This window comes from Hymenobacter caeli, assembly GCF_013294115.1.
GTDB lineage: Bacteria > Bacteroidota > Bacteroidia > Cytophagales > Hymenobacteraceae > Hymenobacter > Hymenobacter caeli.
Genome location: NZ_JABSNP010000013.1, coordinates 1 through 56,745, shown reverse-complemented (window position 1 = coordinate 56,745; position 56,745 = coordinate 1). Strand labels below are relative to the sequence as shown.

Sequence of the window (56,745 nt, the reverse complement as noted above, 5' to 3'; positions counted from 1 at the left end):
CGCCGCGAAGAGGCCCCCCGCCCCCCCGCCGCCACCCGGGCCCTCGACCTGAGCGGCCTGCCCGGCGGCGTGTACACCTTGCGGCTCTTCACTCCCAAAGGCCTGATTGCGCAGAAGCTGCTGGTGCAGTAGCGCGGGCCGGATGAACCGGTTGGCCTTAGCCAGAAGTCAACAAAGCGCTTCGCAAGGGCGCTTTTGGGCTCCTGGCTTCTGCTTTGGCGGGGGCAGGCGGGCCCCCGGCCGCAGCGGCGCGGCAACGGGCGCGGGGCGCTGGCGGGGCAAGGGGCCGGCCTGGCCCCAACCATCAATAGGCCAAAACGTAACAGAAGTAGCAAGGCGTTTTTTACCCCTTTTTAGCCCATTGGGCCCGTCGTTACCGAGGAATTGCCTTGGCCGAGCAGGCCCTGAAAATTGCCCAACAGCTTCTACCCTTCAGCTTACGTTCAATTAACCCTCTTTTACTTCTGAAAAATGAAAATACTTTTTCGCATGCTATCAGCGCTGGCAACCGGGGCTGCCCTGCTCGCCGCGCCATCGGCCCACGCCCAAACCCCGGCCGTTCCCAACGGCTCCCTCGACACCTGGGTAACGCGCAACGGCGCGGAAGAACCCCAGGGCTGGCAGACGTTCGACGACCTCTACCTATTCGTTATCAAGCAGTTTCCCATCACGGGCGGCACGCACACCACCGCCAAAACGGCCACTGCGCACAGTGGCGCTTACGCAGCCCAGCTGCAATCCATTCAGTTCTCAACCAATACCGGGCCGGTGGTGCTGCCGGGGTATCTGTTCCTGGGCAATGCGATAGTAGACCAGAATCTGACCGGGGGCATTCCGTACACGGCGCGGCCGTCGAGCCTACAGTTTTACTACAAGCTGGCCGGAACCGGGGCCATCGCCGACTCGGCCGCGGCACAAGTGATTCTGACGGCCACCGTGGGCGGCCAGCCCGTGGTAGTGGGCTTTGGCGGGGGCTATTTTACGGCCACGGCCACGAATTTCACCCTGGCTAACCTGCCCATTAGCTACGACCCGACCACCTCGGTCGCGCCCGACACCGTGCGCATCATCTTTGCGTCTGGCGTGGCCGATAACCTCACGGCCGGCACTACCCTGGTGGTGGACGACGTGGTACTCGTGAACAACACCGTCACGGCCACCCGGGCCAGCGCCGACCTCAGCGCCGGCCTGGGGGCCTACCCCAACCCCAGCGCCGGCGGCGCCTACACCCTCAGCTACCCCAGCGAGCCGGCGCTACTGGCCGCGCCCCTGGCCGTGGTGGACGCCACCGGCCGCGTGGTGCGCCGCGAAAGTGCCCTGCGGGCCCCCGCCGCCACCCGGGCCCTCGACTTGAGGGGCTTAGCGGGGGGCCTCTATACGTTGCAACTTTTTACCGACAAGGGCCTGATTGCGAAGAAGTTGCTGGTGCAGTAGCGCGGGCTGAAATTCATTGGTGAACTCGCTTCCCGTGACTAACAATGGTGCCTGATGGGCACCATTGTTAGTCACGGGAAGCGGCCAAACGGAACATACACCGCTCGCGGGCCACGAGACCGTGCAACCAAATCTTGCTTTCTAGGCTCCGTTCGTTGGCTATTCACCTCACCTACCCGCGCCATGCGCTTTCGCTACGCTTGCCTGTCAGTGCTGCTGCTCAGCCTGGCCACCGGTTGCGGGCGCCGCACCGACCCCGCCCCGGCCCAGTTCACTTGGACCACCTTGCCCTACGGCACGCCGGCACTGACCAGCTTTTCCGAGGTGTATTTTATGTCGTCGCGGGTGGGGTGGGTCATTGGGGGCTACACGCCCGACCAATCCCCGGGCCAAACGTCGGTACTGCTCGCCACGCGCGACGGCGGCGCTACCTGGACGCGCACGGCCCTGGTGCCACTTCTTACTTATTACAGCGGGTTTGGGGCGTTGGCTCCGGTGAGCGAACAGCTGGTGTTCGCTTCGGGCTTCGCGCCCACGGGAAACCAGAGCGCCCCGCGCGTGCCCGCCACCTATAAAAGCCTCGACGGCGGGGCCACTTGGCAACGGCTGCCGGGTGCGGGGTACGCCGGCGGGGCCCGCCTGTACTTTTTCAACGAGCAAACGGGGCTGGCCTTTGCCGACCGGCAGATTCAGCGCACCACCGACGGCGGGGCCTCCTGGCAACCCGTATTTGCACCGGCGACAGGCAATTGGGACAAAGTGCAGTTTCCAGCGGCGGCGGTGGGGTACGCGGCGGGCGGCTACGTTTCGTATGGCACCGTCTTGGGTGGCTATTTAAGTAGCGGTAGCCTGGCCAAAACCATCGACCAGGGGGCCACTTGGCAGGCGTTGCCCTGGGAACACGGCAACATCAGCTCACTTTCGTTTATAAGCGCCACGGTGGGCTTTGCCGCTACTTTTCCCAATAATCAACTGTTCAAAACGCGGGACGCCGGGGCTTCCTGGCAGCTTGTCAACGCTCAGTTGCCGCCCTTGGGCAACGTATCTTTTCTGAGCGAGCAGGAAGCTTACGCTACCAACAACCAGCAAATCCAGCACACCACCGACGGGGGCCTTACGTGGCAGAAAGCCTACGAAGTACCATCCAACTCCAAGTACTCCACGGCCATCAGCAGCCTGATTTTTCCAACGCCGACGGCAGGTTTTGGGGTCACCCCCGATGGGCAGCTCATCAAGGGCACCCGATAAGGGAATCCGGCTTTACCCGAAAGGCCCCAACCGCCCCGGCGTAAACCGGCGGCCGTTGGGGCTTTCTTAATGCCGAACCCAGCCTAAGCAGTGGCCGGGCCCCTGACCACTGTTTACGCGGCTGCCGGCACGGCCAGCACCACGCGCAGCTCGCCGAAGCCCACGCCCACCGTGAGGGCGGGCGCAGTGAGGCCGGTTTCCAGCGTGGCGGGGGCTATTTCCAGGGGCTGGCCGTCGGCCGACGCACCGGCCGGGGGCCCGGGCAGGCCGTGCAGCACCACGCGGTAGGTGGCGTAGGCGGGCTGGTAGGGCCCCTCGATGGTCTGGCTGATGGCCAGCCCGGTGGGCGAGCCGGTGAGGGCGAAGCGGCGCACGGTGCGCTGGTCCTGCTCCTGGTAGGCGTAGCCTTCGCCGCCGTCGTCGTAGAGCACGCTCTCGGCGCTGCCGTTTTTGTAGTACACGTGCAGGGTCAGCTCGTCCACCACTTTTTCGCCCACGAATTGCAGCACGGGCTGCATGGGCACCACGGCCCCGGCCTTCACAAAGAGCGGGATGCGGGCGAGGTCGGCGCTGGCCCACACCTCGGTGCCGCCGGCCTTCACCTCGTCGGTCCAGTAGTAGTACCAGTCGCCGCGGGGCAGGTACATCCAGCGGCCGTCCACGCCGGGCGTGGTGATGGGGCAGACCAGCAGGTGGTCGCCGAGGCTGAACTCGGCCATCCGCAGGTAGGTTTCGGGGTCGTTCTGGTCGAGGAAGGTGAGCGGGCGCAGCATGGGCGTGCCCTGGGTGGCGTACTGCCAGAACGTGCTGTACACGTAGGGCAGCAGCCGGTAGCGCAGCTCGATGAAGTGCCGGGCCAGGCTGGTGTAGGGCTCGCCGAAGCTCCAGGGCTCCTGGTCGTTGTGGTCGCCGGAGGAGTGGGTGCGGAAAAACGGGTGGAAGGCCCCCAGGGCAATCCAGCGGGCGTACAGCTCGCCGTCGGGCGTTTCGATGAAGCCGCCGATGTCGCTGCCGATAAAGCTGAAGCCGCTGATGCTCAGGCGCTGGCACTGGATGTTGGCCAGCCACAGGTGCTCCCAGGAGGCGATGTTGTCGCCGGTCCAGCCCGAGGAGTAGCGCTGGCCCCCGGCGTAGGTGCTGCGCGTGATGGTGAACGGCCGTTTGGGGTAGGCGAAGCGCTTGACGCCGGCCGCCGTGGCGCGGGCCATCTGCATGCCGTAGATGTTGTGGGCCTTGAGGTGGGAGGCCGGCTGGCCGTCGTAGTCGAAGCGCACGTCGGCCGGGAAGGTGCCCTTCTCGAACACCGCCGGCTCGTTCATGTCGTTCCAGACGCCGGCCACGCCCACGTCCTTTATCAGGCCCTCAAACAAGCCCGCCCACCACTCGCGCACCGGCGGCTTGGTGTAGTCGGGGAAGTTGCAGAGGCCGGGCCACACCGTGCCCTTCATCAGGGGCCCGTCGGCGCGGCGGCAGAAGTAGTCGTTGGCCAGGCCTTCGTTATAAACCGAATAGCCCGGGTCAATCTTGATGCCGGGGTCGATGATGACGACGGTTTTGAAGCCGTCGGCGGCCAGCTCCTGCACCATCCGCTGGGGCTCGGGGAAGTGCGTGGGGTGCCAGGTGAAGCAGCGGAAGCCGTCCATGTAGTCGATGTCGAGGTAGAGGGCATCGCACGGAATCCGGCGCTCGCGCAGGCCGGCGGCAATTTCCTTCACGTTGGCCTCGGGGTAGTAGCTCCACTTGCACTGGTGGTAGCCCAGCGTCCAGAGGGGCGGCAGCTCGGGCGGGCAGGTGAGCAGGGTGTACTCCTGGGTTACTTCGAGCAGCGTGGGCCCGTAGATGAAGTAGTAGTTCAGCTCGCCGCCGTTGGCCCAGAAGCTGGTGACGTCGGCCCGCTCGGCGGCGAAGTCGAAGTAGCTGCGGAAGGTGTTGTCGAAGAAGATGCCGTGCGCGATGCGCTGGTGCAGCACGTGGTAGAAGGGGATGTTCTTGTAGAGCGGGTCGGAGCCCTTGGTGTAGCCGTAGGTGTCGGAGCCCCAGTTGGTGAAGCGGTGGCCGCGCAGGTTCATGTTGGCGGGCTTGTCGCCGAGGCCGTAGTAGTGCACGCCGGGGGGCACCAGCTTGCTCATCTTCACCTGGTCGTTGCCGGTTTCGTCGTCGTACTGCCAGTGGAAGCCCTTTTCGTCTTCGCTCAGCACCGTGCCCGAGCGGTCGAGCACGCGGGTTTTGAGGCCTTGCTTCTGCACCGTGCAAATGAGGCGGGCGGTGGTGAGGCGGTAGTGGTCGGGCTTCTCCACGAACTCCAGGAACGTGGGGCCCGGGCGGGGCGCGTCGGCCGGCACGGCGTAGGAAAGATCGGGCGCCAGGGGCCCGTCGGTGAGGTAGCGGAAGCGCAGGATTTTATCGGTCACGACGTGCAGCATCAAGCGCACGCCGTTGTCGCAGGCGAAGAGGTAGCGGCCGGGGGCCAGCTCGTCGGCCCGCCGCGCAAGGCCGGCGGTGTGGTCCTGGTGGCCGGTGGCCGCCAGGTCGTTAAGCATGTAATTATTCTCCTGTATCGGGGCGTTCATATCGGCTAGCTAAGGGGCGGAAGCGGGGGCCGGGCGGGCGAAAAAAGGCCAATCGGGCCGGCGGGCGCATTATTTAAGTACGCAAGTTAACCCCGCCCACAGGCGCGGGAGGCAAAAAAAGGCCGGGGGCCGGCGTACTCTCGGCGTACTGGATAATTCGCTCGGCCAACGCACGGCGCTTGCCCGCCGCCCGGAAGGATGCCATCTTTGCCGGCCGTCCCCACATTTTCCTATTGGCCCCGCCATGACCACGCCCCCTACCGTTCTGCTCGTGCTGGCCTGGGACGACGACGACCCCGCCGTGCACCGGGTGGCCCCCACCGACGCGCTGCCGGCCCGGCCCACGCTGCCGCTGGTGCGGGCCCTGGCCGCCGAGCAACCCGTGCTGGCGCTGCTGCCGCAGCTGCCGCCCGGCGGCCCGGCCGCCCCCCGCCCCGCCCCCGGAAGCGCAGATTTTGGCTCACGGTTGGTTGGCGTGGCCGATTCTACCCCCGGTACGCTGGCCGACGCCGCCCCGGCGGCGGCCCCGGCGCTGCCTACCGCCGAGGCCCGGCCGCTCGCCGTGCAATTGCGCCAGCCGCTGGCGCAGCGCGTGCCCACCGGCTGGCAAACCCCCACCGCTCCCTACGCTGGTCGCGCCGAAAGCCCGGCCGTAGCCCCTACGCCGGCCCCACCGTTCTCTCTGCCCGCCCCAGCGGTTGCCCCCCCACCCGAACCGGAAGAATCTAATTTCCCGGCGGTAGTCGGGGCCAACCCCGGAGCCCCGGGGCCGGCTACCGCGCCGGTTTCACTATTTGAGGAGCCCGAGGAAGAAATCGGCACGGGCGAGGCGACCGCCCTGGCCGAGGACAACGACCCGGTACGGGCGGCCCCCGCGGCGGCGCCCGCGCCCGCGGGGGCCGCCACGGCTTCGCTCACGCAGGGGCTGGCCGCGCTGCAACGCCCCCCGGCCGGGCCCGGCGCGGCCCCCGCGCCGGCCTTCGGCCTCACCGACGACCTGCACTACCGCGTCATCCAGTACGCCCGCTTCGCCACCTACCTCTCGGACCACGACACCGAAGACGTGGGCGCGATTTACGCCCCCGACTGGCCCACGTGGCTGGCGGCCCTCGAAATTGCTTACCGCCGCCGCCGGCCCCTGGTGCTGCACCTGGGCCTGCTCGCGGCCGAGTCGGCGGCCCCCGCCGAGCGCGGCTGGCTGGTCGAGCTGGAGCGCTACGCCCTGCGCCGCGCCCACACCGTGCTGGTCACGACCGCCGCGCTGCGGGCCCAGGTGCTCCGGCACTACGGCCTGCCCCCCGGCCGGGTGCGGGTGGTGCCCGCCGACGACGCCGACGGCATCCGGGCCGCGCTGGCCAGCGTCGGGGCGGCCGGGGGAGCGGAGAAGACCAGGGCGGCGGCAGCGTTGGCAGGGCCAGAAGCCGCCCGCTAGCGCTTCGCCGCCCGGCCTTGTTTCTTGCTCCACCCGTCCGTTTCAACCCCAGGTTTTCGCTTTTTCCGCCTTTCTCAGGCTTCTACTTTCTTCGTATTTTTCCATGGATCCTTTCCAAGCCGAGCAGGAGTTTGACGCCGTGCTCGAAGCCGACAGCGCCGACGGCGGCATTTTCGTGGCCGTGCCGTTTTCCGTGCCGGAAGTGTACGGCACCAAGGGCAAGCTGCCCGTGCAAACCACCCTCGACGGCTTCCCGCACCGCACCACCCTGGCCCCGCTCGGCGACGGCCACCACGGCCTGCCGGTGCCTAAGGAAGTGCGCCGGGCCCTGGGCAAAACCGTGGGCGACACCCTGCGCGTGGCCCTGCGCCACGCCCCCGAGGTGCACGTCGTGACCCTGCCACCCGACCTGGCCACGGCCCTCGACGCCACGCCCGCCGCCCGCACGTTCTTCGAAACCCTCCCCCGCCCCGATCAGCGCGACTACGTGCGCTGGCTCGACGGCGCCAAAACCGCCGAGGGCCGCACCCAGCGCCTGGCCACCACCGTCCAGCGCCTGCGCAACGGCCAGAAGCGCGCATAGGGGCCTCAGGATCCCGTGCCACGCTGACTCGCGCTGGCCGCAGTTTAGCGCGAAGCGCGTAACTGCGCGCCACGAAACGGAGCGAGTTTGTAACTCGCAGATTTGCCACACCAGCCAACCAACAAATGGCCTACCCCATCCGCCACCAGCAGGGCCTGTACTTCATCACCTGCACCGTCGTGGAATGGCTGGACATCTTCACCCGCCCGCTCTACAAAGACCTCATCATCGACAGCCTGCGGTATTGCCAGGCACACAAAGGCCTGGAGCTGTACGCTTATTGCCTGATGACCAACCACCTGCACCTCATCGCACGGGCGGCGGAAGGCTACGCGCTGTCCGACATCATGCGGGATTTCAAGAAATTCACCGCGAAGCAAGTGTTTCACGCGCTGCACGTTAACCAGCAGGAAAGCCGCCGCCAGTGGCTGGAGTGGATGCTGCACAAGCAGGGCGAGTTCAACCCGCGCAACACCCACATTCAGCTGTGGCAGCAGCCCAGCCACAACGTCGAACTGCAATCTGATACCATGCTGCGGCAGAAGCTGGAGTATATCCACCAAAACCCCGTGCGGGCAGGCATCTGCTACCGGGCGGAGGACTACGTGTATTCCTCGGCTTCTTTTTATGCGGGGCTGGAGGCGGTTTTGCGGGTGGAGCTGGTGTGAGGCCGTTCTGCTTTGCGAGTTACAAACTCGCCCCGTTTCGTGGCGTGCAGTTCGCTGCGCTTAAACTGCGGCCAGCGCATCCTCGCATTTAAGGCCCCGCCGCCAGCCAAAACTGCCGTGGTGCTAGAGTTGCTTTGGCCTCAGTACAACCAATTAACCAATAAAAATAAGTTACCCAACCATCCCTTGAAACCTGACCTAAGATGAGTTCACGAAACTCATCTCCAATCCTAGTTTCGTAAACTTTGAAAGGTGAACGAGTTTCTTAAACTCAATGTGGACAATAGAGCACTTTTGCCAGGTTGGTAAATACCCTTAGGCAGCGGTTTACTTAAACGAGCTGTTCAATAGGCTTCAAAGCGACTTATCAATCACTGAATAGGAATCAAAGTCGATGCCCATCACCCGGTTGTTCCGAAAGGCGTAGTGGTAAATGATTCTATCCACGACAAACTCCACGGTTACGATGCGAATGCCGCGGACTTTTTCGGTGGGAACGGTCACAGAATACGCGCGCAGGAGTTCGGGTAAGGTAGAGCCGAGGCGGACGCCGTTGGCGAGGATGATTTGCGGGTCGACCACGTGCCCGGAAATGACAGTGGCCCCTTCCTCGGAATCGTCGTAAAACTTCACCGCGCTGTTGCCGAAGCGCAGCAGGGTATAAGGGTAGGGGTCGCCTTGGGCGTAGGCCACGCCCTTTTTCGCGGTAAACAAAGGGTAGCGCGTGGTCAATGCCGCGGCCCGGGCAACCCGTCCAAACGGGTAGACCACTGCCCGGTCGGTGGAGACGACCACCAAGGTGTCAGCTTTAAGGTAGGCGTCGTACGCTTCTTCCCCCGGGGGCTTGGTGGCTAGTTCCAGCGTGTCGGTGCGCGGAATTGGCGGCCGAGCGTCCACCGCTGGCGAGTTAGGCACGGCGGCCTTTCCTTCGCTGGAGGTATCGTGCTGGCAACTGGTCACGGCAGCAAATCCGAGAAGGAACAGGGTGTTAGGGCGAAACATGCGAAAAGGGAACAAACGACTCGAAAAAGCTGAGCTCAAAGCTAAGCGAGCCCTTTTAGTCTATACATCCTCGATACGAAGTACCCAGCGGAAGTTCACTTAAACGGTGGTGGCTGTTGCAGAACCCGCGAGGGAGCAGGGCAACAGGCTCGGACAGCAGCTACAGGGTGAGCAAACGCACGCTTGCGAGCGTTCCGAGCGCTGTTTGGCTCGCCGAGGCATCCCGCCACAGGGACCGGCTGAGTTCTGCAACAGGCACGGTGGTATTACTACAGTCATAACCACTTAGGACCCCCAAGCCCCTAAGCCAGGGCCAGCACCAGGGCCACGCGGCTGGGCAGGTACACGCGCAGGTGCTGCTCGTAGGTTTCGTAGATGTAGTGCTCGTCGGGCCGGTCGAAGCCGCCGAAGGCACTGCTGTCGCTGGAAAGCACCACGCGGTAGCGGCCCTCCTTGGGCACCCAGAAGCGGTAGTCGGGCTGGCTTTCCGTGACGTGTAGGTTCACGATGATGACCAGGGGGCCCCGGGCGAAGGCCAGTACCTTGTTTTCCTCGTCGTGGTGCAGCAGCTGGGCGGGGCCGGCGGCCAGCACGTGGCGGGCCTTGGCCAGGTGAATCAGGGCCTGGTCGAAGGCGCCGAGGAAGCGAAATTTCAGGTCGGGGTTGTCGGCCAGGCTCCACTGGCGGCGGGCGTACTGGTAGCTCCAGCCGTTGCCCTCGCGGGGGAAATCGACCCACTCGGGGTGCCCAAACTCGTTGCCGATGAAGTCGAGGTAGGCCTCGCCGCCGGCCGCCAGCGTCACCAGCCGAATGATTTTGTGCAGCGCCAGGGCCCTCGCGGCGTTCGGGTCGGGGTCGGCCGCGCCCATGTGGTGGTAGATGCCATCGCCGAACAGCCACTGGGCCAGGGTTTTGTCGCCCACCAGGGCTTGGTCGTGGCTTTCGGCGTAGGCCACGGTTTTCTCGCCTTCGCGGCGGTTGGTGAGCACGTGCCAGAGGTCGCCCAGGTTCCAGGCCTCGTCGGGGGTGTGCTTGAGCAGCTTGATCCAGTAATCGGGGATGCCCATGGCCAGGCGGTAGTCGAAGCCGATGCCGCCGTCGGCCAGGGGGCGGCACAGGCCGGGCAGGCCGCTCATGTCCTCGGCCACCAGCAGGGCCCCTTTCTTGAACTCGTGCACCAGCGTGGTGGCCAGCTGCAGGTACAGGATGGCGTCCTCGTCGGCCCCGGGCCCGAAGTACTGGTCGTAGCCCACGAAGGCCACGCCCTCGCCGTGGTGGTGGTAGAGCATGCTCGTCACCCCATCAAACCGGAAGCCGTCGAAGTGAAACTCCTCCAGCCAGTAGCGCAAGTTGCTGAGCAAGAACTGCTGCACCTCGGGCCGGCCGTAGTCGAAGAGTTTCGAGTCCCAGCCCGGGTGGTTGCCCCGCTCGCCCTTGTGGAAGTACAGGTTGCCCGAGCCGTCGAAGTCAGCTAAGCCCTCGGCCTGGTTTTTCACGGCGTGCGAGTGCACCACGTCGAGCAGCACGGCGATGCCGCGGCGGTGGGCTTCGTTGACCAGGTACTTCAGCTCCTCGGGCGTGCCGAAGCGCGAGCTGGGCGCGAAAAAGTTGGCCACGTGGTAGCCAAACGAGCCGTAGTACGGGTGCTCCATCACGGCCATCAGCTGCACGCAGTTGTAGCCGTCGGCCTCGATGCGGGGCAAAATATTGTCGGCAAACTCGCGGTACAGGCCCACGCGGCCCTCCTCGGTGGCCATGCCCACGTGCGCCTCGTAGATGAACGGCTCCTTCACGGCCGCCGCCACCCGGAACTTCTGGTCCGTCCAGGCGAAGCCCACGGTGGGGCGCCACACCTGGGCGGCGTAGTCCTTGGTGTGGTCGTCCTGCACCACGCGGCGGGCGGTGGCGGGCAGGCGGTCCTGGGCCCCGTTGGCGCTGACGACGTGCACTTTGTACTTGCTGTTGTGCACCAGCCGGTCCTTGTAGTCCTTGTCGGGCAGGAAGATTTCCCACACGCCGTAGTCGAGCCGTTGCAGCGGGTCGGCCCGGCGGTCCCAGCCGTTGAAGTCGCCCACCAGGTACAAGGCCTCGGCGCCCGGGGCCCACTCGCGGTAGCGGAAGCCGCGGCGGCGGCCGTCGTAGTGCAGGCCCAGCTGCTGGTGGGCCGTGGCGTAGTCGGCCAGCGAGCCGTGGTGCTGCTCGATTTCGGCCAGGCGGGCGGCCAGGCGGGCCTGACGCTGGCGCAGCACGGGCTCGTAGGGGGCGAGCCAGGAATCCTGCTGCACGAGCGGCAGCGGAGGCACGGGAGCGGCGAGCGGGGCGGTGGGTTCCATGGGCGGGGCGGGAAGGGTTGGCGGGTGATACGCGAAAGGTAGCGGCGGGGCGGGAATGGCTGGGCCGACGGCCGGCCGCTACCCTTTTGCCGGGGGCCCGGCAACGGCCGGGGCAACGTAATGCAAGGCCTCTTTTAGCCAACCATTGGCTGGTCCCGGCGAACCCCGTGCAACCCTTTCCCTTCGCGGAGTCCCTTTTAACGAACAATTTACCTAATTTCTCCTTTCATAATACCCTTTTCCACGGCTCCTTACCTACCATGCGCGCTTCCCTTCTATTCGGGGCCCTGGCCATCGCCCTTCCCCTGGTGGGCGCGGCCCAATCCGTTGCGCCGGCCAGTCTATCGCCCCAGTTTTTCGTGGGCCTCGGCGGGGCCGTCAACACCTATCAGCGGTTGGACGGGTTCGACAAAAATTCGCTGGCACCCGTACTCACGGCGGGGGTGCAGCTGCGGTCCCGACTGGCCCTGCAAATCGGGGTCGGCTACCGCCAACGCACCGACCAAAGCAGTTTTTCAGGAGGGGGCTACCTGGACGACAGCGGCCAGTCGCAACCGAGCAGTTCGACCAGTTCCTACTACCAACGCCGGCTGCGCGTGCCCGTGCTGGTGCGCTACGGCGTCACGCGCGGCGGGCAAGGGCGCTTCCAGGTGGATATGTTGGGCGGCTTAACGTTGGAGCGCTACTGGAACGGCTACGATTACGTGGTCACAAACGAAAACACTAAGGCCGTGGTGCAGAATGACTTTTACCACGGCGCGGCCAACGGCCTTTACTTCACGCTGGGGCCCAGCGTGCGCTACCGCGTCGGGCCGCACCTGGACTTGACGGGCGACGCGGTTATCAACTGCCTGCTACAGCGCAACACCGCGCCTTATTACACCTTTTCCGACCGGCTCTCGGGCAATCTGGCCCTGGGCATTCGGTACCGTTTTGCCAGACTTTAACAGTGCGGGCGTACTGCGCAGCACGCCGGGGCCCCAACGCCAGAAAGTGGTAATTGGGCGGAAACGGGGTTACTTGCGACTATGAAAATTCGTGTAATCGTTTTGCCTTTGGCCGTGCTGGCGGCCTGCACCAGCGGGCAGCCGCGCGCGCCCAAGGCCGGGGCCCCGGCGGCGGCGCTGGAAGGCTCGGGGCTCTCGACGGTGCCCACCGGGGCCGCCGCGCCGCTGCTGGCGGCCCACGCCATGGTCATCTCGGCCCACCCGCTGGCCTCGCAGGTGGGGCTGGCCATTTTGCAAAAAGGGGGCAATGCTTACGATGCGGCCGTGGCCGTGCAGTTTGCGCTGGCCGTGGTGCTGCCCGTGGCGGGCAACATCGGCGGCGGCGGCTTCCTGGTGTACCGGGCCCCCGACGGCGCGGCCGGCACCCTCGACTTCCGCGAAACGGCGCCCGCCGGGGCCACCCGGGATATGTATTTGGATGCGGCCGGCAACGTGGTGCCCGGCCTGAGCACCGCGGGGGCCCTGGCCGTGGGCACGCCCGGCACCGTGGCCGGCATGGTGGCCCTGCACGACAAGCTGGGCCACTTGCCCTGGGCCGCCCTGCTGGCCCCCGCCATCCGGCTGGCCCGCGGCTACGCCCTCACCGAGCGCGAGGCCGGGGGCCTCAACCGGGCCCACGACGATTTTATCAAGTACAACCCCGGCAACCCCTCGGCCTACGTGCGCCCCGGCGGCACCTGGCACCCCGGCGACACCGTGCGCCTGCCCGAGCTGGCCTCCACCCTTATCCGCATCCAGGACCAGCAGCGCGGCGGCTTTTACCAAGGCGAAACGGCGCGCTACCTGCTAGAGGAAATGCGCCGCCGCGGGGGCCTCATCACCCAGCAAGACCTCGACGGCTACCAGCCCAAGTGGCGCGCGCCGCTGCGGGGCCAGTACCGCGGCTACGACGTCATCACGATGCCGCCGCCCAGCAGCGGCGGCGTAGCCCTGCTGCAAGCCTTCCAGATGCTGGAGCCCGTGAACCTCAGGGCCCTGGGCTACCACACGCCCGCCGCCACCCACCTGCTCACCGAGGTCGAGCGCCGCGTGTACGCCGACCGCGCCACCTACCTCGGCGACCCCGATTTTGGGCACGTGCCGGTGGCGCAGCTGCTGGCCCCGGCCTACAACAAGCAGCGGGCCAGCACCATCCGGGCCGACGGCCGGGCCACGCCCAGCGCCGAGGTAACCGCCGGCCCCGGCCTGCCCGGCTACGAAAGCAACGAAACCACCCACTACAACATAGTGGACGCCGCCGGCAACGCCGTGAGCTGCACCACCACCCTCAACGGGGCCTTTGGCAGCAAAGTGGTGGTGCCCGGCGCGGGCTTCTTGCTGAACAACGAGATGGACGACTTCTCGGCCAAGGCCGGCGTGCCCAACGTGTACGGCCTGGTGGGCGGCACCGCCAACGCCGTGGCCCCCGGCAAGCGCATGCTCAGCAGCATGACGCCCACCATCTTAGCCCGCGGCGGCAAATTGGCCCTCGTGGTGGGCACGCCCGGCGGCAGCACCATCATCACCGGCGTGCTCACCACCATCCTCGGCATCGTGGACTACGGCCTCGACCCGCAGCAGGCCGTGGCCGCCCCGCGCCTGCACCACCAGTGGCTGCCCGACTACCTCGACGCCGAAGCCGGGGCCCTCACCCCCGCCGCCCAGGAGGCGCTCCAGGCCAGCGGCTACACGGTGCACCCCCGGGGCCCCTGGGGCCGCATCGAGGCCATCGAGGTGCTGCCCAACGGCCAGCTCGCCGGCGGGGCCGACCCGCGCGGCGACGACAAAGCGGTGGGGTATTAAATCAGCTGTCATTGCCCCGCTCGTTGCCACGGCAACCAAGCGCTTTAACACCAAAAAAGGCTGCTAACCCGTAGGTTAGCAGCCTTTTTTTGAGCCGGTGGGCGGCTTAGCCTTTCAGCTGCGAGCCGGCGGCGCTCAGGGCCTGGCCCAGCTGCTGGAGCTTGGCTTGGGCATCGGGCGTGGCCGACGACGCAACCTTGGAGGTGTGCTCACCGAGGGTGCTCAGGCTCTTGGACAGGGCACTGGTATCGGAAGCGCCGCTGCTCAGGGCGTCGTGCAGGTTCTGCAGCTCCGAGCTGATGCCCGAGAGCTGGGGGTTGCCTTGCAGGGTTTTGATCCAGCCGGCGATGTTGGGGCCAGCGGCACCAGCAGCGTTGGCGAGGCCGCCTTGCAGGGCGTTGAGGGTGGCGTCGAGCTGGGCGGTGCCGCTCTGCGATTGGGAGTTATCCATGGTAATAGGGGAAAGGGTGAGGGTGAGATTATGCGGTATCAACCCTAGCCTTCCCCAATTGTTAAGTACTTTAGGTACAATATTTTGTCCCGCTAAAAGAAATGATTTGGTAACAAACTTTAGGAGATTTCAAAGGTTATGCAGCGGCTCGGGCAACCACCGTCCGGCGCACCGCCGGTAACCAATTGGCGACTTGCTCATTCGGTTTGCAAAGACGAGCTTGGAGCACGCGAACGGCCCCCGGCGGCCTGCCGCAGGGGCAGGCCGCCGGGGGCCGTTCGCGTTTTAAAATTAATTTTTAGTGCTGCGCCGGCTGGGTTTTGGCCACCAGGCGCAGGTTGCCGGCGGCGGTGATAAGCTTCTGGCTCAGCTCGCGGATTTTGTCGCCGTTGCCCTGGAAGTTGTGGGTGCCCAGGGCCGCTTGGGCCGTCAGTTCGCCCATGCGCTGGAAGGCGGTGGCCATGCCGGCGGCGTTGTTATTGCCGATGTGGGTGGTGAGGGCTTCCAGCTCCTGCACGATGGGGCCCAGCACTTTCTGGTCGCCGCTGCGCAGGTAGTGCACCCAGGCGTTGATGTGGTTCTGGCCGGCGCTGGCGTCGCCCACGAAACCCTTTTGGGTGGTGTCGTACAAGGTGCGGATGCCGGCTTCGGCTTCGGAAATGAGGTTCATAGGTGGCGGACTGCGGGGGTGAGAAAATGGGTAATCAGTTAGTTATAGTTATTCGTTGTCAGTTGCCAGATTGTTCAAAAAAGCCAACGACTGATAACGGACAACTGACCAAAAAAAGCGCAGGGCAAAAATACACCCGGGGGCCGGCCCGCCGCTACGCGTCGGCGGGCGGGGCCGCCGATTGGGCCGCCCGCACGGCGGGGTGCTGCGGGTTGAGCACGATGACCGAAAACGGGTGCTGCTCGCCCTCGCGTTTCTCAATGCGCAGGGCCCCGGCCGTGCGCAGGCTGTTGATGAGGTCGCGCCGCTCGTACTCGGGCAGGGCCGGAAACTCGTCGGTGAGGCGGCGCAGGAAGGGCGTGAGCCACAGCTCGCCCACGGCCCGGTGCTGGCTCAGGCGCAGCAGTTCGGCCGCCATGAAGGCCAAGCAGCGCTGCTCGTCGGGGCTGGCCAGGGGGCGCACCGGGTCGAAGGCGGGCGGCGCGTCGGCGGGCGGGGGCGGGGCGGTGGGCTTGCCCACGGGCTCGGCGGCGGGCATTTTGGCGGGCACCAGGCGGTCGGCGCGGCGGGCTTCGAGCAGGGCCAGGGTGGCGGCGGGCAGCAGCTCGCGGGCGTCGATGAAGTGCTGGGGGCCCAGGTTCTGGAGCAGGTCGCCGGAGGTGGCCTCGCGGAAGCCGGCCACCAGCACCTGCCGGGCCTGCCGCCGCAGGTGTTGCAGCAGCGGAATGTAGTCGCGGTCGCCGGCCACGAGCACGAACGTGCCGATGTCGGGCCGGGTGTAGAGCACTTCCAGCGCGTCGATGCAGAGCTGCATGTCGGCGGCGTTTTTGTGGTGGGTGCCCAGCACGTTGCGGGTGGCCACGCCCATTAGGTACAGGCCGCCCTGGGGCGCGGTGGCCAGGCGCTCGAAGTCGGCGTAGGCGTTCAGCACCAGGCAGTCGAGGCCCTGCTGGGCCAGGGTTTCGCGCAGCTTGCGCACCAGCGCCAGCACGTAGTCGTTGAGGTCGGGCGGGTCGTGGAAGTGGTTTTTAAGAAAGTAGTACACGTTCTCAAAATCAACAAAAACGGCCGCGTAAGACGGCGCAGCGGGAGCAGCACGGTTCGCCATGGCCGCAAAGGTAACGGCCGGCGGGGGCCCTCCGTAACTTGCCCGCGCCCTGCTCTGCCCGGCCGGTTCTGCCCCGCCAGCGGGCTCCGCCGGCCGCCCAGGGCCTTTCTTTCCTGCTTGCCTACTCATCCATGCAGCCGTTTAAATTCGCCCGCCTGCGCTACCGCCCCCTGGGGCCCGCCGACGCGGCCGGCCTGTTTGCCCTCGACAGCAACCCCAACGTGCTGCGCTACCTGGGCACGCCGCCGCTCACCGGTATTGCCCAGAGCCGCGCGGCCCTGGTGCGCATCCAAGCCGATTACCGCGCCGGCACCCTGGCCCGCTGGGCCGTGGAGCGGCGCGACACCGGCGAGTTCCTGGGCTGGGCGGGCCTGAAGCTGAACCACGACCCGGTAAACGGCCGCAGCGGCTTCATCGACCTGGGCTACCGGCTGCTGGAGCCGCACTGGGGCCAGGGCTACGGCACCGAGGCCGGCCGGGCCTGGCTGGCGCGGGGCTTCGGCGCGCTGCGGCTGCCGCTGATTACGGGCTACGCCGAGGCCGCGCACGGGGCCTCGCGGCGCATCTTGGAAAAGGTTGGGCTGGCGCTGGTCAACCTGTTCGACGACGCCAGCGGCACGCCCTGCGCCTGGTACGAGGCCCGCAACCCGGCCGCGGGGCCGGCTTAGAGAGCGGCGCGCCGCTGGGCCGCTCCTACAGCCGGGCCAGCTCCGTGCGCAGCTCTTCGAGCGTTACGGGGTGAAACTGAAGGCTGGGCGGGGCCGGCTGGCCCAGGCTGACGCCGCGGGTGGCCAGGTACGTGACGCCATTCTCGCGGCGCAACGCTACTATGGTAGCCGCCGCACCGTCGGGCACCTGCTCGAACACCGCCGTGTTGCCCTCGGTGCGCGTGCTGGCCAGGATGCTGCGCTGCCCCTGGAACACCAGCGACACCACCGTGGCCGGGCCGGGGGCCTGCACCGCGAACTGAACGCGCGGGCCAGGGGCCAGCAGCCGGTCGCAGTTGATCCAGCCCAGCCCGCCGGCCACCAGTTCGTAGCCCAGGCCCCCGGCCAGCGTTAGCGGGGCAGCGCCGGCAAATTGCTTGGCAAATTCGGCCCGGGCCCGCCGTGCTTCTTGCACCAGCAGTTCCTGCGTGTGCTTTTCCATTTCCAGCCAGGTGATGCCCACCAGGCGCTTGCCGCCGCGGGCGTACAGCACCACCAGCACTCCCTGCGCGGGGCTGGTGGTGCGGCGCCCGTGGGGCAGCAAAATGCTTTTAAAGCTGGCTGGCCGCTGCCGGGGCAGCTGCGTAGCCGCGGCCATTATTTTCGCACCGAGCACGGAATCGCCCTGCACCAGCCGCGGCTCCCGCACGGTGCCCGTGCTGTCCACCGCCAGGCTGATTAAAATGGCGTGCGTGACGGTGACGTGGTTTTCCTTGCTCAACCCTTTCAGCTGCTGGCGCTCGAATTTGCTAAGCGCGCGCCGACGCTTGAGCCGCGCCAGGTCGGTGGCCGACGGCGGTACCAGCCGCTCGAATTCCTTGAGCAGCGTAGCGTCACCGTTGTCGAAGCGCGGCCAGCGGGCACCTTTGGGCGGGGGCAACGCCACCCAGCGCCCCGTGGAGCGGGCGGCGGGGGTGCCGGCCGGCAGCTGCCAGTCGAGCCCGTGGCCGGACGCGGCCACGCCCTGGTAAAGCTGCATGCCGGGCCGGCGCTGGGCAGCGGGCAGCTGCAACAGCACCCGGGCCCCGGGGCGCAGGGCCACGGGCTGCCCGGCGGCCGTGGCCTGCAAGTGCAGCATCCCGCCGGTTTCGAGCAACTCGGCCCCGGTGGCGGTGCTCAGCCCCGCCAGCAGGATGTCGGGCGTGGAGTAAAATTCGCGCAGCTCCCGCCGCACCGGGCCGCTGCCGGCCGGCACGTCGAAGGCCCGGCCCGGCACCACCAGCCGGGTGCCTTGCTCGGCCACCAGCACGGTGTCGCGGCCCGGCCGCACCTCGAACACCTGAAGGCGGGGCGCGGCCCGGGCGCAAAAGGCCGGCAAGTCGTCGTCGGCGGCATCGGCGGGCTGGGCAGCCTGGGCCCGCTGCGCCGGGTCGGGGCCCGCCAGCGGCGCGGCGGGGCCCGGGGAGGCCGCTGCCACCGGCGCGGTGGGCGCGGCGCCGCTAGCCGACCGGCGGGGGCCCGCGGCGGGCTTGCCTACCCAGCGCAGGGAATTCGCCAGGGGCCCGGCGGCCAGCGGTGGGGCTGGCCGCGCAACGGGAGACGGGGCGGTAGCCGCCGTTTGCCCGGCTCGGGTGGCCGCCGCGGGGGCCGCGAGAGTAGCCGGCCCGGGCTGCGGTGGGCGTTGCGCGGTTTCTGCCCGCTGGTCAGCCGAGCAGTTGGTTAGGGCGAGCGTACCGGCCAACAGGCCGCCGAGTAGCAGTAAGCGAGGGTTGGATGGCATTGGACAAGGAAAGGACGGCCAGGACCACTGTGGGCTAGCCAATTGGGCTCAATATAGCTCGCGGCGGCCGGCGGCGGGGCGGCGTTTGGGAACTGGCGCGGTCTTTATCTTGCGCCATGTTCACACGCCTCCTGCCTTGGCGCTGGTGGGCACTGGCCCTGCTGCTTGGGGCCTGCCACAACGCCCCCTCCACCACGGCCAGCCCACCGTGCCCGCCGCCCGCGCCGTTCGCCGTGCGGCACCCGGCCTGGGCCGCCAGCGCCAGCCTCTACCAGGTCAACGTGCGCCAGTACACCCCGGAGGGCACCTTCCGGGCCTTCGAGGCGCACCTGCCGCGCCTGCACCAGATGGGCGTGGGCATCCTGTGGCTGATGCCGGTGCAGCCCATCGGCGTGGCCCGGCGCAAGGGCACGCTGGGCAGCCCGTATTCGGTGCGCGATTATTACGGGGTGAACCCCGAGCTTGGCTCGCTGGCCGACTTGCAGCACCTCGTCGGCGCGGCGCACCGGCTGGGCATGCACGTCATCCTCGACTGGGTGGCCGACCACACCAGCTGGGACAGCCGGCTGAGCCAGGAGCACCCCGACTGGTTTGCCCACGACGCGCAGGGCCGCTTCGTGCCGCCCGTGGCCGACTGGCAGGACGTCATTGCCCTCGACTACGGCCGGCCCGGCCTGCGCCGCTACATGGCCGAAAGCATGGCCTACTGGGTGCGCGACGTGGGCTTCGACGGCTTCCGCTGCGACGTGGCCGGCCTGGTGCCCACCGACTTCTGGAACGCCGCGCGGGCCGGGCTGGAAAAAATCAAGCCCGTGTTCATGCTGGCCGAGTGGGACGAGCTGTACGCGCCACCCTTCCTGAAAAAAGGCGCGTTCACGCCCCGCACGCACCTGCTCGAACAAGCCTTCGACGCCACCTACGCGCTGCGGCTGCACTACCTGCTCGACAGCATCGCGCAGCACCAGAAACCCGTGGCCGCGCTGCCCGCCTACTTCGCCGCCGAGCGCCGCCGGTACCCGGCCGGCGTGTACCTGATGAACTTCACCAGCTCGCACGACGCCAACGCCTGGGACGGCCCCGAGGGCCAGCGCCTCGGGGCCGACGCCCGGGCCCTGGCCGTGCTCACGGCCCTGCTGCCGGGCATCCCGCTGGTGTACAGCGGCCAGGAAGCGGCCTCTGCCAAACGGCTGCGCTTCTTCGACAAGGACACGATTGCGTGGAAAGGCCACGCGTTGAACGCCTTCTACACCAACCTGCTGCACCTCAAGCACGACCACCCGGCCCTGCGCAACGGCGACGCCTGCGCCCGCTTTACGCTGCTGCCCGCGCCGGCCGGCTGCTTCGCCTTTGAGCGGGCCACGGCCGGCAACCGGGCCCGGGTGTGGGTGGCGGTGAACCTGGGCCCCGTGCCCCAGCGCCTCGGCCACCCCGCCGCCACCGACACCGACGCCTTCGCCGACCTGGGCCCCCCGGTGACCGAGACACAGGTGACGGTGCCGCCCCACGGCTGGCGCGTGCTGACGACGCGGCAGCCGTAAGGACTGGCATTTGGCCGCCGCTGGGCGGTTTGCAGACTACAACAAGTGCTGCCTTTTACGTACTTAACCTGCCTGATGAACAGAAGAAAACGTATTCGAGGCACGCGGCGGCATTGTCGCGCCTTGCGGGCCCATGCCGAGCGCCCCACTGCGCTCCGACCCGTGGATATCTTGTGGCTTACCCGTTTTCAACGCACCTCCTTCAATGTCACTTCTGAACCTTGGGACGAGATGCAACCGCTGCCGCCGCTGTTTCAGCCGTTGTGGGCGGCACGTTTGGTGAAGACGTTTCAGCAATGGAGCGCCGAACTTGCAGACCGGTATCCAAGTTTTTACTTAGCTCTGGAGCTGCACTCCCCCGACAAGCTTAATACCTTTCGGCAGAGCCGCTTGGTTGTTCGCGTGGGGGAACAACAGGCGCAGGACGATAGCCGGTACAGGAGGGCCTGCACGCAGCCGTTGCCGGCGCTGTACCAAACAGTTCCGGGCATCGACGCCCTGCAATGGCTGGCCTACGAACAGCTTTTTTATTATACACCCGAGGAATTTGTTGAATACAATGCCCGGGTTCCCAACAAGCCCTTCTGGGAGGGAACCACCGCTCACGGCAACCCCTGCATTGTAGTACTCGCCGGCTGGTTTTGGGTCGGCCAGGCCCCCGGCACGGAAATTCATCCGGCGTGATGCGTCTCGCATGCGACGTGCGGCCCGGATGAAGCAACTTGCCAGTTCATGTAAAAGCTATTCAAATACTAGTGGGGCCGGCCCCGCCCTTACTTGCGCCAATGCCCGACCATCCCGACGCCCCCCTGTTCGCCGTGCGCCACCCCGAGTGGGCCGCCAACGCCACCATTTACGAAGTAAATGTGCGCAACTACACGCCCGAAGGCACCTTTCGGGCCTTTGAGGCGCACTTGCCACGGCTAGCTAAGATGGGCGTCGTCATCGTATGGCTGATGCCGGTGCATCCCATCGGGGCGGTGGGGCGCAAGGGGGCGCTGGGCTCGCCCTACGCGGTGCGCGACTACTTCGGAGTGAACCCGGAATTTGGGACGCTCGACGACTTGCGCCACCTCGTGCAAACGGCCCACGGCCTGGGGATGAAGGTGTTGCTGGACTGGGTGGCCAACCACACCAGCCGCGACAACGCCCTGATTGAGGACCACCCCGACTGGTACCGGCACGACGCCCAGGGGGCCCTGGTGCCGCCCGTGGCCGACTGGACCGACGTAGTAGCCCTCGACTACGCCAACCCGCACTTACGGGCGTACATGATGGAGGCCCTATGCTATTGGGTGCGCGAGGCGGGCATCGACGGCTACCGCTGCGACGTGGCCGGCCTGGTGCCCACCGACTTCTGGGACGCGGCCCGGCCGGCGCTGGAGGCCCTCAAGCCCGTGTTTATGCTGGCCGAGTGGGACGAGCTGTACCCGTCCGGGGGCCTCACCTGGGCGGAGTTCGACTCCGACACGCACCTGCTGGAGCGGGCCTTCGACGCCAGCTTCGGCCTGCGCCTGCACTACCTGCTCGACCGCATCGCCGAGGGCCAGGCCCCGCTGGCCGACATCGACGCTTACCTGGCCGCCGAGCGCGCAAAATACCCGCCCACGGTGTACCTGATGCACTTCACCAGCAACCACGACGTGAACAGCTGGGACGGCACCGAGAACGAGCGCCTGGGGCCCCTGGCGCAGCCCTTCGCCGTGCTGGCGGCGCTGCTGCCCGGCCTACCGCTGCTCTACTCGGGCCAGGAAGCGGGTTTGAATAAACGGCTGGCCTTCTTCGACCGCGACCCGATAGCCTGGCAGGACTACCCGCTCCAGGAGTTTTACACCAAGCTGTTTCAGCTCAAAAAGCGCCACCCGGCCTTGCGCAACGGCGACCCGGCCAGCCACTTCCACCGCCTGACCGGGCCGGATGGCCTCTACGGCTTCATCCGCGAAAAGGCGGGCTCGGCGGTGATTGTGCTCGTCAACGCCACCGCCGAGCCGCTGGTGCTGCCCGGCCAGAAGATGCCCGTCTCGCCCCAAAAGGGCCTGTTCGACGTGTTCAGCGGCGAGGCCCTGACGCTGGCCCAGCCCAAGGCGCGCACCGTGCCGGCCCACGGCTGGCGCGTGCTGCGCACCCGCGACTAGCCGGTGTTTGTAGCTTGGACTTTGTGGTCCGGGCGCGAGCACCGCGAGCATCCGGTATTGCGCCCACCTACCCGATTCCCACTTTCTGCGCAAATGCCTTGTTCGCTGCGCTCACGCCCGGACTACAAAGTCCAAGCTACTTCTCCCCAACCCATGCCCTACGTATTCCTCTTTCTGGCCATCATCAGCGAAGTGATGGGCACCACGGCCCTCACGGCTTCCAACCAGTTTACCAAGCTGGGGCCCAGCATCGTTACGGTGGTGGGCTACGGGCTGGCGTTCTACTTTTTCAGCTTTTCGCTGAAGGCCATTCCGGTGGGCGTGGCCTACGCCATCTGGGGCGGGGTGGGCATCGTGCTGGTCACGCTCATCGGCTTTTTTTACTTCAAGCAGCGGCTCGACTGGCCGGCCCTGGCGGGCATCGGCCTCATCGTGGCCGGCGTGCTGGTGATGCAGCTCTTTTCCAAAACGGTGTCGCACTAGGGGCCCCACGGCCTGCCCGGCCACGGCTGGGGCCCTAGCGCCGCCCGGCCTTGAGCCTGAAGGCCAGCTGGAACTCGTTGCGGATGGCGTAGGAGCCCAGGTTCTGGAAGAAGCTGCTGGAGTTGTAGTTGATGCCGAACTGGGTGCGGTCGAGGCGGGCGGTGCCTTGCAGCAGCAGGCTGTCGGCCCCAAGGGCCGTGACGGTAACGGGCACGCTGATGGGGCGCGTCTGGCCCTTGAGGGTGAGCTGGCCCTGGGCCTGGCCGCCCGCCACGCGGCCCAGCTCGAAAGTAGCTTCGGGGAAGTGCGCCACGTCGAAAAAGTCGGCCCCGCGCAGGTGCTCCTGCAAGGTGGGGTTGTCGTGGGCGAGGGTGCGCACGTCGACCAGCACGCGGGCGGCGCGCAGGGCCCCGGGGCCCTCGGCTACCAGCGTGCCGCCGGGGGCCAGGCGCAACGTGCCGGTGGGCGCGTAGCCGCCGGCCTCGGCGTAGCCCGTCCAGGTGAGGCGGCTGGTGGCGGGGTTGAGGACGTAGGTGACGGCGGCGGGGCGCTGGGCTACGGCGGCGAACAGGACAACGAACAGGGCGGCGAATAAGGTTTTCATGACGGGGAAGGGTTGAAGTGGATTGTAGAACGGAGTGGCACTCCGTTTCCTCTAGGTGGCCACTGGGCCGTTCAACGAGCAACGGAGTGCCACTCCGTTTTACAAATGCCGCTTTAGCGGCCGGCGGCGGGCCGGGGGCCGGACTCGGTTTCGACCAGGGCCCAGCCTTTGTAGAGGCGACCCTGGGCGTCTTTGGCCAGCACGTACCACAGGGCGTCGCCGCCGTAGAGGTGGTCGGCGGTGGCGTAGCGGTAGTTGCGCTTGAAGGTGTAGGCCCGGCCCTTGCGCAGCCGGCCGCCGGGGCACTCGAACAGCTCGGCAAACTCGGCGGGGGTTTCGTGCAGGTTGGCGTGCCAGCCGGTGGCGTCGTACCAGATGAAGCTGCCGCACTCCACCACTTGCAGGTCGGCTACTTCGGCGCGCACCGTGGTGCTGTGCTTCCAGGCAAAGGTGCCGGGCTGGGCGGGGTCGGGCTGGGGGTACACGGGGTTGGGGTCGTGGCTCATGGCCAGGCCCACGGGCACGGCCCGCAGCAGGGCGGGCAGGGCCCGGGTGTGGTCGGGCCAGGCGGGCGGCGGGGTGGCGGCGGGGGCCGCCGGGGTAGCCGCCGGGGCGGCGGGGGCGGTGGACTGGGCGGCGAGGGGCCGGGCGGGGGCCGCCAGCAGCAGGGCCAGGGGCAAGAAGCGGAGGGTTTTCATGGGGGCCGTACGGGCTGGTTGAAGTACGACCCAAAGGTGGCGGGCTCCCCCCCGGCCCATCGCCCCACATCGCGCCGTGGGACGTCCCGAATCCGGATGTGGGGCTATTCAGGCGCGAAATCGCGCGGGGCCACCCCGGCGAACTGCTTGAAAATCCGGTTAAACGTGGTTTTCGAGTTGAACCCGCTTTCCAGGGCGATGCCGAGCAGGGTGAGCCGCCGGGCGTCGGGGTGGGCCAGGCGGCGCTGCACTTCGGCCACCCGCAGCCCGTTCACCAGGTCGTTGAACGAGACGCCGCCGGCGTTGACGGTGAACGAAATCAGCTTCGGGGCCAGACCGGTGTGGGCCGACAGCTCGGCCAGCGTCAGCGTGGGGTTGAGGTAGAGCCGGTCGTCCTCCAGGGCCCGGCGGATGCGCTCGGCCACGGCCGCATCCGCCGGCGCGGGGGCGCGGGCCGGGGCGGGCTCCGGGTGGCCGGGTGCGGCGGCGCGGGCCGGAACGGGGGCGGCTGCGGGGGGAGAAATTGGGGCGGAGGGGCCCAGCAGCGGCGCAACTCCCGGGGCCCCAGCGGCTGGGGACCCGGCCGCTGTTTCTGCCGCCGAGGCTTGGAACGGCGCATCGGCCTCCGCCAGACGCCCGGCGGCGGGCGCTGCCAAATCATCTTCCTCCAGCGGGGCGGTGGGCTGGTCAATCTGGCGCAGCCCCACCACGCCGATGATGAACACCACCAGCCCCAGCAGCTCGGTCGAGTAGTCGTACTGATAATAGATGTCGAAGAATTCGCGCAGCACCACTTCCAGCAGCCACTGCCCGCTCACCACGGCCAGCAGCAGCAGCAGCCAGCGCAGCCAGCGCAGGCGCAGCTCCGAGACTTCCGAGAAATTATCGACCAGCCAGCCCTGGTACTGCCGCAGCAGGCGCAGGCTCAGCACCAGGTACACCATCAGCGAGGCCCAGGTGCCGATGAATTCCAGCCGGTAGGTGTAGGGCCGGTGCACGTGCTGCCAGAACCAGTTGCGCGCGGCGTAGGGCTGAAAGCGCAGCCACCAGTACAGGGCGGCCTGCGCCAGCACGGGCACAAAGTGCCCGCCGTAGCGCCGCCACTCCCACCGAAACCCCTGGCTGACCAGGCTGCGCACGTAGAAGTACAGCAGCGGCCCAAACGCCAGGGAGTAGTAGATGGGCGAAAAGTACAGCCCCGGCTCTTGCGCGTACAGCCCTGACACCCGGAAAAAGCCGTCGAGCAGCCACAGCGCAATAGCGGCCATCAGCAGGGCCAGGAAGCGGTTGGCGGGCTGGTTGCGGCGGGCGCTGGCCAGCAGCCCGGCCGCCAGCACGGCCTGGGCCACCACGGCCAGCAGCAGCACAACGAGGGGGGTAAAAAAAATCTGCACGCCCCAAAGAAACGGCCAGGCGGCCAGTTCTTTGCAGCGTGCAGAAAGGATAAAGGACGGGGGCCCTACTCGGTCATGCTCTGGGCGCGCCAAACGTTGTTACCGCGGTTCACGTCGGGCAGGATGTTAGTCGGGTTCAGCGTCACCTGCGTGAGGGGCGTGGTGGAGTTGTAGCGGAACGTCCAGGTGCCGCCGCGCTGCCAGATTTCGACGGGCAGGTGCACGGTGGTGGTTTTGCCGTTGGTTTCCTTCACCTCGGCCGTGACGGGCATGGCGGCCTGGCCGCGGTTCTCAATCGTGATGAGGGCCCCCTTGGCGGGATCCTGGTTCACGTAGGTCACGGTGGTCACGGCCTGGTCGAGCAGCCAGTTCTCGAAGAACCACTCGTGGTAGAACCACGTCAAATCCTCGCCGGCCACGTTGTTCATGGTCCGGAAGAAGTCGCGCGGTGTGGGATGCTTGAAGGCCCAGCGCTGGATGTAGCTGCGGAAGGCGTAGTCGAACCGCTCGGGGCCCAAAATCTCCTGGCGCAGCAAATACAGGCCATAGCCGGTTTTGCTGTACGCCGCGAAGCCCAGGTTGCGGGCCTGCGTCACGTCGGGCACGGTGTAGGGCACGTCGGCGTCGGGGGCCAGCAGGCCGTAGACGGCGAACGGCGCGGTGCGGCCCTCCACATCGGCCAAGTCTCTGTATTCGCCGTTGTTGAACGCCTTGGTGGACAAGAGGTTGATGAACGTGTTGAAGCCCTCGTCCATCCACGGGTACTTGCGCTCGTTCGAGCCCACAATCATCGGGAACCAGTTGTGGCCGAACTCGTGGTCGGTCACGCCCCAGAGGCCGCCTTTCTTCGCTTTCGCGCCGCAAAACACGATGCCCGGGTACTCCATGCCGCCCACGATGCCGGCCACGTTGGTGGCCGCGGGGTAGGTAAACTCGTACCACTGCTTCGAGTTGAATTCGATGCTCTTTTTCACGTACTCGGTGCTGCGGCTCCAAGCCGAGTCGCCGGCGGCTTCGGCCGGGTACAGCGACATGGCCAGCGACTTACGGCCGCTGGGCAGGTTCATTTTGGCGGCGTCCCAGGCGAAGGCGGCCGAGGCGGCCCAGGCCACGTCGCGCGCCCGCTGGCACTTGAAATGCCAGGTGAGGCGGCCGTTTTTGCCGCCGGGGCGCGAGCCGGCCTGCGTCACTTCCTCGGGGCCCCGCACAAGCACGGTTTTGTCGGAGGTGGCGGCCTGGGCCAGGCGCCGCTGCTGGGCGCCGGTGAGCACCTCGGCGCCGTTCACCAGCTCGCCCGAGCCGCCCACCAGGAAGCTGGCCGGCACGTTAATCGTGTAGTCGAAGTTGCCGTACTCGAGGTAAAACTCGGCCGTCAGGTAAGGCAAGGTGTTCCAGCCCTCCACGTCGTCGTACACGGCCATGCGCGGGTACCACTGCGCCACCTCGAACACCTCGCCGTTCTTGGTTTGGAGGCGGCCCAGGCGGTCCGACCCGTACTCGGGAATATTGAAGCCGTAGGCGATGCTGATTTTGAGCTTGTCGCCGTGCGGCTTCATGGCCTCGGGCAGGATAATCTGCATCCGCGTGTCGCTGACGCGGTAGTTGGCCTTCACCTTCTTGCCGTGCAGCTCAATGCTGACGGTTTGCAGCGAGTCGCCGCCCGGGAAGTTGCGCGCCGAGTTGCCGTTGCGGGCGCCGCCGTTGCCGAAGCGCCCGCCGGCCACGGGCGTCACGGCCGACCCGCGCGAGTCGCTTCGGAACAGGTTTTGGTCGAGCTGCAACCACACGAAAGGCAGCGCGTCGGGGCTGTTGTTGGTGTAGGTAATGGCGACCGTGGCGCTCACGCGGGCCGCTTTCTCGTCGAGCGAGGCAGCAATCTGGTAGTCGGCCGCGTTTTGCCAGTAGCTGGCCGCGGGCTGGCCGCCGGCCGTGCGCGTGGCGGGCCCCACCTGGTTGAGGTAGTCGGGCGAAAAGAGCACGCGCGCGTTATAGGGCGGCAGGTTGGCCGGCGGCTGCGGCAGCGGAATCTGGCGGGCGGGCGGCGGCTGGGTGGTCCGCGCGGGCTGAGCAGGCTGGGCCTGGGCGAGGGGCCCCAGCAGCAGCGCTGCGGCCAGCAACTTGGTAAAGGAAAGTTTTTTCATGAAATAGAACTAGGGCGAAAACGTCACCGCCAAAAGTAGCAGCCGGTGCTAAAAAATGGTTGTGCGGCCCACCGCTATTTTCGGCGTGGCCGGCCGAGGCTGGGCCCCCGGGCGGCCGTTCTTTGCGCCCATGACGACGACTTCCCAACCCCTGGCCCTGGCGGGCGTGCACCACATCGCCATCATCTGCGCGGATTACGCCGCGTCGAAGGCGTTTTACACCGAGGTACTGGGCCTCAAAATCATCCGCGAGGTGCACCGCCTTGCGCGCGCGTCCTATAAACTCGACCTGGCCGTGAACGGCCAGTACGTCATCGAGCTGTTTTCTTTCCCGAACCCGCCGCCGCGCCCCAGCCGGCCCGAGGCCCAGGGCCTGCGCCACCTGGCCTTCGCCGTGGCCGACCTGGACGAGGCCACGCAGCGGCTCGCCGCCCACGGCGTGGCCCACGAGCCCATCCGGGTCGATGAGTTCACGGACCGCCGCTTCACGTTTTTTGCCGACCCCGACGGGCTGCCGCTGGAGCTGTACGAGGCGTAGGCGCGGCGGCGTTCTTTGCGGGCGGAAGGCAAGCAGCTGGCGGCGCTACTCTTCCGCACGCGCGGCCGGTACTGGCACGCGCGGCCGGTACTGGGCCGAGCTGCTCACCGTGCGCGCCAACATGCTAAACGGGTAGTAATCGGCCGTGCGCCTGCTCAACCAGGAGCTGCAAGGGCTGCTGCTGGCGCGGGACGAACCGACATGGCAGATGGTTTTTAGCAGCCATAGGACTTACGCACTTTTAGCCCCAGCGGGGCGACCCATCGGTAGTAATACCCTGACTACTAGCAACAAAACCCCGTAGGGGCGACCCGAACGGCTACTACGGGGATGGGTCGCCCCTACGGAGCTTTAGCGTTCACTTACAGCTATTTACTACCGATGGGCCGCCCCGCTGGGGCTAAAAGTGCGTAAGTCCTAAGCCATTTACTCGCTGCCAGCTGGTAGTCAGCCTGCAACGCTGGTTGTAAGTACCCGTTACTAATCCAGTTTGGTGTAGAAGAACGTTATGCTGAGCTTGTCGGAACATGACCGTCTGTTTTAATATCAAGTATTTGCTAACGGATCTTAGAGCAGTTTTCAGGTTCGCGCAGGGCCCGGTCGGCCGGCTTTTCAGCCGGCCGACCGGTTAAGTAGCCGCCACTCGTTCTCCCCAACGATAATCGGTCCGCCGGCTGAAAAAGCCGGCGGACCGGCAGCAAACCGGCCGTGCATGGACCGGAAAACTGCGCTGGCTTACCACTGAACCACTGGCGACAAACAACTAAAAACTCAGGAGCCGCCCGCGGCCAGCAGCACGGCGGCGGCCCGGGTATGGCGCAGGTTGCGCCAGTAGAGCAGGCCGATGAGCAGCGCCAGGGCCCCCTCGGCCAGCACCGTGGCCTGCACGCCGATGCGCTCCGAGGCAGCGCCCACCAGCAGGCTGCCCAGCGGCAGCGCGGTGGTGTACACCAGCACGTAGAGGCTGATGACGCGCCCGCGCATGGCCGGCAACACGGTGGTTTGCAGCAGGGTAACGTTGATAGTGGTCTGGGCCATCATGCCGAACGCGCCCACCGCCAGGAAGGCCAGTGCCGGCCAAAACCACGGCGTGTAGGCAAACAGCAATAGCCCTACCCCTAGCACAAACGTGTTGATGGTCATGACCTTGCCGAGGCCAGCACTCGGCGGCAGCGACGTGAGGTACAGCGCCGCGCCAACCCCGCCCAGCCCGATGGCCCCGTCGAGCAGGCCGAAGGTGGTGGCCGTGCCCCGGAACACGTCCTTGGCGTAGACCGGCATGAGGGCCGTGAAGGGCAGCACCAGCAGGGCCATCAGCCCCACCGCGCTAATAATGAACCGGATGCCCGGCGTGTCGCGCACGTAGCGGAAGCCCTCCGCCAGCTCGCCCAGCAGGGCCTTGGGGTGCGGCGGGGCCACGTAGGCGGGCAGCCGCAGGGCCAGCAGCGACCCGATGACGGCCACGAAGCTGAGGGCGTTGAGGCCGAAGCAGGCGGCGGCCCCCAACTGCTCGATGGCAAAGCCCGCCACGGCCGGCCCCAGCAGCTTGCACAGGTTGAGCAGGGTGGAGTTGAGGGCCACCGCGTTGGGCACGTCCTGCTTGTCGTCCACCAGGTCGTACACCAGCGACTGCCGGGCGGGCACGTCGAAAGCGTTGATGATGCCCAGGCGCTCAGCCCGATGATGGCCCCCACCGCGTCGCGCTGCCAAAATACGGCCAGCGCCAGCAGCCCGGCCTGCACCAGCGAGAGCACCTGCGTGGCCAGCAGCACCCGGTAGCGCGCGTAGCGGTCGGACACGACGCCGCCGAGCAGCGAGAACAGCGCCGACGGGAACAGCGTGGCGAACACGCTCACGCCCAGCATGAACTTGGAGTGCGTCTGGGCGTACACCACCCAGCTCACCGCCGTTTTCTGCATCCAGGTGCCCAGCAGCGACAGGGCCTGGCCGCCGAAAAACAGGCGAAAGTTGCGGCTGCGAAACGCGCGTAGGGCCTCGTGCTTCATGGCCCAAAGGTGGGGCCAATTCGCGCCCCCGGCCCCGGGGCCCCGCCGCCACGGCCCGGCCCGCCCCGGGCGGCGCGGCCAACCCAAACCGGTTTTTGGGAGTTTATACGGGGGCTGCACTGGCAGCTTTTGCTTCTTCAATCCGCTTTATTCTCCCATGGCAAACCTTCGTGAACTGGGCCACTCCGGCCTGCACCTCGCCCCGCTCGTGCTGGGCGGCAACGTATTCGGCTGGACGGCCGACGAGAAAACTTCCTTCGCCGTGCTCGACGCCTTCGTGGCGGGCGGCGGCAACGCCATCGACACGGCCGACGTGTACTCGGCCTGGGTGCCCGGCCACGCGGGCGGCGGGCAGTCGGAAACCGTGCTGGGCAAGTGGCTGGCCCAGCGCGGCCGCCGCGACGACGTGCTGATTTTCACCAAAGTGGGCATGGACCTGGGCGATGGCAAAAACGGCCTGGCGAAAGCCCGCATCAAGCAGGCCGTGGAAGCCTCGCTCCAGCGGTTGCAGACCGACTACATCGACCTTTACCAGAGCCACAAAGACGACGAGAGCCTGCCCGTGACGGAGCCCCTCGAAGCCTACGCCGAGCTGCTGAAGGAAGGGAAAATCCGCGCCATCGGGGCCTCCAACTTCCAGCCCGCCCGCTTGCAAGCGGCCCTCGACGCGGCCCAGCACGGCCTGCCGCGCTACGAGAGCCTCCAGCCCGAATACAACCTCTACGCGCACGAAACCTTCGAGCACGACGACCTGCCCATCGTGCAGGCCAGCGGCATCGGCGTGATTCCGTACTTCGGCCTGGCCTCGGGCTTCCTCACCGGCAAATACCGTAGCGCGGCCGACCTGAAAAAGAGCCAGCGCGGCGACGGCATCGGCAAGAAGTACCTGAACGACAAAGGCTTCGCCATCCTCAAAGCCCTCGACGCCGTGGCCGGCCGCCACGCCGCCACCCCGGCCCAGGTGGCCCTGGCCTGGCTCATGCAGGCCCCCGGCATCACGGCCCCCATCGCCAGCGGCACCAGCCCCGGCCAGATAACCGAGCTGACCGAAGCCATGGAGCTGCGCCTGACCGCCGACGACGTGGCCGCGCTGCAAGCCGGCCAGCCGGCAGCGGTGTAGAACGCCTCCTTTACGAGCAATTTGTTGTGCCGCAAACAAGAACGTCATGCTGAGCTTGCCGAAGCATCTCTACCGCTCACTAAATCAATCGTTCAGCGAAGCGACAGAGATGCTTCGGCAAGCTCAGCATGACGTTCTTGTTTGCGGCACAACGTTTTTTCAATGCACTTCGGCGCCACCTGCTCAGCGTTCTTCGTCCCATCGTTTTCTTTCCACCATCCCCCACCCAATGGTTTATTCCAACACCCAGGTCAGGCTGGCCTCGCGCCCCACGGGCGTGCCCACGCCCGAGAATTTCACCATCGAAACCGCCGACGTACCGGCCTTGCAGGCGGGCCAGGTGCTGGTCAAAATCAGCTTTATTTCCCTCGACCCCGCCATGCGCGGCTGGATGAACCCCGGCAAAAGCTACATCCGCCCCATCGGCATCGGCGAGGTGTTCCGGGCCGGCACGGCCGGGCAAGTGGTGGAGTCGCAGAACCCGGCCTTTGCCGTGGGCGACTACGTGACCGGCAACCTCGGCGTGCAGCAATACGCCCTAGTGGGCCCCGGGGCCGCCGACCCCGCCAGCCCCGAGTACTTGCTCAAAGTGGATACGCAAATCGCCCCGCTCGAAGCCTACCTCGCCACCCTGGGCATGCCCGGCATGACGGCCTACTTCGGCCTGCTGAACACCGGCCAGCCCAAAGCGGGCGAAACCGTGGTGGTATCGGGCGCGGCCGGGGCGGTGGGCAGCGTGGTGGGCCAGGTGGCCAAGCTCAAGGGCTGCCGCGTGGTGGGCCTGGCCGGCGACCCGGAAAAAGTAGACTACTGCGTGCGCGAGCTGGGCTTCGACGCCTGCATCAACTACAAAACCGAGAACGTGCGCACCGCCCTGCGCGCCGCCTGCCCCGAGGGCATCGACGTGTACTTCGACAACGTGGGCGGCGAAATCCTGGACATGGTGCTGGAGCAGATTCGGCTGAAAGCGCGCATCGTCATCTGCGGGGCCATTTCGCAGTACAACAACACGACGCCCGTGCGGGGCCCCGGCAACTACCTTTCGCTGCTCGTGAACCGCGCCCGGATGGAGGGCATCGTGGTGTTCGACAACGCCGCCCACTACGGCGAGGCGGCCCGCGAAATGGCCGGCTGGATAAAAGAAGGCAAGCTGGTTTCACCCAAAGTGCAGGTCGAGCACGGCGTCGAAAACTTCCTGCCCGCGCTGCTCAAGCTGTTTTCGGGGCAGAACTTCGGCAAGCTGGTACTGGCCCCGTAGGGCCGTTGCCCAACGCAAAAAAAGCCCGGCGACGGTAACCGTCGCCGGGCTTTTTTGCGTTTTCAGGATTATTGCGCCACGTCCTCAAAAGTGTACGTCCGGGCCACTTCCAGGGGCTGGCCGTCGGCCTCGGCGTAGGGGTACACGAAGTAGTTGAGCAGGGGGCCGGCCTGCCTGGGCACCAGCGTGAGGTCGCGGCCGCGGGTGAACTCGACGCGGTTTTCGTCGTGGGCCCCGAAGAAGTAGGCGCGCTTGCCGGGGTCTTTGGCGGCCTCGGAGGCGTCGACGGGCACCCAGCCGGTTTCCTTGGTGAAGAACTCGGCCCAGCAGTGGTAGCCCTTGATTTCGCCCTTGCCGCGCTGGGCCGGCAGCGGCAGCCCGATGCTGAAGCGCGCCGGGATGCCCAGGGCCCGGCAGTAGCCAATCACGATGGCGTGGAAATCGGTGCAGTTGCCGCGCCGCGCGTCGCAGGCGTAGTAAATGTCGCCGCGGCCCCAGCCCTGGCCGGTTTTGTCGTAAGTCACGGTGCTCACCACGTGCTCGTAGATGGCGCGGGCCTGGGCCAAAGGCGTGGTGGCGTGGGCCTTATCCACGACATCCTGGGCCTGGGCCTTGATTTTGAAGTCGAGCGGCACGAGGCGGTCGGGGGCCAGCCAGCGGGCCTGGTTGGGGTCCAGGGCTTCGGTTTCGACGGGCGCTTTGTCGTCGGTGGCCCGCAGGTTCAGGTGCTCGCGCCGCGTGACGCGGGCCGTGAGGGTGACGGTGAGGGGCGCGGCGGCGGGCCGCAGGTGCAGGATTTTGTTGCCGTACAGGTCCGTTTCCACGGTGTAGGGCCCCGACGATTCAATTTTGAGGTCGGCCACGTCCTGGCTTTTGTCGGCGTGGGGCACGGGCATCCAGAAGTCCAGCACCTTAGTGCCGGTGGGCGGCGCGGGCACCGTGGCCCGGCAGGTGAGCAGAAAAGTGCGGCTGCGGGGGGCCGCACGGGGGGCCGGGGCCGCCGCGGTGAGCAGCGCAGTGGCGGCGAGCAGTAGGTGTTTCATGGCCGCAAAGTTACGCTTCGGCCCCGGCACGGGTTTGGCGGTGGGCCCAGCCGGGGTGCGGTGAACACATGGAAAGCACACGTTTCGCGCCTTCGCGCTTTGCCCGGCTGTTAGACCAGGGCCGGCTGCCCCCGAAGAGCTTCAGGCACGTGGCGGCCGCCCGGGCCCCGGCGCGCCCGGCTTGCTGCCCGGGCAATTCCATACCGAGTCTGACGCGGCGCAGTGCCCGGTGCGCCAACACGCAGCGGCCGGCCTGCGCGGCGGAACGGGCGGCGTAGCCGAAGGAATTTCATCCGTTTAGTTCGACCGTAGATAATTCTACGGTCAGATAATCAAAGGGCTTACGAAACAAGGGTAGCGATGCCCCCCGCGCCGCCGTACTATCTGCACGGGGCGCGGCCACGCGGCCACCGCCCTGTCTTTCAAACAACCCATATCCCATGCCAACCAAAAAAACATCCCCCAAGCGCGTGCTGGTCACCGGCGGCACCGGCAAGCTGGGCAAGGCCTGCGTGGCCGACCTGCAAGCCCACGGCTACGACGTGTTCGTGGTCGATACGGTGGCTCCCGCCAAGGGCGTCCCGCACATCATCGCCGATCTTTCCGATTTTGGCCAGACCCTGGACGCGCTGTCGTCGGTGGGCAACGAGATTCACGCCGGCGTAGGCAACCAGGCGTTCGACGCCATCGTGCACCTGGCGGCCTTCCCCACCCCGCGCCAGTACCCCGACGCGCACCTGTTCCAAAACAACCTCATGGGCACCTACAACGTGTTCGAGGCGGCGCGGCGGCTGGGCATTCACAACGTCATCTGGGCCAGCAGCGAAACCACCCTGGGCGAGCCCTTCGACGGGGCCGAGCCCTACGCGCCCGTGGACGAGGACTACCCCCTGCGGGCCAAAAGCGCCTACGCCCTGGCCAAGGTGCTGATGGAGGACATGGCCCGCCAGTTTTGCCTCCAAACGCCCGACATGAAGCTTATTGGCCTGCGCTTCAGCAACGTGATGGAGCCCGCCGACTACGCCAAGTTCCCGGCCTACAATGACGACCCCGAGGAGCGTAAGTGGAACATGTGGGCCTACATCGACGCCCGCGACGGCTCGCAAGCCATCCGCAGAGCCATCGAGCTAGAAGCTACCGGCATGCACGCCTTCATCATCGCCAACGCCGACACGGTGATGTCGAAATCGTCCACCGAGCTGATGAAGAATTTCCTGCCCCAGGTGCCGGTAAAAAAGGAGCTGGGCGAGCACGAAACCCTGCTTTCCATCGAAAAGGCGCGGCGGGTGCTGGGCTACGAGCCCGAGTTCAGTTGGCGGGAGGAGAAGTCGCGGTAATCGCCGCCCAAGGCCGGCGCGGGCTTGCCGAATTGCTTCGGTCCGGCTCGACACGTAAAAAAGGGGGCCCGTGCGGGGTCCCCTTTTTTACGTGTCGAGCCGGGCCTTGGGCTAATTAAACCTATACCGTCACGCTGTCCAGTCCTTTCTGCACGGCGGTGGCTTGCAGGTCGGGTACGGCTAGGCCTTCAGCGCGCACCACGGTCACGTCCGTCATGCCCAGGAAGCCGAGCACGGCCTTGAGGTAGGGCGCTACGAAATCGTAGGCGGCCGACGGGCCTTCCGAATAAACGCCGCCGCTCGACATGGCCACGTACACTTTTTTGCCGGTAATGAGGCCTTCGGGGCCGTTGGCGGTGTAGCGGAACGTGATGCCGGCGCGGGCGATGTGGTCAATCCAGGCCTTCAGCGTCGAGGGAATGCCGAAGTTGTAGAGCGGGGCCCCAATCACGATAACGTCGGCGTCCTTAATTTCCTGGATGGCGTCGTCGGAGTGCTTGGCGGCCGCTTGCTGCTCGGGCGTGCGGCTTTCGGCCGGCGTGAAGAAGGATTGCAGCTTGGCCTCTTCCAGGTGCGGGAAGGGGTGGGTAGCCAGGTCGTGCGTCGTCACGGTGCTGCCGGGGTGGGCGGCTTGCAGCTTTTCGATGATGCCGGTGGCGAGCTGGATGCTGGCCGAGGCCCCCTTGCGCGGGCTGGAGATGATGTGCAGAATGTTCACTTAAGAGAAAGGTTGTGGCCCGCGGGCCGGTGAAATGCAGGTAATGGTTGCGGCACTCAGCCCTTTACTGTGGCTGGCGTGCGACAAATGTACATACATTTCATGTACCGACATTGTTTTATAACAGCGGAGAATTATTTTCTTTTCATTACGCAGGGCCCCATTAGCCTGCGTTTCCCAGGGCGGCAGTATAGCAGGCCGCGCAGCACTCCGAAGCTGGTGCCGCCTGCGTATCTACTTAATGACCAACTCGGCATAGGTGAACGTGTTTCCCGGGCTTTTTCCCGTCCACATTTTCTTGCTCAACAAGAGCGTAGTGGGCGAAGTCCAACAGATGTCATCGGGTTCCCACATCGTGGGCTCCAGCGTCCAGACTTCCCGCCAGGCGCGGTTTTCAAAGCGGAAGAGGCGAATGCTGTTGGGGTAAACCGAGTATTCCAAGCCACTCGATGCCACGACAAAGCTTTTCGTGCCTGGTGCGTATTGCGGGGCCTCGTACAGCTCCAGTTGTTGGCCGTTTTTGTCGATTAGAAAAGTCTGCGTGCGCTCCCATAAATGCGCCGTGACGGTGTGGTAGCCGAATTGCGGCGTGTAGCCCGCGTACTCGAATTGGGCCTGGTCGTCATTATCTGTTCCCTGGCCCTTGTCCCGGTAGGTTCTTTGTCCCTTCGCCGTTGGAATCACAAGGCGCCCGCGCTCCTTCTTGAGCGGAAACGTGACGCGCGGCTGGGTCGCAACGCACCCTTTCTCCGCCTGCAAATAGGCCGATTTTGTTAACGCTTTGAACGTGACCCGCACGGCGGCCGGGCCGCTAGCTGGGGGCCCCGCGAGCAGCGGCAGCAGCAACAGAAATTGGAGTTTCACGAAATACTTGGGCTATGAGTACCCCGGCAAGATACTGGCGGCCGCATCTTTGCGCTTATGCTGCCCCGCGCCGTTGCTATCCAGTTGCCTTTCTGGCAAGACCCTCAAAGCCCGCTTGCACTCGCCATTAGCGTGGGTAGTAGTCGCTGCGAAGTTTTTTTTACTCTTTGGGACGAAGCAGGCAACGAACTACCCGACCATTTGGGAAAAATCATCTTTTCCGAATGCTGGGCCACCAGCACCGTCAGTACCGACTTGCTGCCCTACGCAGCGGAGCCACACGCCTTTACATCCTTCCTGCTAGAAGTACCCAATTCCGCGTGGCTGGCCGCTACCCGCGAACTGCGCGAACGGCACTACCACGGCTGGAAGCACTGGGACAAATTCAAGTATCACCGCCACTATGTGGTACAAGGCGGCGATGGCTATCTTGAAGTGCTGGCCTCTAGTTTTGCCGCTGGCTTGGCCTCGGCTGACGAGTGCCGCCGCTACGCCTTTTTACGGGAGTAACACCCAGCATGAGTGATGAAGGCTAGCGCCTACCGCATCTTTGTACCCATGCCCGACGCCGACGCCCCCCTGCCCTACCTCGTTTTTGATTTCGACAGCACGTTTACCCAGGTTGAAGGGCTGGATGAACTGGCCGACATTGCCCTGCAAGGGCAGCCCGACCAGGCCGAGCGGGTGGCCGCCATCAAGGCCCTCACCGACCAGGGCATGGCGGGCGAAATCGGGTTTCAGGAGTCGCTGGCGCAGCGGCTGGCGCTGCTGGGGGCCCACCGGCGGCACCTGGGGCCTTTGGTGGCGCGGCTGCACGGCAAGGTGAGCGAGAGCATCCGCCGCAACGGCGACTTTTTCCGGCAGCACGCCGAGCGCATCTACGTGGTGAGCAGCGGGTTTCGGGAATTCATCGAGCCAGTGGTGGCCGAGTTCGGCATTCCGGCCGGCCACGTGCTGGCCAACACGTTCACGTTTGACGACGCGGGCAACATCACCGGCTGCGACGCGGCCAACGTGCTGAGCCGCGACGGCGGCAAAATCCGCCAGCTCGTGCTGCTCGACCTGGCAGGGCCCGTGTACGTGGTGGGCGACGGCTACACCGACTACCAGATTCGGGAGGCCGGCCTGGCCCACCGCTTCTACGCCTACACCGAAAACGTGGTGCGCCCCACCGTGGTGGCCCGCGCCGACGAAGTGCTGCCCACGTTTGACGAGTTTTTGTACCAGCTGAAATTACCGATGACCCTTTCGTACCCCAAAAACCGCATCAAGGTGCTGCTGCTTGAAAACCCCGACGCCCGCGCCGCCGAGCTGTTTCGCCAGGAAGGCTACCAGGTGGAGGAAGTGAAGGGCGGCCTCGACGAGGACGAGCTGCTGGCCCGCATCGAGGGCGTGAGCATCCTGGGCATCCGGTCCAAAACGCAGGTCACGCAGCGCGTGCTCGACGCGGCCAACCGCCTCATCGGCATCGGGGCCTTCTGCATCGGCACCAACCAGATTGACCTGGCCGGGGCCATGAAAAAGGGCGTGGCCGTGTTCAACGCGCCCTTCAGCAACACCCGCTCGGTGGTGGAGCTGGCCCTGGGCGAAATCATCATGCTGGCCCGCCGCATCCCGGTGAAAAGCCCCAAGATGCACGCCGGCGAGTGGGACAAGTCGGCCGGCGGCTCGTTCGAGATTCGGGGCAAAACGCTGGGCATCATCGGCTACGGCAACATCGGCTCGCAGCTGAGCGTGGTGGCCGAGGCCGTGGGCATGAAGGTGGTGTACTACGACGTGGCCGAAAAGCTTCAGCTCGGCAACGCCGTGAAGTGCAAAACCCTGGAGGAATTATTGCCCCAGGCCGACGTGGTGACGCTGCACATCGACGGCCGCCCCGAGAACCAGGACTTCTTCGGGGCCCCGCACTTTGCCCTGATGAAGCCGGGGGCCCTGTTCCTCAACAACGCCCGCGGCCACGTCGTGGACGTGCCCGCCCTGGCCGCCGCCCTGCGCAGCGGCCACCTCGGCGGCGCGGCCGTGGACGTGTTTCCGCACGAGCCCAAAACCAACGCCGAGGCCTTCGAAAACGAGCTGCGCGGCCTGCCCAACGTGCTGCTCACGCCCCACATCGGCGGCAGCACGGCCGAGGCCCAGCGCAACATCGCCGAGTTCGTGCCCGAGCGCCTCATGGAGTACGTCAACACCGGCAACACCCAGCAGAGCGTCAACTTCCCCAACATCCAGCTGCCGGCGCAGCAGGCCCACCGCCTCATCCACATCCACGCCAACGTGCCCGGCGTGCTGGCCAACATCAACAACGTGCTGGCCCGCCACCACGTCAACATCCTGGGCCAGTACCTGAAAACCAACGAGCACATCGGCTACGTCATCACCGACATCAACCGCGAGTACGACCAGGACGTGATTCAGGCCCTGCGCGAAGTGGAGCACACCATCAAGTTCCGGGTGCTGTACTAAACCGCCGCGCCGCGCCGGTCGTTACCTTGCTCAAAACCCCTTCCGCCATGTCCCAGCTCACCATCACCCTCGACGACGACCTGCTGCAAGCCGCCCAGGACTACGCCCGCCGGCACGGCCAGGAGCTGGACAAGCTGGTGGCCGGGCTGCTGCAAGCCACCGTGCGGCCACTGGCTCAGCCGTTTCCGCAACAGCCAGCAGTTCTCACGCAACCTCTTTCACCGCGCATCCAACGCCTGTTTGGTGCCGTGCAGGTTCCGGCTGACTTTGACTATAGGAAAGCACTGGAAGAAGCCATTCAGGAACGCTACGGAATATGAATCGGCTTTTTGTAGACACTAACGTGTTGTTGAATTTTCTGATGCGGCGGGAGCCTTTTGCTGTTCCAATTGGCCGACAACCGAAAAATCTGGCTGTATTGCAGCAGCTTATCTTTCAGTCAAGCACATTATATACTTCGGAAGGTAGTGGGCTCCGCGGTAGCCCGTGAGCTCTTGCTGGATATTGCGGATATCGTGACAATCGTTGCAGTTGACTCGCGCAACGTAAACGATGCCCTACGCTCTTCACTCACTGATTTTGAAGACGCGCTGCAATACCATGCTGTAATTGCTGAAAACCCCGCCATCGAAGCCATCGTCACCCGCGACCCCAAAGGGTTTGCGGCCGGGGCCCTGCCCGTGCTCACGCCACCCGCCGCGCTGGCCGCCGTGCTTGGGTAGCTAGGCGGCCGGCAGCGGCGGGCTCACCAGTGCGGCGGGCGGCAGGGCAAGGGCTTGCTGGCAGGGCACTCGCCACAGCTCGGCCAGCAGCTGCATGCGCTGCGCGGCACCGGAACTTGCGCATGGCGTAGCCGATGGCCCGGCCGGCCCATTGGTCGATTCCTTGCGGAATCTGGAGCAGGTCGGCATCCGGGGCCCCGCGCAGCTGCGGCTGCCGGGCCAGCCGGTCGCCTTCTTCCAAATGCAGCCGGATGGCATGCACAGCCAGCGCAAAAAGCGTTTTGTCGCGGCGCAGCTGACGCATGCGGGAGCTGATCATAGCAGCTCGGGCAAGGCGAGTAATGGGGGCCGCAAAGGTAGCGGCCACCGCCCGGCAGGGCCCCACCGCGCGGCCAGGGCCGCCGCGCCCACCGCCGGGCGCAGGCTACAAGCACCGCGCAACCCATCAGCCAGCCCGGGGGCCGCCCTGGCTGGCCCGTTCCCTTCGCCGCGCCAAAAGGCCGGCCCGCTGTGCAGCGGGCCGGCCTTTTACGTTATAGTGCAAGCTGGCAGAAAGCAGCGAGCCGGTAAAGCTAAGCAATTGTAGATGAGTTGCTGCACAGCTTATTGCCGCACCACTTTTTGGGTGGTGGTGCCGGCGGCCGTGGCCAGGCGCAGCACGTAGAGGCCGGCGGGCAGGTTGGGCAGGCCGGGCAGGGCCTGGGGCGTGCCGCTCAGCTGCAACGCCTGGCGGTAGATGGGCTGGCCGGCGGCGGTGAGCAGCGTGGCCGTGGCCGCTACGGCCTCGGCGGCGCCGGGCAGGGCCACCGACAAGGTTTCGGCGAAGGGCGACGGGTAGGCCGTGGCCACGGGGGCCCCCAGGACGGGGGTGGTCCGCGCGATGGCCACCACGGGCGAGTAGGCCACGGTGCCGTCCAGGTCTTCCTGGCGCAGGCGGTAGTAGGCGGTGCCGGCGGCCAGGCCAGCGGCGTCGGCAAACTCGTAGCTGAGGGCGCTGCTGCTGCTGCCAGCGGCGGCCACGCTGCCCACGGCGGCAAACTCGGCGCCCGTGGCGCGCTCAATCACGAAGCGGGCGCTGTTTTTTTCCGAAGCGGTGGCCCAGCGCAGCAGGTTGGCGCGGGCCCCGGCCTGGCCGGTGAAGGATGTGAGCGTGACCGGCAGCGGGGCGGGCGTGGCCAGGGCCCCAGTGGCCAGCGTGGGCGCGGCGGCCGATTGCGTTTGCTCGTAGCGGAGCACGGTGCCGTTGGCGTTGCCCACGTACAGGTCGAGCAGGCCGTCGCCGTCGATGTCGGTAATGGCCGGGGCCGCGTAGCCCCCAATGCTGTTCACGCTGATGGCGGTGGTGCCGTTGGTGGTGAGGGTATTCACCGACCGGAATACCGCGGAATTAGCCCCCGATTGGGTGTAGAGCACGATGGTGCCGGCCTTGTTGCCGAGCAGCATGTCGAGGTAGCCGTCGCCGTCGTAATCGGTCAGCAAGGGCTTGTCCACGTCGCCGGCGTCGATGGCGGTGCCGTCGGCCAGCTTCATTTGCCCCAGGTTGCTAAACGTGAGCGAGTTGGCCGCCGTTTGCTCGTAGCGGCGCAGCGTGCCGTCGTTGCTGCCCACCAGCACGTCGAGCAGGCCGTCGTTGTCAAGGTCGGCCACCGTGGGCCGGGCGTACGAGCCGCCGTTGGGGGCGGCACTCGTAGCCGTGCCGAAGGGGTTGGCGAACAGTAGGGTCCGGTTGAAGCTTAGGGCGTTGGTGCCCGTAGCGGCCACCTGCTCGTAGCGCAGTATCCGGCCGGTTTCCTCGCCCACCAGCAGCTCCAGCAGGCCGTTGCCGTCGAGGTCGGTCAGGGTAGGCTTGGCGTAGTTGGTGCCGGTGCTGTTGATGTCGGACACGCGCAAGGTGGTGCCGTCGGCATTTTTCAGCAGCACGCTGGGGGTGGTGGTGGTGGTAAAAGCGGCCGAGTTGGCAGCCGACTGCTCGTACCACCGGATGGTGCCGTCGCCCTGGCCCAGCATCATGTCCACCAGGCCGTCGTTGTCGAGGTCGCCCATCGTCGGGGTCGAGTAGGTACCCGTGGCCGTGGCCACGTTGGCGGGGGCCGCCTGGGCCGCGTACTTCACGTCCGACGACACGCGGGTGATGCCCAGCTTGGTGGCCGTGAGGGCCGTGCCGGCGGCCGTGGTGAGGCGCATGCGGCCCGTGGCCGCGGCCGGGGGCACCACCACGTACACCGACCCAACGCCGGCCACCAGCAGCGTGCTGGAAATCTTCATCGCCTGCCCGTTAATCGTCACCGATTTGAGGTTGTTCAGGCCGCTACCGTTAATGGTAACCGTGGCGCCCGCCGCCGCCTGGGCGGGGGTGAAGCTGGAGATGGTTTGGGCCGCGGCGACCGCGGGCAACAGCGCGAGGCCGGCCAGGGCGGCGCGGCGAAGGTTAACAATTTTAGCAAAAACGGCGGGGCAGGCAAACGACATGACGGGGGATAAAAAAGCGGTTTAACTCAGCGTTAGAAATAGGGGGAGGCAATAATAAGCTCAACCCTAGCACCCTTTTAGCAGGCTGATTGAACGACACAAAATTACCCGGTGCCCCCCCCGGCCGGCTGCCGCGAGGGGCCCGGATGCCCCGTTTTTCGGCAGAAACCAGCGCCCGGGGCCACGAACGTCCGGTTTTTCCCGGCCGACGAAAAAGGCCGTTTTTAGGCCCTTCCGCGCCGCGCTGCACAATGCGTTGATGAAATTGAAATTTGGACAGGCGGCGCTCCTGACGCAGGTTCGGTACCGGAGTGCCCGGGTTGCGTCGTGCCTTTACCGCCACGTGTCTGGTTTGGAGTTGAAGCCCCCGGGGCGAGACCAAGCACGCGAAATCAATGAACCACCGTGCAGCGCAGCGTGCAACGTAGTCGAAGCACCCCTCCCGCAGCAGTAACCAAATTCATTGGATTAGTGGAACAGTGGAGGCACTTTCTAGTGGAGCACTAAAGACGCTGCGGCACTGTTCCGCATGGCGGTCAGAATAGTATTGGATTGACCTCCTGAACAGCCCCGCCGGCACGCTGCAACCAGGCGCCACCGTTCCAAAACCGCTGCAAACAGGGGCTGCGGTTGCGCCGGTACGCAGGCCCCCGCCCACCGGGCCCCGGGCGGGGAACACCGGCGGCCCCCAGCGCAAGGCCCGGCCACCACGCCCACGGCCCCCGGCCCCACCCTTCTGGGCGGGCCGGGGGCCGTGGGCGTGCTAATTCAGCGGGTGGACGAGCGGTTAGCGCACCGCGAACCTGCTAGCCGGGGTGATGGCCACGGCGGCCGAGTAGACCACGGTGCCGTCCCGGTTTTCCTGGCGCAGGCGGTAATAGTAGGCGGCCGGCGCGGCCACGTCGTCGAACCGGTAGGCGTGGCTGGCCCGGCTGGTACCCGCCGCTGCCACCGCCCCAATGGCTTCGAAAACAACGCCGTCGGCGGAACGCTCCACCACGAAGCGGGCGGTGCCGGCCTCCGAAGCCGTGGCCCAGCGCAGCAAGGCCCCGGGCGACGCGGCTAGGCCGCTGACGGCCGTGAACGTGAGGCGGGGCGCTGGCGCAGCCGCGGCAGGCATTGGAGTTGGGGCAAGTGCCGCGCCGTGGGCCGGGGCCGCGGACCACAACGCCAGGGCCACCAGGGCCGCTCGGCACAATTTCGCAACGGTGGGGGAAGAAGAGAACAACACGGACCAGATTAAAAAAAGTGGTGGTAACGGCTACAAGCGGCCTGCGCGGCACCGGTGGCCGCTAGGCTATTGCACTGTTTGAATAATTAACTGGCACAAAATTACCCGCTGCCCCGGCCGGCCGGATGCGGGCGGGGCACCTTCTCGGCAAACCCCATCTCCCAGCAGTACGACTGGCCGGATTTTACCGACCGGTGGAATAGCGGTCCTCCGGTGGCCCGACCCAGTGGTTGCACGCTGTGCTGATGGAATAGAAGTTTTACCGGAACGCAGTGCTTAGAGGCCCTGCGCTGGGCCGCCGGGGCAGCGGCGGCAAACGGCCCCTATATTGCCTGCCCAACTTCTCCGCTGTTATGAACCGTCGCTTATTTCTTCGCACCGGGGCCCTGGCCAGCGCCGCCGTTTCCACCCTCACGCTGGCCGGCTGCTCCACCGCCCCGTCGTCGGTCCCCGCCCAAGCCGACCCCGCCGCGGGCCCCGGCGGCGCGCCCGAAGCCTTCGCCCTGCACGAGGCCACCGTGGCCGATTTGCAGCAGCACATGCAGGCGGGCAAGTACACCGCCCGGGCCCTGTGCGAGCTGTACCTGAAGCGCATCGCGGAAGTGAACACCCAGGGCCCCGCCCTGCGCGCCGTGCTCGAAACCAACCCCGACGCCCTGAAGCTTGCCGATGGCCTCGACGCCGAGCGCAAGGCCGGCAAAGTGCGCGGGCCCCTGCACGGCATCCCGGTGCTGCTGAAGGACAACATCGACACCGGCGACCAGCAGCAAACCACCGCCGGCGCGCTGGCCCTGGCCGGGCACAAGGCGGCGCAGGACGCCTTCATCGTCAAGCAGCTGCGGGCCGCGGGGGCCATCGTGCTGGGCAAAACCAACCTCAGCGAGTGGGCCAACTTCCGCTCGTCGCGCTCGACCAGCGGCTGGAGCAGCCGCGGCGGCCAAACCAAAAACCCCTACGTGCTCGACCGCACGCCCAGCGGCTCCAGCGCGGGCTCGGGGGCGGCGGCGGCGGCCAGCCTCTGCGCCGTGGCCGTGGGCACCGAAACCGACGGCTCGGTGGTGTCGCCCAGCTCGGTGAACGGCCTCGTGGGCCTCAAGCCCACGGTGGGCCTGCTCAGCCGCACGGGCATCATCCCCATCTCGGCCACCCAGGACACGGCCGGCCCCATGGCCCGCACCGTGCGCGACGCGGCCCTGCTGCTGGCCGCCCTCACCGGCGAAGACCCGGCCGACGCCGCCACCAAAGGCAGCGCCGCCCACGCCCAGGCCGACTACACCAAATTTCTGGACACCAACGCCTTGAAAGGCAAGCGTCTGGGCGTCGAAAAAAGCCACCTCACCGGCACCTCGCCCGCCATTGCGCTGATGCAGCAGGCCGTGGCGGCCCTGAAAGCCCAGGGCGCGACGGTGGTGGAAGTAGAAGTGGCCAAGCCCGTGGGGGCCCTCGGCGACGCCGAGTACCAGGTGCTGCTCTACGAGTTCAAAGACGGGCTGAATAAGTACCTGGCCGGGGCCAACGCCGGGATAAAAACCCTGGCCGACGTCATCGCCTTCAACACGCAGCACGCGGCGCAGGCCATGCCGTTTTTCCAGCAGGAAACCCTGGAGGCGGCCCAGAAAACCGACGGCCTGGCCAGCGCCAAGTACCGCGCCGCCCTGGCCCGCTCGCAGGGCGGGGCCCGCAAAATTGTAGACAACCTTTTGCAAGCCAATAAGCTCGACGCCATCATCGGCATCACCACCGGCCCGGCCGGCTGCATCGATTTGGTGAACGGCGACTACTCGTCGGGCCTCGATTTCTCGTCGCCCGCCGCCATGGCCGGCTACCCGCACCTCACCGTGCCCATGGGCCAGGCGCACGGCCTGCCGGTGGGCCTCTCCTTCGTGGGCCCCGCCTGGGCCGAGGGGCCCCTGCTGGGCCTGGGCTACGCCTACGAGCAGGCCACCAAGCTGCGGAAGGCGCCCGAGCTGCGGGGGCCCCTGGCGGGGTAGCCGGGTACCGCGGCCCTACAGCCGGGCCCGCACCTGGCGCAGCACCCGCTCCATCTCGTTGCGCACGTCGCCGCTGTCGGCCACGTGGTTATTGTTCAGAAAGGTGAAGGCCAGCAGGCGGCCGCTCTTGGTGCGCAGGTAGCCGCTCAGGTTGGTGTTGTTGGTGAGCGAGCCGGTTTTGCCCCACACCCAGGGGCCCGCGGCGTCGTGGTAGCGCCGGCGCAGGGTGCCCTGGTGCCCGCCGGCGGCCAGCAGGCTCAGCAGGCGGCGCTCGGGCACTTCCTGGTGCAGGCGCACGAGCAGCGCCACCAGGGTGCGGGGCGTGACGAGGTTCTGGCGCGAGAGGCCCGAGCCGTCGGCCCAGGCCACGGGGTCGGGCAGGGTGCCGAAGTACTTTTTGCGCACGAACCGAATCACGCGCTGGGTGCTGAGCGAATCGTGCAGGCCCACGGTGGTGCTGGCCATCAGCAGCAGCTGCTCGGCCAGGAAGTTGTCGCTCACGCGCAGCATGCGGCGGTAGAGGCTGTCCACGGGCAGGCCGCGCAGGGTGCGCACCGCGTCGGTGGGGCGCGGGCGCCAGGGGGCCCCCACCAGCGGCCGCCGCAGCGTGTCGCCGAGCAAGCGCAGCGTAAAGGCCCGGCTGGTACGGAACGGCACCTCATCGATCCACTTTTTATTGAACGGCGCCACCACGTAAAACCGGTTCTCATCCAGGGCCCGGATGACGTGGGTGTCCGCGTCGATATTGGGCGTGCGCAGCGCGGCCGGCACGGGCCCGGTGAGGGGCGCGAAGTGCCGGGGCAGCACGCGCAGCCGGCTGGGCACCTTGCCCACCGGCGGCTGGGCGTAGAAGCGCACCGTGTGCCCATAGATGGGAAACGCCCCGCGCTCGGGCTGGAAGTAGTAGCCGAAATCGTCCCAGGGCCAGCCGGGGCCGTAGGGCGGCGAGCAGGCAATGTCGCAGCTGGCGAGCAGGCCCGGGGCCTTTTGCAAAAAGTCAAACGCGCGGCGGCTGGGCACGTCGCCGTGCAGAAAGGTGGGGTCGCCGGTGCCCTGGAAAAACAGCGTGTCGCCGCGGCTGAAGTAGCGCAGGCTGGGCAGCGAGTCGGGCAGCAGCTTCAGGCCGGCGTAGAGGGTAAACAGCTTCATGTTGCTGGCCGGCGCGAAGTACTTGGCGTCGTTTTGAGCGAACAAGACCTGCCCGGAGTCCGCGTCGGCCAGCACCAGGCCCACCAGATGGGGCCGCAGCACGGCCGAGCTGTCGAGCAGGTGGCGCAGCCAGGGCAGTTGTGCGGCAGCGGGGGCCCCGGCGGCCGCGGTGGGCACTTTGTCGGGCACCTGGGCGCAGGCGGTGAGCTGGGTGGCCCCCAGCGTCAGCAGCAGCAGGAAGTAGAGCGGGCGTAGCAACACGGGCCCCAACTTACGCAATAGTTACGGGCGGGGCGGCACCAGGCCCCCAAACTGGCCGGTAGCACGACCAGGGGGCCCCGGCAGCGCGACACAGCCAGGGCACTTATGAAACCCTATCTCCGTAGCTTCGCGCTATGCTGAAACGCCTGCACCTCCACAATTTCACAGTTTTCGCCGATGCCGACTTTGAGTTTGGACCGGGCCTTAATGTAATAGTGGGTGCGAACGGAACTGGGAAGAGCCACGTGCTGAAAGCGGGGTATGCGTTGCAGTATTACTTATCCGAACAATTTAGGGAGCAGTATGACGTGATTAATGGGCATACTATGAGCAGTGGCAGGATTTATACCTTTTCGCTCGAAACCAAGCTAACCGCACTTTTTCAGCCTTATCCATATCAAGTCAACGAGTTAATCCGTCGTCCTCACCTAGTACCTACCGCTGCAGTGAAAGCGACTTTTTCATACACTGATGGTGAAGTCATTACTGATTTGATGATTATGCCAGAACCTGATGGTATGCTCTACTCATCAGACAAAGCACCATCAACATTCAACTTAAGTTTAAGAGTTATCCCACCCGTTTTCGTTCCTGCGAAGGAGGTTCTTACACTGGGTTGGTTAGCTCCCATGTATGCTCTTCGTACCGTCCCCATCGACCAAACTTATCCAGACCTGCTGCGGCTATTGGGCGCGCTGCCTTTGAATGCACCCGATCCGAAAATATTTGAAACATTGGACAGGCTACTACGCACTATCGGCGGCAAAGTAGAGGAGGAAGGCGGTCGTTTCTACCTATCCACACCCGACCAGCCGCGGATGGAAATGAACATGGTAGCCGAGGGAATGCGCAAGTTTGCCACCCTCTACAAGCTACTTGCCAACGGTACCCTCACCCCTGAAACCACGCTTTTCTGGGACGAGCCCGAGGCGAATTTAAATCCTGCGTTGCTGAAAGAAATGGCCGCCATACTGGCCGAATTAGCACGAGCAGGCTTCCAAATTATTCTAGCCACGCATAGTTTGTTTCTGATGAAAGAGTTGCATATTCTTTCGCAAAAGCAACCGCTACCGATAAAATATTTTGGGCTTTACGCAGACGAAAAAGTTGGCACCCAGGTGGAAACTCAGGACGACTTTATGCAACTACAACACATAGCGGCTTTGGATGCAGAATTGGCGCAGACATTTGATTTTGAAGACGCTTTAGACCAGGATTATGCCGGTGATTCTTAAGGATAAGCTGGAGTTTCACTTTCCTGATAATAATTCTTGGTACGTATTCAAATATGACGAGCAAGACCAAAGCAAAGCCAGCTTTTACCGGGAACGCATCGAAAAAATAAATGGCATGAAAGGCGTGGATATTGTGGCTGGCATTGGCCCCGATTTTCCGGTTTTGACACTGATAGAAATCAAGGATTTTCGGGAAGACAGCAAGGCGTTGCGGAAGAAAATGCGAACAGGAGAAATCCCGCTAGAAATTTTACAAAAAGCGTTGAACACCTGTAGCGGCCTCTACTTAGGGGCCCGCAGCCAGGACCCCTTGCTTGCGGCGGACCTGCGAGCAGCAGTATTGCGTCCGTTCCAACGCATCGACCTGATTTTCTTTTTGGTAGAAGCCTCGTTACAGCCGTCGCCCCAAGAACGCGACACGCGTCAAAAAGAAAACAATCGACGCACCCAACGGCAAGACATGCTCAAAAAGATGCGGGAAAAACTAGACCCGCTAGGCATTCGATGTGCCTTGGCAGACCTGACCAAGTTGCCACGTAACTGCGGTTGGACAGTGACTTCGCAGCCTTGAAACCCGAAAAAATGTTGCGAAAGCATCAGTATCAGCCGTACCGCCGAGTCCCTCCCGATCCCGGCCGTTGGCGGCGCTGTAACTTTGTCCCCCGTCATGCCTGAACGCTCCAACCCCCCAACTCCAGCGTCGGCCGCGAAATTTATTTTCGTCACCGGCGGCGTCACCTCTTCACTCGGCAAAGGAATCATTTCCGCCTCGCTGGCCAAGCTCTTGCAGGCCAGAGGGTTCCGAGTCACCATCCAGAAGTTCGATCCGTACATCAACATCGACCCGGGCACGCTCAACCCCTACGAGCACGGCGAGTGCTACGTGACCGACGACGGCGCCGAAACCGACCTCGACCTGGGCCACTACGAGCGGTTCCTCAACACCCCCACCTCGCAGGCCAACAACGTCACCACGGGCCGCATCTACGACACCGTGATCCGGCGCGAGCGCGAAGGGGCCTTCCTCGGCAAAACCGTGCAGGTGGTGCCCCACATCACCGACGAGATTAAGCGGCGGATGCTGCTGCTGGGCGAAGGCGGCGAGTTCGACGTGGTAATCACCGAAATCGGCGGCTGCATCGGCGACATCGAGAGCCTGCCCTTCGTGGAGGCCGTGCGCCAGCTGCGCTGGGAGCTGCCGCCCAACGATTCGCTCGTGATTCACCTCACGCTGCTGCCGTATCTAGCCGCCGCGGGCGAGCTGAAAACCAAGCCCACGCAGCATAGCGTGCGCGACCTGCGCGAGGCCGGCTTGCAGCCCGACATCCTGGTCTGCCGCTCCGAGCACCCGATTCCGCCCGAGATGCGCCGCAAAATTGCGCTGTTTTGCAACGTTAAAATCAACTCCGTCATCGAGGCCCTGGATGCCGACACCATCTACTCGGTGCCGCTGCTCATGCTGAAGGAGCAGCTCGACGAGCGGGTCATCAAGCGCCTGAAGCTGACCGGCGGGGCCCCGCAGCCCGACCTGGAGGTGTGGAAGGACTTCCTGGGCCGCCTCAAAAACCCCACCGAGGAGGTCACCATCGCCCTGGTGGGCAAGTACGTGGAGCTGCCCGACGCCTACAAGTCCATCAGCGAGTCGTTCGTGCACGCGGGGGCCTTCAACGAGTGCCGGGTGAAGGTGCGCAGCATCCAGTCCGACCACCTCACGCCCGAGAACGTGGCCGAGAGCCTGCGCGGCGTGGACGCCGTGCTGGTGGCCCCGGGCTTCGGCGAGCGGGGCTTCGAGGGCAAGATTGCCGCCGTGCAGTACGTGCGGGAAAACGGGATTCCGTTCTTCGGCATCTGCCTGGGCATGCAGGTGGCCGTGGTGGAGTACGCCCGCCACGTGCTGGGCCTGCCCGACGCCAACTCGACCGAGATGGACGCCCTCACGCCCCACCCCGTCATCGCCATGATGGAGTCGCAGAAGGACATCACCCAGAAGGGCGGCACCATGCGCCTGGGGGCCTACGCCTGCGATTTGCGGCGCGGCTCGCGGGCAGCCAAGGCCTACGGCAAGTCGCACATCAGCGAGCGGCACCGCCACCGCTTCGAGTTCAACGGCGAGTATTTGGCCCAGTTCGAGGCCGCCGGCATGCTGGCCTCGGGCACCAACCCCGAAACCGGGCTGGTCGAAATCATCGAGCTGCCCCAAACGGTGCACCCGTGGTTCGTGGCCGGGCAGTTCCATCCCGAGCTGAAAAGCACCGTCGAGAACCCGCACCCGCTGTTCGTGCGCTTCGTGCGGGCTGCCATGCAGTACCGCAAGGGGTAAGCCGTAGCTGTTTAGGAAAGCTGAAAATTCAACATGGCGCGTCATGTCGAGCGCAGCCGAGACATCTCGCGTGCTGAGTAATCCAATCGATGGTTTGCTGCCGCACGCGAGATGTCTCGGCTGCGCTCGACATAACGGCCTATTTTGATTTATAAACGGACGGCCTGTCTGTAAACCCTCACCGGGGCCCCGCGCCATCGGCGGGGGCCGCCGTACCTTTGCGCATCGTTTCACAGTTACGTTAATGGACAAAAATTCTGCCACCGGCCTATTCCTTATATCGGCCCTGATTCTGGTGTACCTGTTTTTCTTCAGCCCCAAACAGGCGGACGTGGAGAAGGCCAAAAAACAGGAAGCCGCCACCGCCGCCGCCAAAACCGCGACCCAGCCCGCGGCCGCCGCCTCGCCGGCCGCCGCGGCCGTGGCCGCCGGCTTTGCCCCCGCCGCCCCCCTCGACGCGGCCGCCGGCCCGGTGCAGGACGTGACGCTAAAAAACGACCTCCTCACCGTCACGCTCTCCAGCCGCGGCGGGGCCGTGACGGCCGTGCGCCTGACCAAGTACAAGACCTTCTTCGGCAAGCCCCTCGACCTGATTGACGCCCAAAGCGCCCGCCTCGACACGCGCTTCCGCACGGTGGACGGCAAAACGATTCGCTTTTCGGACCTCAACTTCCAGCCTTCGGGCGTGGGCACCCAGCGCATCACCTTCACGGCGGCGGTGGCCGGCGGCACCATCGTGCAGACCTACAGCCTGGCCCCCGGCAGCTACGAGGTGGGCTACGACCTGCGCCTGAACGGCCTGGAGCGCACCGTGGCCCAGGAGCCGCTCACCTTCACGTTCCTCGACCGGGTGCGCCAGACCGAGCAGGACCTCAAGCAGAACCGCAACCACTCCACCATCAACCACTACTCGGCCGCCGGCAGCCACACCGCCCTGGCCGAGACCAGCGAGAAGCCCGAGGAAAGCAAATCGGAGGGCCCCGTGAAGTGGGCCGCCCACAAGCACGACTTCTTCGTGGCCGGCCTCATCGCCGACGGTCAGCCGTTTAGCGGCGGTACCTTCAACACGGCGGTGCCCGATGCCAACGACTCGACGTTCATCAAAACCATGAGCACCACGCTCACCCTGCCGGTGGCCGAGGTGGAGCAGGGACGCGGCCAGTTTCGCTACTTCTTCGGGCCCAACTCGTTTAACCTGCTCAAGGCCGTGGCCCCGGGCTTCGACCGCAACGTGTACCTGGGCTGGGGCCTGTTCCGGTGGGTGAACCAGTTCATCATCCTGCCGGTGTTCCACTTCCTGGCCCAGTACATCAGCAACTACGGCATCATCATCGCGCTGCTGGTGCTGCTCATCAAGCTGGTGACCTGGCCCCTCACGTACAAAACCTACGAGAGCCAGGCCCGCATGAAGGTGCTGAAGCCGGAGATTGACGCCATCAAAGAGAAAATCGGCGACGACCCCACCAAGGTGCAGCAGGAGACGATGAAGCTCTACTCGGCCTTCGGGGTAAGCCCGCTCAGCGGCTGCGTGCCCACGCTGCTCACGCTGCCGATTCTGTTCGCCATGTTCCAGTTCTTCCCCAACGCCATCGAGCTGCGGCAGGAGCATTTCCTCTGGGCCAAGGACCTGAGCAGCTACGACGTGTTTGCCAAGCTGCCCTTCTTCGTGAAGTGGTACGGCGACCACGTGTCCATGTTCACGCTGCTGATGACGGCCTCCACCCTGCTCATGACCTGGCAGAGCAACCAGGTGAACACCGCCATGCAGGGCCCCATGAAGTTCTACAGCTACCTGATGCCCATCATCTTCCTGTTCGTGCTGAACAGCTTCGCGGCGGGCCTCACCTGGTACTACTTCGTGTCGAACATCATCACTTTCGCCCAGCAGGCCATCACCAAGTCGTTCGTGGACGACACCAAAATCCGCGCCCAGCTCGAAGCCAACAAGGTGAAAAACAAGGACAAGAAGCCCACCGGCTTCCAGGCCCGCATCGCCGAAGCCATGAAAGCCTCGCAGGAGCGCGAGGCCCAGGCCAAGCGGCCCGGCAAAGCGTAACCAGCCGCTTCGCTGCTTGTAGAAAAGGCCCGCTTCGGCGGGCCTTTTTTTGTTTTTTAGTGTCCGTCCGGGGCCCTGATGTATTTATCTCAGGCCGTCATGCTGAACGCAGTGAAGCATCTCTACCGCGGCAGTAAACCAATCGATTCAACGAAGCAGTAGAGATGCTTCGCTACGTTCAGCATGACGGCCTAGGATACTTATCCACCCGCCCAGGATTCACCCGCCGCCCGCCGCCCGCCGCCCTATTTTTTCCACACGCTTTCCAGCAGCAGCTGGTTCATGGGGTTGGCTTTGAGGCCGCGCACGTTGTTCTGGCTCAAGCGAATCAGCTCGTCGTAGTAGAGGGGGATGACGGGGGCCTCGGCCACCACGAGGCGGTCCATTTGCTGGTAGAGGGCCGTGCGCCGGGCCGCGTCCTGGGTGCGGATGGCCTGGTCGTAGAGGCGGTCGTAGGCGGGGCTTTGGAAGTGGGTTTTGTCGGGGCCCGCGGGGCTGAAGTTGGGGCTGTAGAACAGGGCCAGGTAGTTTTCCGCGTCGGGGTAGTCGCCGAGCCAGCTCTTGGCGAAGAAGGCGGCCCGGCCGTTGTCCACCAGCTCCTGCTGGGCCGCCGACTGGTTGATGTCGACCTGCACCTGGACGCCCACGTTGGCCCACTGTTTTTGCAGGTACTCGCCGATTTCCTTGCGTTCGGCCACCGTGCTCAGGCGCAGGCGTAGCGGGTGCCGGGGGCCCCAGCCGGCGGCCCGGAGCAGCGCCCGCGCCTTGGCCGGCTGGTACGTATAGCCCGGCACCAGCGCCTGCGAGAACGAGGGCAGCGCCGCCGGCACGAAGCCCGACGTACCGGGCTGGCCCACGTGGTTCAGCATATAGGCCGTCAGCTCCGGCTTGTTCAGGGCCCAGGCCAGGGCCTGGCGCACGCGCACGTCGCGCAGGGCGCGCCCCTGCACGGCCTGCTCGCCGGTGAGGTGGGTGCTGTCGAGCTGGATGCCCAGGTATTCGGTGTTTAGGTATGGCACCTTCTGCACCGCGAACTGGCCCCGGAAATCGGCCCGCACGGTGCCATCGCGGTTCATCACCAGGTCGCGCGAGCCCTCGCGGATGCCCGACAGGAAATCGAGCTTGCCCTGCATGAAGGTGAGGAACTCCGTCTTGCGGTCGGCAATGAAGCTGATGGCTACGGCATCCAAATACGGCAGTTGGCGGCCCCGGGCGTCGGAGCGCCAATAGTGCGGGTTCCGCTTGTAGAGCAGCACGTTGCCCTCGTCCCAGAGCCGGAACTGGAAGGGGCCCGTGCCCACCGGGTGCTCGCGAAAATCCTTACCGTATTTCGCCACGGCCTCGTGGGGCACCACGTAGGCGTAGGGCATGGTGAGGATGCCCAGGAACGGAATGAACGGTGCTTTAAGGTGGATACGCAGCGTCGAATCGTTCACGGCCACGAAACAGGTGTCGCTGGGGGCCCCGTCGGCCTTTTCCAGCACCTTACCCCGGAAAATCCAGCCGCCCGGCGAAGCAGTCTTGGCATCTAACAGCCGCTGGAAGCTGTACACGAAATCGGCCGCAGTAACCGGACGGGTAGCTGACGCATATACCCCCTGGCTCTGTATAATCCACCACTTTCGCGCTGCCTCGGCACCTTGTTCCCGCGTTATTCTAGCGGCAGTAATATCGAGCCCAGCATTGGCTGTCACATCCTCTTTTGACAGAAAGAGTTGCTCGTCCTCATGAAACATAACAAACGGCCGCAACACGAAGGTGTACGTGAGGCCGTCGGCCGACACCGCGTAGTGGCGGGCCAGCGCCGGCACCGGCGTCAGCGTCGAGTCCAGCTCCATCAGCCCGTTGTAGAGCTGCGCCACCGCCCAGGAATTGGCCTGGTTGCGGGCAAAGGCGGGGTCGAGCGAGGTGAGGGCCTCGGGCTGGTTGTAGCGGAACACCCGGCGCTCGTCGGCCGCCGACGCGCCGCCGCTCCGGCAGCCCGCCAGGGCCCCCGCGCCCACCCAAAACACGGCCCAAAGGCCCCAGAAACGCCGCATACGAACAGAAGTGAGCCAGGCTTGTTCGGGCAAAGGTAACGGGGGCCCGGCCGGGCTCCCCGCACTGCTCATCCCCTTCCCACATTTCCCCCTAGTAAACCAATGCAGCTTACCTATCTCGGCCACTCGGCCTTCCTGGCCACCATCGGCACTACCAAAGTGCTGTTCGACCCGTTCATCCGCCCCAACCCGCTGGCCAAGGATATCGACGTGGACGCCATCGAGGCCGACTACATCCTGCTCTCGCACGCCCACGGCGACCACATCGCCGACGCCGAGGAAATCGCCAAGCGCACCGGCGCCACCATCCTGGCCATTGCCGAGGTGGCCGGCTACTTCGGCGCCAAGGGCATCGAGGTCATCGGCACCAACCTCGGCGGCAAGGTGGCGCTGCCCTTCGGCACGGTGCACTGCGTGGCCGCCGCCCACTCCAGCTCGTTTCCCGACGGCTCCTACGGCGGCGTGCCCATGGGCTTCGTCGTCAAAACCACCGAGGGCCCGACGTTCTACTTCGCCGGCGACACGGCCCTGACCTACGACCTCAAGCTCATCGGCGAGCGGCACCAGGTTGATTTCGCCCTGCTGCCCATCGGCGACCACTACACCATGGGCCTCACCGACGCGCTGGTGGCGGCCGATTGGGTGGGCACCCAAAAAATCATCGGCATGCACTACGACACGTTCCCGCCGCTGGTCATCGACCACGCCGCTTCCGTGGCCGAGGCCCAGGCCGCGGGCAAAGCGCTGCACCTGCTGAAAATCGGCGAAACGGTGACGCTGTAGCCGCCCGGGCCCGCTTGCCCGTATAAAGTGCTTCGGATTCGCCGGGCCCGCCCGGGCTTGGCGAATCCGTTTTTTTTGGCCTTATTTTGTGGAAGGGGAAGCTGGGCCGGCCGGGCCGGCGTTGCCCCCGCTACCCGCTTATCCTCCCCAACTCCAGCCCCGGCCGCTTCCGTATTCCGTTACTTCTCATGGGAAAAATTATCGCGGTAGCCAACCAGAAAGGCGGCGTGGGCAAAACCACCTCGGCCATCAACCTCGCGGCCTCGCTGGCCGCCCTGGACTACCGAACCCTGCTCGTGGACGCCGACCCGCAGGCCAACGCCACCTCGGGCGTGGGCTACGACCCCAAGGACATCCAGCACAGCATCTACGAGTGCATGGTGGACGGCATCAACGCCCGCGACATCATCCTCACCACCAACATCCTGCCCCAGCTCGACCTCATGCCCTCCCACATCGACCTGGTGGGGGCCGAGGTGGAAATGATTAGCCTGCCCAACCGCGAGGCCAAGATGAAGGAGGCCCTGCGCCCCCTGGCCGACGAGTACGACTTCATCATCATCGACTGCTCGCCCTCGCTGGGCCTCATCACCGTGAACGCCCTCACGGCGGCGCACTCGGTCATCATCCCGGTGCAGTGCGAGTATTTTGCCTTGGAAGGGTTAGGCAAGCTGCTCAACACCATCAAAATCATCCAGAGCCGCCTGAACACCGACCTGGAAATCGAAGGCATCCTGCTCACGATGTACGACGTGCGCCTGCGCCTGAGCAACCAGGTGGTGGAGGAAGTGCGGATGCACTTCCAGCAGCTCACCTTCGACACCATCATCCCGCGCAACGTGAAGCTGAGCGAGGCCCCCAGCTTCGGCATCCCCGCCATCATGCACGACGCCGAAAGCAAAGGCTCCATCAGCTACCTCAACCTGGCCCGCGAAATTGTGGAAAAAAACAGCGTGGAAGCCAAGCCGGAAGCCGAGGCAGCCGACGAAGCGGCGTAGAGGAATAACGTAAGCAGGCGGCTATGCTTACCTGACGTTCGCGTAGCGAAGTATTTTTCTGCTGGATAATGTCAGATTAAGGCGCGAAAATATTATGGCATCCTATACCGAAAAAGGATGGATACCAGACTTTAGGGTAAGCTACAGCCTTTTCAACGTTGAAGAAGGCGGACGAAAAACGCCCCATTATCAGCACATTCGCTGGGACTTCTCTTACGAAAACGAGGAGATAGCAACTCGCAATTCGCTTTTCATGATTTGGCCAGAGTTTGTTACGCCTTCTGGCCAAATGCTACCCGAAGGATTACCAATGCCTAGACACGGGTTAGCCGATATGTTTATCACTACTCTACCCTACTATTTTTACAGACCTTTGACAGACCACTAGTTGTCGGAGCAGCCATTCTAATAGAGCTACGACCAGTCGGACCATTTTGTG

General features: G+C 65.6%; 46 protein-coding genes and 1 pseudogene (1 of these 47 only partly in view). 28 read left to right on the top strand and 19 right to left on the bottom strand.

Annotation, left to right across the window (positions count from 1 at the left end):
- The 3 genes from HNP98_RS14060 to HNP98_RS14050 all read left to right on the top strand — a co-directional run.
- Positions 1 to 132: the 3' portion of a T9SS type A sorting domain-containing protein gene (locus HNP98_RS14060; protein ID WP_173810718.1), read on the top strand. It extends 810 nt beyond the left edge of the window; only the last 132 of its 942 coding nucleotides appear in the window; the start codon falls outside the window, past its left edge; its stop codon occupies positions 130 to 132.
- A 339-nt stretch (positions 133 to 471) separates the two neighbouring features.
- Positions 472 to 1,434, top strand: a complete 963-nt coding sequence (locus HNP98_RS14055) for a T9SS type A sorting domain-containing protein (RefSeq protein ID WP_173810717.1) — start codon at positions 472 to 474, stop codon at positions 1,432 to 1,434.
- Between the two features lie 183 nt (positions 1,435 to 1,617).
- Positions 1,618 to 2,682, top strand: a complete 1,065-nt coding sequence (locus HNP98_RS14050) for a beta propeller repeat protein (protein WP_173810716.1) — start codon at positions 1,618 to 1,620, stop codon at positions 2,680 to 2,682.
- Positions 2,683 to 2,795: 113 nt separating this feature from the next.
- Here HNP98_RS14050 and HNP98_RS14045 read toward each other — a convergent pair whose 3' ends face one another.
- Complete coding sequence (locus tag HNP98_RS14045) at positions 2,796 to 5,252, bottom strand: glycoside hydrolase family 31 protein (protein WP_217425777.1); 2,457 nt, start codon at positions 5,250 to 5,252, stop codon at positions 2,796 to 2,798.
- A gap of 244 nt (positions 5,253 to 5,496) precedes the next feature.
- On the opposite strand from HNP98_RS14045, the gene HNP98_RS14040 reads away from it, so the two are divergent.
- The 3 genes from HNP98_RS14040 (at position 5,497) to HNP98_RS14030 (ending at position 7,935) form a co-directional block, all read left to right on the top strand.
- The gene (locus HNP98_RS14040) at positions 5,497 to 6,684 is read left to right on the top strand and encodes a glycosyltransferase (protein WP_173810715.1); all 1,188 of its coding nucleotides are present in this window, start codon (positions 5,497 to 5,499) and stop codon (positions 6,682 to 6,684) included.
- Positions 6,685 to 6,787: 103 nt separating this feature from the next.
- Positions 6,788 to 7,267, top strand: coding sequence for a YdeI/OmpD-associated family protein (locus tag HNP98_RS14035; protein ID WP_173810714.1), 480 nt, complete (start codon positions 6,788 to 6,790; stop codon positions 7,265 to 7,267).
- Positions 7,268 to 7,392: 125 nt separating this feature from the next.
- A complete protein-coding gene (locus tag HNP98_RS14030; RefSeq protein ID WP_173810713.1) occupies positions 7,393 to 7,935 on the top strand; it encodes an REP-associated tyrosine transposase in 543 nt (180 codons plus the stop codon).
- Positions 7,936 to 8,289: 354 nt separating this feature from the next.
- Here HNP98_RS14030 and HNP98_RS14025 read toward each other — a convergent pair whose 3' ends face one another.
- Both HNP98_RS14025 and HNP98_RS14020 read right to left on the bottom strand, forming a co-directional pair.
- Positions 8,290 to 8,937 (bottom strand): hypothetical protein, encoded by a 648-nt coding sequence (locus tag HNP98_RS14025; RefSeq protein WP_173810712.1) that lies wholly within the window; start codon positions 8,935 to 8,937, stop codon positions 8,290 to 8,292.
- Between the two features lie 302 nt (positions 8,938 to 9,239).
- Complete coding sequence (locus HNP98_RS14020) at positions 9,240 to 11,270, bottom strand: alpha amylase C-terminal domain-containing protein (protein ID WP_173810711.1); 2,031 nt, start codon at positions 11,268 to 11,270, stop codon at positions 9,240 to 9,242.
- A gap of 260 nt (positions 11,271 to 11,530) precedes the next feature.
- Here HNP98_RS14020 and HNP98_RS14015 point away from each other — a divergent pair, with 260 nt between their 5' ends.
- The gene (locus HNP98_RS14015; RefSeq protein ID WP_173810710.1) at positions 11,531 to 12,217 is read left to right on the top strand and encodes an outer membrane beta-barrel protein; all 687 of its coding nucleotides are present in this window, start codon (positions 11,531 to 11,533) and stop codon (positions 12,215 to 12,217) included.
- 81 nt (positions 12,218 to 12,298) lie between these two features.
- The gene (gene ggt, locus HNP98_RS14010; protein WP_173810709.1) at positions 12,299 to 14,059 is read left to right on the top strand and encodes a gamma-glutamyltransferase; all 1,761 of its coding nucleotides are present in this window, start codon (positions 12,299 to 12,301) and stop codon (positions 14,057 to 14,059) included.
- 106 nt (positions 14,060 to 14,165) lie between these two features.
- Here the strand turns inward: ggt and HNP98_RS14005 are convergent, their stop codons facing one another.
- From HNP98_RS14005 to HNP98_RS13995, 3 genes are all read right to left on the bottom strand, one after another.
- Positions 14,166 to 14,510 (bottom strand): hypothetical protein, encoded by a 345-nt coding sequence (locus HNP98_RS14005; protein WP_173810708.1) that lies wholly within the window; start codon positions 14,508 to 14,510, stop codon positions 14,166 to 14,168.
- 298 nt (positions 14,511 to 14,808) lie between these two features.
- The gene (locus HNP98_RS14000) at positions 14,809 to 15,180 is read right to left on the bottom strand and encodes a hypothetical protein (RefSeq protein WP_173810707.1); all 372 of its coding nucleotides are present in this window, start codon (positions 15,178 to 15,180) and stop codon (positions 14,809 to 14,811) included.
- 154 nt (positions 15,181 to 15,334) lie between these two features.
- Positions 15,335 to 16,288 carry an NYN domain-containing protein gene (locus HNP98_RS13995; protein WP_173810706.1) on the bottom strand — a complete coding sequence of 318 codons (954 nt, stop codon included), beginning with the start codon at positions 16,286 to 16,288 and terminating at the stop codon, positions 15,335 to 15,337.
- 131 nt (positions 16,289 to 16,419) lie between these two features.
- On the opposite strand from HNP98_RS13995, the gene HNP98_RS13990 reads away from it, so the two are divergent.
- Positions 16,420 to 16,956, top strand: a complete 537-nt coding sequence (locus HNP98_RS13990; protein ID WP_173810705.1) for a GNAT family N-acetyltransferase — start codon at positions 16,420 to 16,422, stop codon at positions 16,954 to 16,956.
- 25 nt (positions 16,957 to 16,981) lie between these two features.
- On the opposite strand, the gene HNP98_RS13985 is transcribed toward HNP98_RS13990, so the two are convergent.
- Entirely contained in the window at positions 16,982 to 18,715 is a 1,734-nt protein-coding gene (locus HNP98_RS13985; RefSeq protein WP_173810704.1) for a hypothetical protein, read from the bottom strand.
- A 116-nt stretch (positions 18,716 to 18,831) separates the two neighbouring features.
- On the opposite strand from HNP98_RS13985, the gene HNP98_RS13980 reads away from it, so the two are divergent.
- The 4 genes from HNP98_RS13980 (at position 18,832) to HNP98_RS13965 (ending at position 22,871) form a co-directional block, all read left to right on the top strand.
- The gene (locus HNP98_RS13980; RefSeq protein ID WP_173810703.1) at positions 18,832 to 20,253 is read left to right on the top strand and encodes an alpha-amylase family glycosyl hydrolase; all 1,422 of its coding nucleotides are present in this window, start codon (positions 18,832 to 18,834) and stop codon (positions 20,251 to 20,253) included.
- A gap of 75 nt (positions 20,254 to 20,328) precedes the next feature.
- The gene (locus HNP98_RS13975; RefSeq protein WP_173810702.1) at positions 20,329 to 20,937 is read left to right on the top strand and encodes a hypothetical protein; all 609 of its coding nucleotides are present in this window, start codon (positions 20,329 to 20,331) and stop codon (positions 20,935 to 20,937) included.
- Positions 20,938 to 21,038: 101 nt separating this feature from the next.
- Positions 21,039 to 22,388 (top strand): alpha-amylase family glycosyl hydrolase, encoded by a 1,350-nt coding sequence (locus tag HNP98_RS13970; RefSeq protein ID WP_173810701.1) that lies wholly within the window; start codon positions 21,039 to 21,041, stop codon positions 22,386 to 22,388.
- Between the two features lie 153 nt (positions 22,389 to 22,541).
- Positions 22,542 to 22,871, top strand: coding sequence for a DMT family transporter (locus HNP98_RS13965; RefSeq protein WP_173810700.1), 330 nt, complete (start codon positions 22,542 to 22,544; stop codon positions 22,869 to 22,871).
- Between the two features lie 34 nt (positions 22,872 to 22,905).
- On the opposite strand, the gene HNP98_RS13960 is transcribed toward HNP98_RS13965, so the two are convergent.
- From HNP98_RS13960 to HNP98_RS13945, 4 genes are all read right to left on the bottom strand, one after another.
- The gene (locus HNP98_RS13960) at positions 22,906 to 23,475 is read right to left on the bottom strand and encodes a YceI family protein (protein WP_173810699.1); all 570 of its coding nucleotides are present in this window, start codon (positions 23,473 to 23,475) and stop codon (positions 22,906 to 22,908) included.
- A gap of 113 nt (positions 23,476 to 23,588) precedes the next feature.
- The gene (locus HNP98_RS13955; RefSeq protein ID WP_173810698.1) at positions 23,589 to 24,173 is read right to left on the bottom strand and encodes a hypothetical protein; all 585 of its coding nucleotides are present in this window, start codon (positions 24,171 to 24,173) and stop codon (positions 23,589 to 23,591) included.
- Positions 24,174 to 24,277: 104 nt separating this feature from the next.
- Complete coding sequence (locus tag HNP98_RS22250) at positions 24,278 to 25,567, bottom strand: helix-turn-helix domain-containing protein (protein ID WP_173810697.1); 1,290 nt, start codon at positions 25,565 to 25,567, stop codon at positions 24,278 to 24,280.
- A gap of 65 nt (positions 25,568 to 25,632) precedes the next feature.
- The gene (locus HNP98_RS13945) at positions 25,633 to 27,708 is read right to left on the bottom strand and encodes a M1 family metallopeptidase (protein ID WP_173810696.1); all 2,076 of its coding nucleotides are present in this window, start codon (positions 27,706 to 27,708) and stop codon (positions 25,633 to 25,635) included.
- A gap of 130 nt (positions 27,709 to 27,838) precedes the next feature.
- Here HNP98_RS13945 and gloA2 point away from each other — a divergent pair, with 130 nt between their 5' ends.
- The gene (gene gloA2, locus HNP98_RS13940; protein ID WP_173810695.1) at positions 27,839 to 28,246 is read left to right on the top strand and encodes an SMU1112c/YaeR family gloxylase I-like metalloprotein; all 408 of its coding nucleotides are present in this window, start codon (positions 27,839 to 27,841) and stop codon (positions 28,244 to 28,246) included.
- A gap of 771 nt (positions 28,247 to 29,017) precedes the next feature.
- On the opposite strand, the pseudogene HNP98_RS13935 reads toward gloA2, so the two are convergent.
- A pseudogene (locus HNP98_RS13935) lies at positions 29,018 to 30,252 on the bottom strand (MFS transporter).
- A gap of 157 nt (positions 30,253 to 30,409) precedes the next feature.
- Here HNP98_RS13935 and HNP98_RS13930 point away from each other — a divergent pair.
- Positions 30,410 to 31,372 carry an aldo/keto reductase gene (locus HNP98_RS13930; RefSeq protein ID WP_173810693.1) on the top strand — a complete coding sequence of 321 codons (963 nt, stop codon included), beginning with the start codon at positions 30,410 to 30,412 and terminating at the stop codon, positions 31,370 to 31,372.
- 229 nt (positions 31,373 to 31,601) lie between these two features.
- Positions 31,602 to 32,630 (top strand): NADP-dependent oxidoreductase, encoded by a 1,029-nt coding sequence (locus tag HNP98_RS13925; RefSeq protein ID WP_173810692.1) that lies wholly within the window; start codon positions 31,602 to 31,604, stop codon positions 32,628 to 32,630.
- A 68-nt stretch (positions 32,631 to 32,698) separates the two neighbouring features.
- On the opposite strand, the gene HNP98_RS13920 is transcribed toward HNP98_RS13925, so the two are convergent.
- Positions 32,699 to 33,673, bottom strand: a complete 975-nt coding sequence (locus HNP98_RS13920) for a transglutaminase-like domain-containing protein (RefSeq protein WP_173810691.1) — start codon at positions 33,671 to 33,673, stop codon at positions 32,699 to 32,701.
- Positions 33,674 to 34,113: 440 nt separating this feature from the next.
- On the opposite strand from HNP98_RS13920, the gene HNP98_RS13915 reads away from it, so the two are divergent.
- Positions 34,114 to 35,010, top strand: a complete 897-nt coding sequence (locus HNP98_RS13915; protein WP_173810690.1) for an NAD-dependent epimerase/dehydratase family protein — start codon at positions 34,114 to 34,116, stop codon at positions 35,008 to 35,010.
- A 121-nt stretch (positions 35,011 to 35,131) separates the two neighbouring features.
- On the opposite strand, the gene HNP98_RS13910 is transcribed toward HNP98_RS13915, so the two are convergent.
- The gene (locus HNP98_RS13910) at positions 35,132 to 35,728 is read right to left on the bottom strand and encodes an FMN-dependent NADH-azoreductase (protein WP_173810689.1); all 597 of its coding nucleotides are present in this window, start codon (positions 35,726 to 35,728) and stop codon (positions 35,132 to 35,134) included.
- Between the two features lie 234 nt (positions 35,729 to 35,962).
- Positions 35,963 to 36,592, bottom strand: a complete 630-nt coding sequence (locus HNP98_RS13905; RefSeq protein ID WP_173810688.1) for a hypothetical protein — start codon at positions 36,590 to 36,592, stop codon at positions 35,963 to 35,965.
- 57 nt (positions 36,593 to 36,649) lie between these two features.
- Between HNP98_RS13905 and HNP98_RS13900 the strand changes: the two genes are divergently transcribed.
- The 4 genes from HNP98_RS13900 to HNP98_RS22455 are packed head-to-tail and all read left to right on the top strand — an operon-like array spanning position 36,650 to position 39,774.
- Positions 36,650 to 37,102, top strand: a complete 453-nt coding sequence (locus HNP98_RS13900; protein WP_173810687.1) for a hypothetical protein — start codon at positions 36,650 to 36,652, stop codon at positions 37,100 to 37,102.
- A 48-nt stretch (positions 37,103 to 37,150) separates the two neighbouring features.
- Positions 37,151 to 39,052, top strand: a complete 1,902-nt coding sequence (serA, locus tag HNP98_RS13895; RefSeq protein ID WP_173810686.1) for a phosphoglycerate dehydrogenase — start codon at positions 37,151 to 37,153, stop codon at positions 39,050 to 39,052.
- 47 nt (positions 39,053 to 39,099) lie between these two features.
- On the top strand, positions 39,100 to 39,372 hold the full coding sequence (locus HNP98_RS13890) for a DUF6364 family protein (protein WP_173810685.1): 273 nt from the start codon (positions 39,100 to 39,102) through the stop codon (positions 39,370 to 39,372).
- Between the two features lie 57 nt (positions 39,373 to 39,429).
- Positions 39,430 to 39,774 (top strand): PIN domain-containing protein, encoded by a 345-nt coding sequence (locus HNP98_RS22455; RefSeq protein WP_394368141.1) that lies wholly within the window; start codon positions 39,430 to 39,432, stop codon positions 39,772 to 39,774.
- A 603-nt stretch (positions 39,775 to 40,377) separates the two neighbouring features.
- Here HNP98_RS22455 and HNP98_RS13880 read toward each other — a convergent pair.
- Both HNP98_RS13880 and HNP98_RS13875 read right to left on the bottom strand, forming a co-directional pair.
- Positions 40,378 to 42,243: an FG-GAP repeat domain-containing protein gene (locus tag HNP98_RS13880; protein WP_173810683.1), complete on the bottom strand. Its 1,866-nt coding sequence runs from the start codon at positions 42,241 to 42,243 to the stop codon at positions 40,378 to 40,380.
- A 787-nt stretch (positions 42,244 to 43,030) separates the two neighbouring features.
- Positions 43,031 to 43,363: a hypothetical protein gene (locus HNP98_RS13875; RefSeq protein ID WP_173810682.1), complete on the bottom strand. Its 333-nt coding sequence runs from the start codon at positions 43,361 to 43,363 to the stop codon at positions 43,031 to 43,033.
- A 464-nt stretch (positions 43,364 to 43,827) separates the two neighbouring features.
- Between HNP98_RS13875 and HNP98_RS13870 the strand changes: the two genes are divergently transcribed.
- On the top strand, positions 43,828 to 45,465 hold the full coding sequence (locus tag HNP98_RS13870) for an amidase (protein ID WP_173810681.1): 1,638 nt from the start codon (positions 43,828 to 43,830) through the stop codon (positions 45,463 to 45,465).
- A gap of 15 nt (positions 45,466 to 45,480) precedes the next feature.
- Here the strand turns inward: HNP98_RS13870 and dacB are convergent, their stop codons facing one another.
- Positions 45,481 to 46,875, bottom strand: a complete 1,395-nt coding sequence (gene dacB / locus HNP98_RS13865) for a D-alanyl-D-alanine carboxypeptidase/D-alanyl-D-alanine endopeptidase (RefSeq protein WP_173810680.1) — start codon at positions 46,873 to 46,875, stop codon at positions 45,481 to 45,483.
- A gap of 134 nt (positions 46,876 to 47,009) precedes the next feature.
- On the opposite strand from dacB, the gene HNP98_RS13860 reads away from it, so the two are divergent.
- The 4 genes from HNP98_RS13860 to yidC all read left to right on the top strand — a co-directional run bounded on the left by HNP98_RS13860 (position 47,010) and on the right by yidC (position 52,486).
- Positions 47,010 to 48,110 (top strand): AAA family ATPase, encoded by a 1,101-nt coding sequence (locus HNP98_RS13860; RefSeq protein ID WP_173810679.1) that lies wholly within the window; start codon positions 47,010 to 47,012, stop codon positions 48,108 to 48,110.
- Complete coding sequence (locus HNP98_RS13855; protein WP_173810678.1) at positions 48,094 to 48,681, top strand: hypothetical protein; 588 nt, start codon at positions 48,094 to 48,096, stop codon at positions 48,679 to 48,681. Before HNP98_RS13860 ends, HNP98_RS13855 begins: the two co-directional genes overlap by 17 nt.
- 96 nt (positions 48,682 to 48,777) lie before the next feature.
- On the top strand, positions 48,778 to 50,430 hold the full coding sequence (locus HNP98_RS13850) for a CTP synthase (RefSeq protein ID WP_173810677.1): 1,653 nt from the start codon (positions 48,778 to 48,780) through the stop codon (positions 50,428 to 50,430).
- 244 nt (positions 50,431 to 50,674) lie between these two features.
- Positions 50,675 to 52,486, top strand: coding sequence for a membrane protein insertase YidC (yidC, locus tag HNP98_RS13845; RefSeq protein ID WP_173810676.1), 1,812 nt, complete (start codon positions 50,675 to 50,677; stop codon positions 52,484 to 52,486).
- Between the two features lie 245 nt (positions 52,487 to 52,731).
- Here yidC and HNP98_RS13840 read toward each other — a convergent pair whose 3' ends face one another.
- Positions 52,732 to 54,525, bottom strand: coding sequence for an ABC transporter substrate-binding protein (locus HNP98_RS13840; protein WP_246275141.1), 1,794 nt, complete (start codon positions 54,523 to 54,525; stop codon positions 52,732 to 52,734).
- A gap of 102 nt (positions 54,526 to 54,627) precedes the next feature.
- Between HNP98_RS13840 and HNP98_RS13835 the strand changes: the two genes are divergently transcribed.
- Together HNP98_RS13835 and HNP98_RS13830 are read left to right on the top strand one after the other, a co-directional pair.
- Positions 54,628 to 55,308 (top strand): metal-dependent hydrolase, encoded by a 681-nt coding sequence (locus HNP98_RS13835; protein WP_173810675.1) that lies wholly within the window; start codon positions 54,628 to 54,630, stop codon positions 55,306 to 55,308.
- A gap of 188 nt (positions 55,309 to 55,496) precedes the next feature.
- Complete coding sequence (locus tag HNP98_RS13830; protein WP_173810674.1) at positions 55,497 to 56,306, top strand: ParA family protein; 810 nt, start codon at positions 55,497 to 55,499, stop codon at positions 56,304 to 56,306.
- The last annotated feature ends 439 nt before the right edge of the window (positions 56,307 to 56,745 follow it).

Excerpts from the sequence above, each read along its gene's own strand:
- HNP98_RS13850 (WP_173810677.1), top strand. The coding sequence starts at position 48,778 with ATGCCTGAACGCTCCAACCCCCCAACTCCAGCGTCGGCCGCGAAATTT.
- HNP98_RS13830 (WP_173810674.1), top strand. The coding sequence starts at position 55,497 with ATGGGAAAAATTATCGCGGTAGCCAACCAGAAAGGCGGCGTGGGCAAA.
- HNP98_RS13930 (WP_173810693.1), top strand. The coding sequence starts at position 30,410 with ATGGCAAACCTTCGTGAACTGGGCCACTCCGGCCTGCACCTCGCCCCG.
- HNP98_RS14035 (WP_173810714.1), top strand. The coding sequence starts at position 6,788 with ATGGATCCTTTCCAAGCCGAGCAGGAGTTTGACGCCGTGCTCGAAGCC.
- HNP98_RS14000 (WP_173810707.1), bottom strand. The coding sequence starts at position 15,180 with ATGAACCTCATTTCCGAAGCCGAAGCCGGCATCCGCACCTTGTACGAC.
- HNP98_RS13990 (WP_173810705.1), top strand. The coding sequence starts at position 16,420 with ATGCAGCCGTTTAAATTCGCCCGCCTGCGCTACCGCCCCCTGGGGCCC.
- serA (WP_173810686.1), top strand. The coding sequence starts at position 37,151 with ATGCCCGACGCCGACGCCCCCCTGCCCTACCTCGTTTTTGATTTCGAC.
- HNP98_RS13925 (WP_173810692.1), top strand. The coding sequence starts at position 31,602 with ATGGTTTATTCCAACACCCAGGTCAGGCTGGCCTCGCGCCCCACGGGC.
- HNP98_RS13955 (WP_173810698.1), bottom strand. The coding sequence starts at position 24,173 with ATGAAAACCCTCCGCTTCTTGCCCCTGGCCCTGCTGCTGGCGGCCCCC.
- HNP98_RS13980 (WP_173810703.1), top strand. The coding sequence starts at position 18,832 with ATGTTCACACGCCTCCTGCCTTGGCGCTGGTGGGCACTGGCCCTGCTG.
- HNP98_RS13835 (WP_173810675.1), top strand. The coding sequence starts at position 54,628 with ATGCAGCTTACCTATCTCGGCCACTCGGCCTTCCTGGCCACCATCGGC.
- HNP98_RS13880 (WP_173810683.1), bottom strand. The coding sequence starts at position 42,243 with ATGTCGTTTGCCTGCCCCGCCGTTTTTGCTAAAATTGTTAACCTTCGC.
- HNP98_RS13985 (WP_173810704.1), bottom strand. The coding sequence starts at position 18,715 with ATGCCATCCAACCCTCGCTTACTGCTACTCGGCGGCCTGTTGGCCGGT.
- HNP98_RS13890 (WP_173810685.1), top strand. The coding sequence starts at position 39,100 with ATGTCCCAGCTCACCATCACCCTCGACGACGACCTGCTGCAAGCCGCC.
- HNP98_RS13970 (WP_173810701.1), top strand. The coding sequence starts at position 21,039 with ATGCCCGACCATCCCGACGCCCCCCTGTTCGCCGTGCGCCACCCCGAG.
- HNP98_RS13975 (WP_173810702.1), top strand. The coding sequence starts at position 20,329 with ATGAACAGAAGAAAACGTATTCGAGGCACGCGGCGGCATTGTCGCGCC.
- HNP98_RS13900 (WP_173810687.1), top strand. The coding sequence starts at position 36,650 with ATGCTGCCCCGCGCCGTTGCTATCCAGTTGCCTTTCTGGCAAGACCCT.
- HNP98_RS14015 (WP_173810710.1), top strand. The coding sequence starts at position 11,531 with ATGCGCGCTTCCCTTCTATTCGGGGCCCTGGCCATCGCCCTTCCCCTG.
- HNP98_RS14040 (WP_173810715.1), top strand. The coding sequence starts at position 5,497 with ATGACCACGCCCCCTACCGTTCTGCTCGTGCTGGCCTGGGACGACGAC.
- HNP98_RS14030 (WP_173810713.1), top strand. The coding sequence starts at position 7,393 with ATGGCCTACCCCATCCGCCACCAGCAGGGCCTGTACTTCATCACCTGC.
- yidC (WP_173810676.1), top strand. The coding sequence starts at position 50,675 with ATGGACAAAAATTCTGCCACCGGCCTATTCCTTATATCGGCCCTGATT.
- HNP98_RS13965 (WP_173810700.1), top strand. The coding sequence starts at position 22,542 with ATGCCCTACGTATTCCTCTTTCTGGCCATCATCAGCGAAGTGATGGGC.
- HNP98_RS13915 (WP_173810690.1), top strand. The coding sequence starts at position 34,114 with ATGCCAACCAAAAAAACATCCCCCAAGCGCGTGCTGGTCACCGGCGGC.
- HNP98_RS13920 (WP_173810691.1), bottom strand. The coding sequence starts at position 33,673 with ATGAAACACCTACTGCTCGCCGCCACTGCGCTGCTCACCGCGGCGGCC.
- HNP98_RS14050 (WP_173810716.1), top strand. The coding sequence starts at position 1,618 with ATGCGCTTTCGCTACGCTTGCCTGTCAGTGCTGCTGCTCAGCCTGGCC.
- HNP98_RS14020 (WP_173810711.1), bottom strand. The coding sequence starts at position 11,270 with ATGGAACCCACCGCCCCGCTCGCCGCTCCCGTGCCTCCGCTGCCGCTC.
- ggt (WP_173810709.1), top strand. The coding sequence starts at position 12,299 with ATGAAAATTCGTGTAATCGTTTTGCCTTTGGCCGTGCTGGCGGCCTGC.
- HNP98_RS13855 (WP_173810678.1), top strand. The coding sequence starts at position 48,094 with ATGCCGGTGATTCTTAAGGATAAGCTGGAGTTTCACTTTCCTGATAAT.
- HNP98_RS13860 (WP_173810679.1), top strand. The coding sequence starts at position 47,010 with ATGCTGAAACGCCTGCACCTCCACAATTTCACAGTTTTCGCCGATGCC.
- HNP98_RS14005 (WP_173810708.1), bottom strand. The coding sequence starts at position 14,510 with ATGGATAACTCCCAATCGCAGAGCGGCACCGCCCAGCTCGACGCCACC.
- HNP98_RS13960 (WP_173810699.1), bottom strand. The coding sequence starts at position 23,475 with ATGAAAACCTTATTCGCCGCCCTGTTCGTTGTCCTGTTCGCCGCCGTA.
- HNP98_RS13995 (WP_173810706.1), bottom strand. The coding sequence starts at position 16,288 with ATGGCGAACCGTGCTGCTCCCGCTGCGCCGTCTTACGCGGCCGTTTTT.
- HNP98_RS14025 (WP_173810712.1), bottom strand. The coding sequence starts at position 8,937 with ATGTTTCGCCCTAACACCCTGTTCCTTCTCGGATTTGCTGCCGTGACC.
- HNP98_RS14055 (WP_173810717.1), top strand. The coding sequence starts at position 472 with ATGAAAATACTTTTTCGCATGCTATCAGCGCTGGCAACCGGGGCTGCC.
- HNP98_RS13945 (WP_173810696.1), bottom strand. The coding sequence starts at position 27,708 with ATGAAAAAACTTTCCTTTACCAAGTTGCTGGCCGCAGCGCTGCTGCTG.
- gloA2 (WP_173810695.1), top strand. The coding sequence starts at position 27,839 with ATGACGACGACTTCCCAACCCCTGGCCCTGGCGGGCGTGCACCACATC.
- HNP98_RS13840 (WP_246275141.1), bottom strand. The coding sequence starts at position 54,525 with ATGCGGCGTTTCTGGGGCCTTTGGGCCGTGTTTTGGGTGGGCGCGGGG.
- HNP98_RS13870 (WP_173810681.1), top strand. The coding sequence starts at position 43,828 with ATGAACCGTCGCTTATTTCTTCGCACCGGGGCCCTGGCCAGCGCCGCC.
- HNP98_RS13875 (WP_173810682.1), bottom strand. The coding sequence starts at position 43,363 with ATGCCTGCCGCGGCTGCGCCAGCGCCCCGCCTCACGTTCACGGCCGTC.
- HNP98_RS14045 (WP_217425777.1), bottom strand. The coding sequence starts at position 5,252 with ATGAACGCCCCGATACAGGAGAATAATTACATGCTTAACGACCTGGCG.